Consider the following 57,671-nt stretch of genomic DNA (forward strand, 5'->3'; position numbering starts at 1 on the left):
CATATATGCTCTCGCCATTCTTCTTCATCCACTTGCCTATCTCAGAGAGGATGTTAAGGGACTCCTCCGGTATCTCCCCTTTTGCGTCAGGACCTACATTTAAAAGCAGATTCCCTCCTTTGCTCACACACTCCACCAGCGCCCTTATAATCTGCTTCGGCGTTTTAAAGTCTTTATCTGCAGCGCAATACCCCAGTGATTGTTCATCGTTATGCACGCTTCCCATGGAATCGGATTGCCCGCTTCATCTAAAATCCCTTCAGGAGGTATTATCTGCTCTGGTGACGCAAAATCCCCTGCGTATACCTCTGGGTTGACAGACCTGATGTTGCCACCTAATCGATTGTCGATGATAATATCCGGCTGCAGCGAGCGCACCATTTTGACCAGTTCTGTGGCCTTCCACGCCTCTCCTATCTTGTCATCGTAAGAAAAGTCAAACCACATAATATCGATTTTACCGTAGTTGGTCAATAATTCCTTAACCTGGCCGTGCATATATTCCACATACCTTGAAAAATCGTGCTTTTTATCTCTGTACAGCTGGTTATCCCTCATGGGATGATGCCTGTCGCCATAGGCAGGGTAATCTTCATGGTGCCAATCCAACAGCGAGTAATAAAAGCCTACGCGCAAGCCTTCCTCGCGGAACGCCTCTACGTATTCCCTCACCAGATCTCGTCCTGCTGGCGTGTTGGTCGCCTTGTAATCTGTAAGCTGGCTGTCAAACAGGCAAAAGCCATCGTGGTGCTTGGTAGTCAGCACAGCGTACTTCATGCCAGCCTCTTTCGCCGCCATGGCCCACTTCCTGGGATCGTAGTTTACGGGATTAAACTCCTGGAAAAAGGGCTGGTAATCCTCAATAGATAACCTCTCATGGCTGCGTACCCACTCACCCCTGGCCGGAATGGCATACAATCCCCAGTGGATGAACATGCCAAATCGGTCGTGCATAAACCACATCGTTCGCTTTAACCTATCCTGATCCATTGTTCCTCCCCCTTGCTCTCGCTTTTTTAATTATACCAATAATTATACCATATATACCTGAAAAAGTTTATTTTTTACTTATTGAAATTTCAATTCTACCCCCGCTTCTCGGGCTTTGGATCGGATGTAAGCCGCCGCCATATCGCGCTCTTGCTCGCTGGAGAGGTGTTCTATCATAAGGGGCATGTCTGCATCCAAGGCGTCAAGATGCCCAAGCAGAGTAACATAGTCCAGATTTCCGCAGCCAGGTAGCACCTCATCAAGGTGTGTAGTGAGCTGACCTGATAATATGATATCTTTAGCGTGGCAGCTTTTTATATAAGGCCCCAATTTGTCTATAAAATCGCGTATAAATGCCCCGTTATTAAAATACCGCTGAGGACTGCATATAAGATTTACAGGATCAAAATGCACGGCAAAGCTTTTGCGATCAATGGCCTTTATCAGGTCCAGATAGCTATCCGCCGAATCGGGATACATCCACGGCATAGGCTCCAGCGTATAAAAGGTACGGGTAGGCTTAACAGCATCTATTATCTCTCTTACCGTGTCTACTATCATATCAAAGGTTTCAGGCGTGAAATTATCAGGATGCGGCCCATCCCATTGCTCACCGCGAGAACCTGATATATTAACACAGCAACGTGCTCCTATTCTTTCAGCCAACGCCAGCTGCTCCTGACACTTTTTTATAGCCGCCCGACGCTCGGTTTCATCTGCACTCAAAGGGTTACTCCACGCTCCCACTTCTGCTATAACAATATCCGCACTGTAGGCTGCTTTAACATAATCTTCAATGACAACATCCTCATCATCAACCGTCACAGGACAATAAGCTGCTCCATAGCCCAAATTTTTTAACTCCTTAATCCATTGTTCTGGATCAGAATAACTAGTAAATAGAGGCCCTCCTAAGCGCATACTCTATTCCTCCTCTTTTAACTTTTAATACAAGTTAAAATTTCACGTCTTCCCAACTTCCAGAATTTGCACTCCTCAAAATAGCGTCTACTACCGCCATGATATGAGCTCCCTGTTCAAATGTAGCAAATTCATGTACATCCTTTTCCATTTTTCTTCCCTCAATTATAATTTTATAAAATTGTTCTATATTATTTGCCAACGCATCATGCCATCCATCACCATGACCGCCCGGCAATTTAACAATGCTCCTGGCTTTATCGCTCATAAGTTTAGGATCTCTCATAAGCATTTCGTTTGGAGCATCCCTGTGCCCTATCCATAGAACATTGGGGTTTTCTTGATCCCAACACATAGATGCTTTTGAACCATCTATTTCAAAGCTTAATCTATTTTTTCTTCCAGCGCTAACCTGCGACACATAAAAGACACCCCTTGCACCATTGGCAAAGCGCACCATCACAGCACCATAGTCCTCGGTATCCACTCTATAATTTATCAGCGTACCACCCGTACCATCAGGCTTTTTCCTGTACTCAATTATAGTAGCTAAATCAGCAAACACCCGGGTTATCCGGCTGCCGATAATCGTTTCCACCGTATCACACCAATGGGATCCTATATCCGCAATAGCCCTGGAAGACCCGCCATAATCCTTTTGGATTCTCCAGTCATAATCCGTATCGTAAAGCAACCAATCCTGTAAATAATGGCCATGCACCAGGTAGACGTCTCCTATATCGCCTTTGCTCACCCTTTCTCTCATCTCTTTAACCAAAGGATACTGTCTGTAATTAAAATTAACAGCATTCGCCACGCAGTACTCTTTAGTTAACTCATATAACGCAAACGCCTCCTCAAATTTAGTAGCCAGGGGTTTCTCAGAAAAAATGTGCTTGCCCGCTTGTATAGCAGCACGGTTTATGGCAAAATGCATGTTATTCGGTGTGCAATTATGGATAACCTGTATATCTTCATTTTCTATAAGTTCCATATAATCATCGTAGTATTTATCAATATACAGTTTCTGAGCGCGTTGTCTAGCCACTTCTTTATTTGATTCCGCAAGCGCTATTACTTCTACAAACCCTAACCGCCTTAATGCCTCTATTTGCGCCTGCCCGATAAAGCCAGCACCTATAACACCTACTTTTATTTTGTCCATGGCTTTTCCCTTCCTATTACAAATCCATTGGTTCACCCTTATAATTGATAAATCCGTTGTTGTTATCAGATACCTTACGCAAACCCGTCACTATACTATAAATGCTTTCGGCGGATTCCTCTGGTTCTATTTCCGCAGTAGTGCGCCCCATGTCCGTATTCATCCTGCCAGGGTGTACAGCATAAACTTTATATTTATCGCCCACAGTAGCCCTTAAAACAAACACCGCCTTATTGGCAGCGGCTTTTGATATGGAATAAGCAGGAAAATTCATGCCGTTATGTGAAACACTCCCGGCTTCAGACGTAATAAACAGCAATAACCCCTGGCCGTCTGATCTCATACATGGCAAAAAGTGTTTAATGACATTTACCGTACCTATAGTATTAATTTCAAGGGTTTTCCTAAGTTCTCCTATATCCATTTCACTTATAGTGTTATTTCTATCTCCTGGCAATAATATGCCAGCACAATTTATAAGGCAATCAATAGCGTTATTTTTTGCAAAACCGACTCTCATGGCGGCTTCTTTAACTGACAATTCATCAGAAACATCCAATTCAATCACGTCCACATATTGGCTTAGCTCTTCTTTAACTTCCTCGATACGGGAAAGATCATCTCTTCCGTATACTCCAGCAAACACGTGATGACCTCTCATCGCAAAAATCTTAACAAGGCATAAGCCCAATCCCTTATTGGCACCTATTATTACAACATTCATTTTCATCACCTCAAAGAGTAATTTAATCTACTTTCCCCCAGCTGGTGGTCTTAAGCAAAAACATCGTAAGAACAAGGGTTATGACTAACATTATCCATGCCATTGCAGACGCATACCCCATATGCTGGTACAAAAACGCATTCTGATACAAATATAAAGCGTAAAAATTAGTGGAATTGTTAGGACCTCCCTGGGTAATAATAAAAGCTTCTGCAAAACTTTGAAATGCATTAAGTATAGCTGTTATCACATTAAAAAGTATAACAGGTTTAAGCATCGGTAGCGTCACATACCAAATCTTATGCCACGTAGTACCGCCGTCAATATCTACTGCCTCGTAAAGTGTCTGTGGAATATCCTGCAACCCAGCTAAAAAGATAATTATATAGTTTCCACCGGCCCAGACAGCCATCAATATAAACGCTGGCTTTGACCATGTTAAACTTGCAAACCAACCGGGCCCTGGAATATGAAAGAAATTTAAAACTGTATTAACCAGCCCATTGTCGGGCTGAAGCAACCATATCCACAATATGGACAAAATAACCGTAGGTACCAATGTGGGAATGAAAAAAATTACGCGGAAAAACGAAACCCTTTTTAATCTCTTATCATTGAGAGCTATGGCGATTATAAGTGTAGTTATCATAGTCAACGTTACACCGAATACAATCATATACAGCGTATTATAAAGCGATGTATAGAATAACCCATCTTTAAACAGTTGTATATAATTTTGCAATCCGACAAATTTAGGCGACGATATAACATTGTAATCAGTCAAGGAATAATAAAACGAACTTAAAATCGGATACAAGGTAAATAGCATAAACCCTACTATCCATGGAGAAATAAATAACAAGCCATTTATCATATTTCGCCTAGATTCTTTCACTTTTTACACCCCTATTCCTTTAAAGCTCCAAACGAAATACCCTGGATAAAGTACTTCTGTAAAAGGAAGAATAAAACTAATACAGGCACCGTCATTATCACACCCAAAGCCATAAGAAGTGTCCATCTAGGATCGTTGGCTGACATTATCTGCTGTACACCTATTGAAAGCGTATAAAGCTTGTTGTTATTTAAAAATATCAAAGGCCCTATAAAATCATTCCAGCGAAATAGGAAAGTAAATATAACAACCGTGGTAATAGCGGGTTTAGCCATAGGCATTATTATATGCCAAAATGTTTGAAATTCATTAGCACCATCAATCTTTGCCGATTGAGATATCTCAAAGGGTATTCCTATGAAAAATTGTCTGAGCAAAAATATATAAAAAGCATTTCCAAAAAATGATGGTACCAATAGCGGCAAAAAAGTCCCTATCCACTTAAACTTTTGAAAAAGCAAAAATTGAGGTATCATGACTACTTGAAATGGCAACATCATGGTTATTAACACCATTATAAATACAGCATCTCTGCCTTTCCATTCAATTCGCGAAAACCCATAAGCAACTAGCGAGCTTGAAATCACACTTCCTATTATATTGACAATTATTATATACAACGTATTTTTAAGGTATAAGAAAAAAGGAAAATCACTTAATGCTACTACATAATTGTTCCATTGTAGTTTTTTAGGTATAAACACCGGGGGACTGGCGAACAATTCCTGGGTCGTCTTAAGTGAACCGCTAAAAAGCCATAGAAAAGGCACAATATACGCCACCGCAAGCAGCACCAAAATCAAATAAAGAATTAATTTTCCTACAATATCATCTTTCCTATCCCATTTCATCCCTATCTACTCCATTTCTTATAAATCTCGCTTTAATCATCATTCTCAAGCAACTCTACTATGACTTTAAGGTCCTGCGTACAGTCAATATAGGAATACCTACCACCTGTATACTCACCTTTTTGAATCAGCGGCATCCCCATCTCTGCGAGTCTACGTACTTTCCCTTGCATATCCTTTATCACAAAAGCAATGTGGTGCACACCTTCACCTTTCGTATCGAGAAACTCGCGCCACGTTGAAGGCTCTTCATCTGGCTCTATCAGCTCGATGTCTAAAGTATCACCTACTTTGAAAAATGCCAGCTTGGCTCGGGCAGCAGTTGGTTCACCTTTATACTGTGTACCTGTTTCCTCATACGTACCTGTAACTATAATCTCAGGAACATCTACGCCCAGAAAAGCAGCATATTTTTCTGCCGTCTTCTTTATATCCCTTACAATTATGCCCACCTGGGTAACTATTTTTGTACCTAAAACACTGTTATTCATTACAAATTTTCCTCCCTTATATATATTTCCTTGCCTACATCACAAAATCCCGTCATAAGGTTTAAGGCCAACTTATTGAAAATGTTACCATAAATAGCCTTAAACCTTATGATCAAGCGTAAAAAATAGAAAGCGTATTCTTGTTACTTACTTCTATTCACCATACCCTGTAACTTCTGTTCCTCTTCTTTGAGAAGAGTTGAAGGATCAGCCCCTGTATAAATTACCTTGTCTCTTATAGCTCTTAAGTCATCGCTCATTTGCTTAGAAACACTTGTCAACGCAGTGTGTCCAGAATTAGGATTGGATGCAATATCTAAAATAGTAGGATATAATGGATCTTTTTCTTTCACAAGGGTAAGATCTTTTACCTGATCGGGTAACGCAGGAACACTTCTCCACGTTTTTACATTGTCATCTTCTATTCTAGCCTGTTCTGCAAAGAGGATAAAATCCATAGCGCCTTTAATATTTTTCGCTCCTTTTGGAACCGCAAAAACATTTGTACCAAGATTTGAACCGCCATACCTTCCTCCAGAAGGAGCAGGTATAGGTGCAATACCATAATTTATCTTGGGTGCATAAATCCTCAGGGCATTGGTAAACCAGTTGCCATTAATAGTCATGGCCACTTTGCCTGTCATAAACGGATGGCTTGGCGAAAAAGCGCCCCCAAAACCCGACGTGAAAGATTTAATCTTTTCCGGATCATACTGCTGAGCATACTGCTTCTCCCATGTCAGTACAGCCGCCATCTTGCCGTCAGTAAGGTTAATCTTATTGGCATTTACATCGTAAAAGTTAGCTCCAAACATATAGCCCCACATATAAGCATCGTCACCAGCATCAATCCAAGGTATAAATCCCAGACGCTCTATTTTCCCACCATTAATTTTGGTAAGTTTCTTAGCCATAGCATCCAATTCATCAATTGTCTTAGGCGGCTTGGACGGATCAAGTCCTGCTTCTTTGAAAAGATCTATATTATAATACAACAAGTTTACATTAGTATCCTGAGGGAACAAATAAGTTACATCTTTGTATTTCATAACATCTTTAAAAACAGGATTTACCTTTGATTCATCAAAACCTGCATCTTTTAAGGCATCATCAAGAGGTAAAAACGCGCCTTGCACCGCCAGCGAATACGCCGACGCATAATCAGACGTAACTATTAAATCAGGCACATCGCCTCCGGTTATAGCAGCCATTAATTTCCCGTTGGAAATACCTGCGTCAGGTGGAACGTAAGTAGCCTCCACTTTATATTCAGGATGAGCTTTCTCAAACTCACTTATCCTCCATTTATCCCACTTCTCTGAATCTCCACCCCACGGATACCAATATTTAATCACTTTGGTCTTTGCAGAAGAGGTATCCCCCTTCTGAGCACTTTTGCCTGTATCATTTGATTTACTGCAACCAGATAAGGCAACCGTAAACATAAACAACAGGCACAAAACTAGCAAGCTTAACTTTTTCATAATAGTTCTCCTCCACAAAATTGATTTATAATCAACCAGAAAGGTTGACTTTTTACACAAATTAAGCATTATTCCCACTCGTGTGCTTTTTAACTTTATCGCTATTATCTTCGTTGCCGTGTTTTATGTTTACCCTGACTCCTAATTGATCCTCGCTATCCATAAACCAGTAACTGCTAGTAGGATAATATCCCACCTGGATTACATCAGCACCTACTTTCTTTAAAGCATTGAGAGCGTTATCCAAATTTTGAACTTCTATGCCAATATGGTGTACTCCTTGTCCATGCCGTTCTAAAAATTCCCGCCAAGAGCTAGGCCCTTCTCCTGGCTCTGTTAATTCCAGTACAATCGGTCCCATCTGGAAAATACAAATCTTTGCTTTTGGTGAAATAAGTTTTCCGTGATAATAAACAGGCACTTCTTCTGCCGGCGGTACAGTGAAAATTTCGGGCATTTCCATGCCAAACAACTCAGAATAATTTCTGGCTGCTGCTTCAATATCCTTTACTACAATGGCAATCTGACAGATTACATTGCTATCGATCTTGCTCAAAAGAATACCTCCCTTATTTTTGAACGCGCGTTCATAATACAAAATAAAAATAAATTCCATGAACACGTGTTCATTTACATGTAGATTTTACTTCTTTACACGAGTTCCTGACTATTAACTGCCCCCCAAACTCCAATACCACCCCCTTCACAGAATCAGCCTTAACACACTCTACTACTTTCTGCGTTAATGTGCTAAGAACCTCCTGGAAATCTACTCGAAAAGTAGTAAGCGGAGGATCAATATAAGCGCTAAAGTTTGAGTCATCAACACCGACTATTGAAACATCATCAGGAATAAGAATACCTTTTCTCTTTAATGCATCAATCACACCATATGCAATAGTATCATTTGCGCAAAATATTGCTGACGGAAGTTCATACCCGCTTGCCAAAAATTCATCCATCAACTGCTTGGCCCTAAAACGTTCAAACCCCGGAAAAAGCATCCATTGATCACGTATCTCAAGTCCATATTTCTTCATGCCACGGATAAAAGAATTATACCTTTGCATACCACTAAAACGTTGTAAATCGCCATGAATTCCCATAATCTTTTTATGTCCTAACGACACCAAATAATCCACTGCTTGTTCTCCAAACTTATCATCAAAGTTTGCAACGACACAATTTATTTCTTTTCTTCCCTTTACATTATAGTCCAATACCCCTACAATAAAACCTTCTTTAATTAATTCTTCAATTACAGGTTCGTTATCAGAACATCCTATAAAAATACCTGCATCAATGCGTTTCTGATAGAATATCTCTTTAATCATTTTTATATTATCCGGTTGTTTGACTTCGTGTATAATATTGATCAACGTAAAAAAACCACTATGAGAAGCTGCTTCCGCTATACTCGCTAATATAAAATCAGCATGAGCATCTTCTTTAAAATAATTTATACCAGGACTATTTATTACAAAAAATAACCCTATTGTATTAGTCTTTTTTCCCGTCAATACCCGTGCAGCACTATTCGGAGTATAGCCATATTGCTCAATTATTCTTAATACCTTTTCCCTTTTACTCTCACTTACATTTGGATAATTGTTTACAACCCTACTTACCGTACTCCGAGAAACTCCCGCTAGCCTTGCTATTTCTGCACTGTTAAAAATCCTCTTATTATACTCCTTCATTTCTCCGTGAACCCGCTTTCAAACTGCCGTATGCATTGTCTTAACTGCTTTAATAATAATCTATACGTAAAACATTTTCAATGCTCATTTTTTCGCAAAATCCTTCGATTTTACTAAAATATCTGCAGGTTCCGCGCTTTTCCTTGATATTTCTCACGATTTCTTCGCTTCATGCTTTTTATCAAATGCACGAAAGCCCTCACGTTAGTTCCGTGAGGGCTTTTTGCTGTGCGCCTGAAAGGAATCGAACCTCCGACACGTGGTTTAGGAAACCACTGCTCTATCCACTGAGCTACAGGCGCATCTTCTATCGACAGGAGATATTATATAGCATTAATGCATGTTTGTCAATAACTTTTGAAAAAAGATTTTATCTCATTCTATTACATACTTTTTGCCAGTCACAGCCGTTACAAAAATCCCAGAACCATGAGCGGGAAATGCTATTTACCTTTTGTTTGATCTCGTTCCAGACTACCTCCTGACTTGATTCAATGCATAGATGATTTCTGGCTTTGTCATCCATCTCTTTTATCTCCTCATCGGCTCCTTCCTTATGGGTGCAAATATCTCCCTTTAGATAGGGGCAAGCACTGCAAACATCATCAGGACCTTCTACTACCTTTATTTTTTCACCTTTTTGCACCATATCTAACAACTGCTTGACATTGTCTATAAAATCACCACTGTAGCCTTCTCCCTGGAAAAAATTAAGGCATATGAGGTGATGTCCTCTCAATCGCACCATAACTTTCATCTCCCTATCATTCTTCGCTGTTATACGGACTAGAATGAGCTTTTCTTAAATTAAGTATAAATAATTTGCTAAAAAAGTCCAGCTTTTGATTATTTACAACTTTATTGTGATAAAGTATAATAGGGCTTGAAAACAAAGAGAGGAGAAATGGGAATGAAAAAATTACTCATATTCCGCAAGGCTTTTTTTATCATGACTGCTTTTACTTTAATTGCAGCTATATTATCAGGCTGTGGGGCTAACAATGCATCTAATGCCTCAAAAGCTGCCAGCAAAACAGATAACTCTCTGGAAAGGGTAAAAAAGCTGGTAAACTAACCATCGGCATTGACGATGCCTTTCCTCCCATGGAATTTAGAGACGAGAAAAACCGACTGGTAGGGTACGACATCGACCTAGCCCGGGAAGCCGGCAAACGGCTGGGTGTAAAAGTAGAATGGATCCCCACAGACTGGAACGGCGTAATCCTGGCGCTTAATTCCGGAAAATTCGATATAATATGGTCGGGTATGAGCATAACAGAGGAAAGGGCAAAAGAAGTGGATTTCAGCCCTGCATATATAAACGAGTCACAGGTAGTAGTGGTAAAAGCGGGGAATGAAAAAATCAAAAACCAGGACGATTTAAAAGGCAAAGTGGTAGGAACTCAGCTGGGCAGCACAGGAGAACAAGCAGCTAAAAAGCTTAAAGGCTTAAAAGAGTTAAAAAAGTATTCCAAGTACACCGAAGCTTTTCTGGATTTAGACGCAGGAAGGCTGGATGCCATTGTGGTTGATGAACTGGTAGGAAGGTACTACATGACTAAGAGGTCAAATCAGTTCAAGGTAGTATTTTCCCTGGCAAAAGAACCCTTTGGCATCGCTTATAGAAAACAGGACAAAGAGCTGCAAAAGGCCTTAAATAAAGTCATGGAAGACATGAAAAAAGACGGTACCATGGCCAGAATATCTAAAAAATGGTTTGGCGAAGACATATCTACGTGGGAACAGCCTGATGCCCTTTGATACGTTCAAAGGGCAAAAATTATTGTATTAAGAGGTGGACAGTATGGACTACAAGTATTTTTTAAGCCTGATTCCTGTCCTAGGAACAGGCGCGATCATGACCATTGAGCTCACGGTGCTCTCAATTATAATCGGTACAATTTTAGGATTAGTTCTGGCATTGATGAGAATTTCCAATAATTTTATAATATCCCGTCTATCTGGGCTTTACATTTACATCATGAGGGGCACACCGCTTCTTTTACAGCTGTTCGCTATATACTATGGACTACCCAGCCTGGGAATAAAATTAAATCCCTTTCCTGCAGCGGTCATAGGTATGAGCCTAAACTCCGCGGCATATATAGCTGAAATAATAAGGGGCGGTATACAATCCATAGACAAAGGACAGATGGAAGCCTCTAAAGCTCTGGGTATGACGTACTTTCAGGCCATGAAGAGAGTTATTCTACCCCAGGCGTATAGAAGGCTTATACCACCTATGGGGAACGAATTTATCGCCCTTTTAAAGGATTCATCGCTGGTTTCAACTATAGCCATGGTAGACCTGATGCGCACGGCGCTTCAGATGTATTCCAATTCATTTAAGCCCGTAGAAGTATTTACACTGGCAGGTCTTTATTACCTATTGCTTACATCAGTATTTACGTTGATTTTCGGAAAGATGGAAAGGAGGTACTCTATATATGAGTGACAGCGCGCCTGTGATCTCTGTAGACAATCTGCGTAAAACCTTTGGCAAAAACCAGGTCTTAAAAGGCGTAAATTTAAGTGTAAAAAACGGCGAAGTTCTTGTCATAATAGGGCCCAGCGGCTCCGGGAAAAGCACGCTTTTAAGGTGTATAAAGGGCCTGGAAAAACCTGACGAAGGCCACATATATGTAGAAGGTCAGATTCTGAATGATAAAAGCAAAAACTACCGGATGTTGCAGCAACAAATTGGCATGGTCTTTCAGCATTTCAATCTCTTCCCCCATATGACGGCATTGCAAAACATAATAGAAGGACCTATAACGGTCAAAAAAACTCCAAAGAAAAAAGCCGTAGAACAAGGGCTATACCTTTTAGAAAAAGTGGGATTGTTGGATAAAAAAGACGAATACCCGTCAAGGCTTTCAGGAGGTCAAAAGCAGAGAGTAGCCATAGCCAGGGCTTTGGCCATGCAACCAAAAATAATGCTGTTCGATGAACCTACATCAGCACTGGACCCCGAACTCGTGCAGGAAGTTCTAAGGGTGATAAAAGAACTGGCCAGGGACGGCATGACCATGATTGTGGTGACCCATGAAATGGAATTTGCAAAAGAAGTGGCAAATAGGATAATTTTCATGGATGATGGATTGGTGCTGGAAGAGGGATCGCCGGACAAGATTTTCGCCAATCCGGAACACCGGCGAACCAGGAGCTTTCTTGGAAAATTTATTTTAGCACAATGATCACCATTGACCAAAAAAATCGTTAGCTTATACTGGTAAGTGCGGAGGTGATTTTTTGAAACATTTTGTTATTATAGGCAACGGTATAGCTTCGATTTCGGCAATTGAAGCAATTCGGCAAATTGACCAGCGAACACCTATCACTATAATAAGCGAAGAACCCTATCACACCTATTACAGGACGCGGCTCTCTCATCTTTTAGGCGAAAATCCAGACGCAGATAAGCTGCTGATCCACAAACCAGCGTGGTTTGAGGAGAACGGCGTAACTGTTTTTCTAAGCCGTAAGGCCACATCCATTGACTTCCAAAATAAATCCGTGAAATTAGACGATGGCAGTAAGCTGGAATACAGCAGCCTACTATTGGCTACAGGAAGCTATCCCTTCATACCGCCGGTTCCCGGGGCAAATTTAAAAGGAGTTTTCAGCATCAGGACACTAAACGACGTAAAAAGCCTATATCAATACATAGTAAACAAAAATACAGGAGCAGTAATAGGAGGTGGAGTTTTAGGACTGGAAGCCGCATGGGCACTGGCCAGCAAGGGAAAGAAAATATACGTCATCGAAAACGCACCGTACATACTGGTAAAGCAGCTCAATAAAAAAGGCTCTGAAATCATCCAGGCTATGGGCGAAAAAAACGGTATATCTTTTGTCGTCCCAGCTCAGCTTAAAAAAATCACAGGAAATGAGTTCGTCTCTGGCATAGAGCTGGCAGAGTTCACGAGTATACCTGTGGATTTCGTAATCTTCTCTACAGGCGTAAGGCCTAACACGCTTCTATTAAAAGACAGCCCTGTAAAGGTAAACAGGGGCATTGTGGTAGATCAATTTATGAGGACAAACATAGAAGGCGTTTACGCAGCTGGGGATGTAGCAGAATATGAGGGACGTTGTTACGCAATATGGCCTGTAGCCGCAGAGCAGGGCAAAGTAGCCGGTGCAAATATGGCCGGAAAACCCATCATTTACAATGAAATGATACCCTCCAATTATCTTAAAGTATTTGGCATTAACATGTTTTCCATCGGCGACATTTTCGGTGACGATTCTGCCAGTTTTGCTGTTGAAGAAATTGACGAAGAGAAGAATGTATACAAAAAAATATTCTTCAAAGACAATGTGCCAGTAGGTGCTATACTAATAGGTGATATAAAAGCATCCAGCGCCATATCAGCGGCTATTAAAAGTAAAAAAGCCATGTCTAGCGAATTTATAAAAAAACCTTCATTTACATCTTTTCTCGAAAACATAAACTGAGCATAAAAACAGGATGAAGGGCCTCACTTCACCCTTCATCCCTCTTAAGCCTTTATTTTCTGTTTCAAAAAGCCAATAATAGCAGGCAACAAAGATATTATGATTATAGCTATTATTACAAAGCCGAAATTCTCCTTTACAACTTTCAGGTTTCCAAAAAAATACCCTCCGAATGTAAAAAGAGCTGTCCAGCTTATACCGCCCACAACGTTATAACTTAAAAACCTTATGTAGTTCATCTCACCGATTCCCGCTACAAATGGAGCAAACGTCCTGATTATGGGTATAAACCTGGCAAGCACTATAGTAATAGCACCGTATTTCTCGTAAAACATTCGAGCTTGCATCAGATACTCTTTCTTGATAAACCTGACATTTTCCTTCTCATATATCCTGTACCCTATTTCTTTTCCTATATGGTAATTTAGCGTATCTCCCAATACAGCAGCTGCCAAAAACACGATATAAAGAACGTAAATGTCAAGGGATCCTATAGCGGCAAACGCCCCTGCAGCAAATATGAGAGAATCACCGGGCAAAAACGGTGTAACCACCAACCCTGTTTCCAAAAACACCACAGCAAAAAGCAAAAAATACGTTGTCGTTCCATACACCTGTATCACATTGCCCAAATGCTTATCCAGGTGTAAAACCACGTCAATAAGGGTCTTTACTATCATTCATTCCACTCCTCAATGTATCATGGTACAAATACCATTATACACTTTTGAGAGAAATTTTAAATTAAAATAAAATTAAAAATTAATGAATATACGAAAACTCTTAACCCCCAGAACAACTAAGCGACTTTCAGAAACCGGCAATAACCAATGCCCCTACGAGGATAAGTCCAAAAACAAAATGAAGCTTTGCCGTCGCTGGCACAAATTTAACTCTATCTACATTGTGAAGCTTATAAACGTTTAATGCCATAGGTACCGTAACCAAAGTCGCGAGGGTAAACAGAGGAAATACCTTAAACAACACCAGAATAACCGTCATCATATACGATCCGACCACAAGCCCTTTATACACTTTAAGACCTGTGGAAAAGCCAAATCTGACCGAAAACGTAGCGATGCCATTTAGTCTGTCTCTCTCAATATCCCTCAACTCATTGCTTATGTGAAGGGCCGGTATAAGGAGCCCCACAGATAGCGACGCTAAAATCACGTGGGCAGGAACTTTAAGAGCAAAAAGGTAATAGGCTCCACATATCATCAAAGGCCCCATCAATACAAATGAAAATAAAGGGCCAAGCCCTTTATCTTTGTAATTAAAGGGGTATCCCGTATAAAAATAACCACCTATCACCCCTATTATGCCAATGGCCAGCACCACAGCGTTTGAAAAATACACCAGTAAAAGCCCTATTAGGCTGCCTGCGAAAAAGCACAGGATTCCACACAAAAATATACATATCTCTGTCTTGGTCCTTTCCATACCCAAAAACCTATACTTTTTTTCAGCCGCGTTGGCGCTATCGTATTTCCCCTCAAAATAGTCGTTAACGAGGTTAACACCTGCTTGAACAAAAAGCCCTACTAGCGTGGAAAGGACTATCATTAAAATCACTACATAAAATGGCCTTCCTTTAAAAAGTTCTCCATCATAAAACGCCATCGAAATGCCCAAAGACGTCGATATAAATGCGATGGTCAAAGAAAAAAACCTTAAAGCTTTCCATATGCTTTTAGCCACCCTATTCACCTCAAATCACTGCCATAAAAAATAGCTGTTATCTCTTTATAAACTTCGGCAAATATGGCACCTCGTCTTCAGGGCTTCCTACATAACCACATACGCCTACCCTCGGAGAATTTGCGAATTCGATCTCCCTCACGCCCTCTTCTTCACACTCGTGTTCTTGGATACAGTCTTCGCAGAAATAGCTCTCACAGTAATAGCAATAATATTTCGCTTCTTTCTCGCAAAAAGAACACTGAAAAACAGGTTCATTATTTCTGGCCATTATTTCAACCCTCTTTTTGACCTCAAAGCCCTTAAACTCGCCAACAACGCTTAAATCTACATAAGTAGTGGAACCGTAATCGTACTTATACGTAAACCTCATACCTACACGCAGGACGTCTGACAGCTTGTAATCCATGCTCTTGGAAGGTTCTCCGAAAAGCCACTCATCGTCCTGAGACACTTCATATCTTTCTCCTTCAATATCAAAACAGCTCAAATGTCCACAGCACTCCACCCATACATCTCTTATAAACTTGTCCAATTTTCTCAATGTCGTTTCCTTGTCAATAGCGATGTACATCCAGAACAGAGAAGGCTCGTATTTTTCCCATATACCTAATACAAAATACTCTTTACCGCTTTTATTCTTTGAATTTTCCATCTTAGATTTTAAATACCTGGCCCTTTCGTAGCATGAACTTAAATGCCTCAGCATACCTCGCCTTTCAAATTCTCTCCCGCAATAATAACATTTTCCTTTCATTTTTTACTCCCCTCTTTCCCTATTTTTATTATAAATCAATTTAAGAAGCCTGTAAATTCCAAGATAACTATCTGGTAACAATGCTAAAGCGGCAACACATATTATACCTGATAATGTAAATGCACTTTGCAATGATATATCCGCAGCTTTATCTATGATTAAGTTAACTACTGCTGCTACAGCAAGGGCATAAGGTATAATCGTCATTAATACAGCATAACTCATTGACTTCTCAAAGTGTTGTCGATGAGTATAGGTACGCCGAATCACATCCCGATATACCCGAAACGCCTAATGCAACAATAACTCTTTATCCGCAAAATACCCCCACGGTATCTCGAATGCAGTTAATAATATGAAATAAATTGATTCAATCATGAAAATCTGATACATTGTAATGCCGCGGTTAAGCCTGTAAAGCGTTGCAACCGGGCCATAAAAAACAAGCCCCTGCAAAAACACAATGGTAATACATGAGGACAAGATTTCTTTTATTCATCGATACACCCCCAAAATATGCATAACAAAAAGACCTTTTTTAAGGCCTGAAAAAATAAGCTCAATTCGGGTGTATCAATTAGGCATAGCAGTCCTCCTTAAAATATTGTATAAAAAATTATCAATCCTATTACTACTACCCATATGAGTACGATGACTATTCCAGATACCCAGCTCTTCGGTTTTCCATTTATGAACGCGTCTTCCGCTTGTAGTCTACATTCTTGCATTACATTTGAAGGTATCATTTTTATTGCCAATGTGATACCTAATGGAATCAACACCAAATCATCCAAATAGCCTAAAATGGGTACAAAGTCTGGAATCAAATCTACAGGGCTTAAGGCATAGCTCACTACAAAAATAGCAAAAAGTTTTGCATACCATGGCACATCAGGTCTTTTATAAGCTAAATACAAAGCTTTTATATCTTTTCTCAAACTTCTGGCTTTTGCCTTAAACTGATTAAAGGAATCTCTCAACCACATACCCGCCATACCCCGCGGCCATTAATTTCACCTTGCTATTATTATATCATATCATATCACAAACATCTTACTCAAAATTTTTACGCTACTTATAATACGGCTCAGCGTATCACTCAATACCTCAAACTCAATTACGAGTATACATTCTCAATTTAATTACACTTTTCCTATAAGAATTTCATAAGATTCTTACTAGAAGTTCATAATTAAACAAATACCTGCACCGTTTCCCTGCCGAACTGCATATGGAATTATAGCAATCATTATAAAAAATATAAATAGTATTGAGAGATAGGATAATGGCACTTATAATTTTATATAATGAGAATATCTTAAAATCATTCAGGGAGGGGGTGACATATTATGGATAATAAGGAGCAACCCGAAATAACACTGCTTTTATCCGATATAGCAAAGCTATTAGAAAAAATAAAATCACAAATAACGAAACCTAATAAAATTGAGAAAATATGGCTTGAACATTTGGTTTTGGGTAAAAAGATACTGGAATGGTCGCTGAAAAAGTACCGCATATTTTTTAAGGGAACTCCAGATGTAGTCAAGAAAGGGTACATATTCTTTTGTGAGCTTGGTTTTAATATTGGAAGCGAACAAAACCACAAACGCCCAGTAATAGTTTTACAAAACGATAAAGGTAACAGCAGTTCGCCAACCACTATTGTGGCTCCAATCACTACACACCGAGGGATGACAGTTTTAATATTTGGATGATCAAGGCAATGAATGCTATAAGAAATTGGACTATTATGAGATACCAGTTGAAATCATGCCTGGCTACAAAAAAGAAATCACTGGATACATAAATCTTGCTCAAATAAGGACCATAAGTAAGAAAAGACACGAAAAGTCACATGTTGCAATTATAAATGAAAGAACATTTAACAAAATAAAGCCTGCTCTGTTGCAATTGCTTGATATGTAAACGATCAATAAGTTTCTTCAGCTGGCTTGACATATTGGCAAAAAGGTTTTAAAATATAATTGTTACAACAGATATCGTTCTAAATGCTATTTAGAACGTTTTCAACTTTTACAGCCAGTATGCTATACTGGCTAAAATCATCTGTATGGTGTAAATCTATAAACTTTCGCATAATATATAGTACAACTATTATCGCATTGGACGCTGTCCAGTGCATTCTCAATCTTTTGTGGGATACCATTAGGGTATCCCATAGTCATGTAGGCTTCGTCGGTATCCACCGCCAGACAAACCGTTGGTTATTCAAACCAATCTCTTCAAAAAAGAATGCTAACTGTTCGTTTTGCGTCATTTTATAAGCGTCTGATATTTTACGAATCATCCTATCTCCGTATTTTTGCCCTTGTAATTTGGGGACAATGATTCTCATACCATCTTCGATTAGTTCATCAAACTACTTATGTTTCTGTGCAGTTAATGTTAAAATAGTGCTCAAGTTTTTGTACAAATTGCTGCCTTTCCTCTGATTTTGCTCCACCACTTCTCTCTCCAATGTAAGCTAAAGTTAAATGTCGACTGTGCATTCTGTTTTTCCCACCGTAGGACCAAAACCATTTCGTACTAGCTTGCTAATGTAGTAACTGTCTAGTACAATCTCGTGTCTATTCTTGTTTCCCTCACTTATGATACGGCTCAGCGTGTATTATCTTGAAACACCTATACAGCTGTTCTAAAAGTATAAGCCTGAAAAGCTGATGGGGAAAGGTAAATTTTGAAAAGGACAGCCTCATATCGGCACTCTCTATAAGTTGATCCCACAAACCCAATGAACCACCTATAATAATGGACAAATCGCTTTTACCAGAAATTATGATGTCATTTAATTTCCGCGCCAACTGCTCTGACGAAAGTTCTTCACCGTTTATGTCTGTAGCGATCACATAGCTTCCTTTTTTTATCCTGGCTCTTATCCTCTCGCCTTCTACCTGTCTGATCCTCTCCCTTTGGGCGTCAGAAGAATCGTCGGGTACCTTCTCATCCGACACTTCAATTATGTTTAACTTACAATAACTAGACAGGCGTTTTTTATACTCCTTAATACCCTCCTGAATATACTTTTCTTTAATCCTACCTACCGCAATAACATCTATATTCATATAAAAATGCCCGGATCACCGGGCTCCCTCCTTTACTTTAAACTCATTGTAACTTGACCTCGACTGTTTTTTTATCCGTTTTAACAGTTACCACATCTCCTGGATTTTTGGCAAAAAGTATCTCCTTGAGCTTAAGCATGGTATTCACAGGTTTTCCATCAATGCTCAGTATCACATCGCCTGGCCTCAACCCCGCTTTATATGAAGGGCCGCTTTTATCAATATCGGCGATGTATACGCCTTTTGTAAGCTTTACGTTTTCGTCAAAATAGCCCGCAATCTCCCTGTCATAGGCCACTATACCCATGTACGCCGGCTTAAAACTCCCCGTTTTGAGTATCTTTTGCGCCACCGGTTTAACGATGTTTATGGGTATGGCAAAGCCCAACCCTTCCGCCGAACTGACCTTGGCGGAATTTATGCCCACTACTCTGCCCTGGGCATCAAGAAGCGGACCACCGCTGTTTCCGGGGTTTATAGAGGCATCAGTTTGAAGCAAATTTTCCAGTATAGAATTTCTGCTGTCTTCCTTCACCATTATGCTCCTGTTAACAGCGCTTATAATCCCCGATGTGACCGACCTCTCAAACCTGAGCCCTAAAGGATTGCCGATAGCTATAGCCTGCTGCCCTACTACTACTTTGTCAGAATCCCCCAGTTCCACTGTAGGCAAATCAGTGGCGTTTATCTTTATTATGGAGAGATCCAAAGATGGATCAGCCCACAATACCCTGGCAGGTAGGGTCCTACCGTCAGCTAAATAGACAGTCACCTTTCGAGAGGTTTTACTGGCCACGTGGTTATTTGTAACAATGTAACCATTAGGATCTATTATAAAGCCGGAACCGGTGCCTTCAACCTGTCTCGTTCTAAAAAAGAAGTCGGTGGTTACATCTACGGTGACTATTCCAACTACAGCAGGCATGACCTTCTCTGCAACGGCTGTAGTAACAGTAGCCTTTACGGTTTCAGGGATAATCACCTTGGTATAAGACTTTGCCGGCGCCTGCATGTCTGGAGGATATGGGAGAACCTTGCCATACAGGTATTGAGGGGCTATGTACGATGTAACTACACCGCCTATAAAAGCACCTATTATAGCAGCTATAAATACCAACCACCATACGCCGCTTTTATTCTTATAATAGTAACCGTTCAACAAATCACCCCTTTACAGGTTTACCACCTCGCCTCTTATATGTCTAGAAGCGATTCTTATATCTAATTTTACGCCGTTTTCCGTAAGTTTATTCATAACGGTGGCCAACGCCAGTTCAGGGGTGTTGTTATTTTCACTGAGATGCCCTAAAAACACCATTCCACATGCTTTTAATCGAGATATCTTTACGAGAAATTCCCCTGCGGCGTCATTGGAGAGATGTCCATGATCGCTTAAAATCCTTCTCTTTAGGAAGTAAGGATAACTCCCTTCTTTTAGCATCTTCACATCGTGGTTGGATTCCAGCACCATCAAGTCAGAATCGAGAACGCAACGGGCCAATCCCCTGCTCACATACCCCAGATCGGTCACCACAGAGACTTTACAGCCCTTATGGGCTACGCTGTACATGACAGGATCTGCCGCATCGTGAGCCTTTCTGCACGCGGTGATATTTAAATCGCCAACGGCAAATGAGCTATTAGACTCAAAGACGCGTATATTGTCCTCCCGAACTTTCCCTATATATGGTGCCATAGCATTCCACGTGAGGCGATTAGCATAAATAGGTATATTAAATCTCCTGGAAAGTACCCCGGCACCTGATATGTGGTCACTGTGTTCATGGGTTATGAGAATTGCATCAATGTCCCCAGCCCAGACCCCTATTTCCTCAAGAGCCCTTTCAATAGTCCTGCCGTTTATGCCGGCATCTATAAGTATCTGGGTGCTGTCTGAGCTCACATAGTAGCAATTGCCATTGCTGCCGCTTCTAATAGAACAAAACCGCAAGGCCCCTCATTCCTTAACTCTTACTATATCGCCGCCAAGCTGGATAAACTTTTTCTCAATACTCTCATAACCCCTATCTATATGCTTTAAATTGTGCACTTCGCTGACCCCTTTTGCCGTCAAAGCAGCGACTACCATCGCTGCTCCAGCTCTTAAATCCGTAGCCGAAACCTCTGCCCCTGAAAGGCTCTCAACTCCTTCTATTATGGCGCTTCTACCTTCTACTTTGGCATTGAGCCCCATGCGCTTCAATTCGTCAATGTACTTAAATCTGCTTTCCCATACATTTTCAGTTATTATACTGGTGCCCCGGGACACTCCCAGTAGCACCGCCATGGGCTGTTGTAAGTCCGTAGGAAAGCCGGGATAAGGCAGCGTCTTTATATCAGTAGCTTTCGTCCGCTCTTTGCATACAACCCTTATGCTGTTTTCTCCTTCTTCTACGGTTACGCCCATCTCCCTGAGCTTTGCAGTCAGCGGCTCCATATGGGTAGGAATAACGTCGTCTACCAAAACATCACCACGGGTAGATGCTGCTGCAATCATAAATGTCCCTGCCTCTATCTGATCAGGTATTATAGAGTATTCACAGGGCTTTAATTCACTGACCCCTTTAATCTTTATCACATCAGTGCCAGCACCCCTTATAGAAGCGCCCATAGCGTTTAAAAAATTAGCTACATCCACCACATGGGGCTCCTTTGCCGCATTCTCTATAACCGTCATCCCTTCAGCCATGCATGCAGCCAGCATTATATTTATAGTAGCACCTACGCTCACCACATCAAGGTATATATTGGTGCCAACAAGCTTATCTGCTTTTGCATTGATAATGCCGTGTTCAATATACACCTCAGCTCCTAAACTTCTAAACCCCTTTATGTGCTGGTCTATAGGCCTCACGCCTATATTGCACCCTCCGGGCAATGGAACGTGAGCCTCTTTGTACCTCCCCAATAAGGCACCTACAAAATAGTAGGAAGCCCTCAATCTATTGGCCAAATTAGCAGGAATATAAGTGCTCTTTATACCGCTCGAATCTATATAAACCGTGTTACCCTTAAAATCCACACCGATTCCTATATTCTCTAACATGTCCATGATGTAAATAGTGTCGTTTATCCTGGGTATATTGGATACAACACACCGAGAGCCCGACAGAATAGCTGCCGGTATTATCGCAACAGCTGAATTTTTCGCGCCGCTGATTTTCACGCGGCCATGAAGAGGTGTACCGCCATGCACTATAAATTTCTCCATTTTATCTTCCCTTCAGCATTCTAGAATAACTCTAAAATAGGTACATGTTAACTTTAATACAAAATCCATCAGTTTTCAAGAACTATTTTGTCTCTACATTACCTGTATAGGCATTTACATAGTAAGTTCTGCCATCTACAACCAATTTCCAAGCGGGTATAGCCTCTCCTGATGTGGCATTATCCCACGTGAAATAATAACCGATTTCCAAATGGGTAACCTTAGTACCTTTTAATTTCCCCGTTTCCCCCAAAACCGAATACACAGCCTGAACCCCGTTGATAACCGACTTTTCTTTTCCTGCAGTACCGTTAATGGTCAAATAAGACCATCTTACAGTGATGTGATCAGGGTAAATATAGACATAAATATAACTGGTATCCACGTAATAGCCCCTGTAAACCTCTCCAAACCGCACGACAAACGAATCAGAAGACGATTGATAAACAGATTTAAGTACGGTATTCCTGTCACCTATGCCGTTTTTATCCAAAAGCTTTTGGGCAAGCTTTTTTGCGCTGTCAACGTCATATACCTTTGTACTCAACCTGTAGGTCTTTTCCCCTCTTCGGTTATGCACTTTTAGCATTTTCATAGGCCTTATATCCTTCGGAACTCTGGCGGCTACAGTGATTCCTTGGCCCTGAAGGTCTTTCACCGATTCAGAAGAAATGCCGTTTTCGTATCCTGAGTTATAATAGGCGTAAATAAAAAAAAGATATATATTCACCAGCGCAAAGGATATTATTAAAATCCACTTGGCCCTCTGCCAATCCACTTTTACTCCCCCATCCACCGGGCATCTTTGGCATCTACAAAATAGGTCCTATTGCCGCTTACGATCTTCCACACCAATCTGCACCTGCTATCGCTGAAGTTCCCGGTATCGTAATACGCCAACTCAATATCAGATATATAACCCGCATCGGGTATATGTTGATATAATACGTCAATAGCTTTAATAGCGTTTATAATTCCCGTTTCCTGTCTGACAGCTTCAGCCACTTTAAGCCAGCGGCTGTATTCCTGGATATTATCATACGATATGCTTACGTTGATGTAATCGCCCTCAGGCATCAGTATAGGAATTCCTTTATAGTCATAGCCAAAAGCTACTTGATAATCCACTCTCTGATCTTTTTTAGACTCTATTATAGATTTAAAATATATGCCTTGGTCAATCCCTCCGTGCTCCTTTATAAACTGTATGGCCATTTTAACGGCTGTCACCATATCCACATTGCGATACCCCATCGAAGAATCATTGTATTCCAATTTGCCATAAGGGTATATCCTTAACCCTTTTTTGCCATCAGTATACGCCACCGTGCCAGATCTCTCCTGTACTTTTCTCACCACCGATAAATCAGTAAAAAAACGCCTCTGTATATCCCTCTCATACCCTCCAAGCAGCTTAATGGACCAATATAAAAAGCCATCGGTATCCACCGGAATAAGCACATCACTGCGTATCTTGCTGTTAAATCCCAATTCGTACGAGGTGGAATAATTGGCGGCACTGAATTTCTCCGCAGAATTTATTAATTGATTTACGTTGGTGGTTATATAACCCAAATCCACCTGATAATACGAATCAGAGGCGGAGTCTTTTATGTACATCATTGGATTTTCTCCACTGGTTATCACTATATCCTTTATGTACTTAGGTGGCGTATCCAACTTAAAGCCAAACAGTTTGCTGAAAAGCTCGTAACGTATGTCTGACGCAAATATGTACATTATAGACCTCTGGCTTATCGCCTTAATCCATTCTGTTTTGTTTATTGACTTTATAGGGTTTTTATTTTTAAGGTCGCGGTATTCTCTCAATATATTGATGAACTCAGACCAGAATCTATCATATCTGTCTCCTACCATAAGGCTGTGAAAAGGCCCACCGTAATTGGCATAGATCATTTCCGGCCTTACAATAGCCCTCACATCGCTATCGTTTATTTCAATGTTTTTTAAAGCACCCCCTGCCGTATAAGGTTCTTCAAACCAGATTTTATAGCTTAAAATAATGCTCGTAATCACGAGGACAACGAGCATCAGCGACTTATAATCCAGTTTTAATACCATTATAATTACCTCATTTTAGCAGAGCATTTATTATATCATCAAAACTGCTAAAATCATCTCCATACCCCAGGTCCTTTAAAAAATCCTTAAGCAACACTATCTTGCCTTTCACTATCTGAAAAGCTTCTCCTTTGCGGGCAACTATGACCAGGTAGTTATTCCCTTCCCTTAAAAGTATCTCTTTGGCGAACAAACCCGATGGGCCTACATACAGGCTTACAGGCCTTCCTTTGTTTATACTTATAGCTATAAACGTACCTGGAATTCCCGTACCTGATATTATATACTTATCGTCGAAGGTCTTGACGTTATCGATGTCTGATTTCACATCAATGAGATTAGCTGCATATCCTACTGTAGTATTGAGTACCATTAATAACACAAGGAGGAAAAAAACTACAGTTTTTTTCATTAAAACACCTCCGCATCCAACAATGCTTCAACTTAATTATAAATTGACTATATTACATCTTTGTTACAACAGTATTAAATTACCTTTACGATGACGGGAGGCATATGCGCACGCTTGTCCCTCTATTTAGTTCGCTCTCAATCTCTATGGTCCCCTTGTGAGCGCTCACTATCTCCTTACATATAGAAAGCCCCAGCCCTGCCCCCCCTAACTCCCTTGACCTAGCTTTGTCCACCCTGTAGAACCTCTCAAACACCTTTTCAATATCTTCCCTGGGTATACCTATGCCATTATCAGTTATGGTAACTATGGCTTTATCCCCTACCAGTGCAGCGCTTATCTCTATCTTGCCATTATTGGGCGTATACTTTATGGAATTATTTATCACGTTTATAAAAACCTGCTCTAGCTTATCAGCGTCTCCCTCAACAGTTATATCCTCCTCACAAAATTTAGTGTACAACTGCTGGGATTTATTGTAAGCCAAAAGCCTCATGTTTGAAACTACGTCTGTAAGCATCTTTTTAAGATCGATGGTCTCCTTTTTCATAGCGTACTTATTGCTGTCAAGATTGGATAAAAGGAGGAGATCTTTTACCAGGCGTACCATTCTATCCACTTCTTTATTCACAACCTGCAAAAACCGATTTCTGGCATTATCATCGATGTCATCACTCATCAACGTTTCCACGTAGCTCTTTATGGTAGTCAACGGCGTCCTCAGCTCATGGGACACATCTGCCACAAATTGCTTTCTCATACTGTCCAGCTTTTGCTGTTCTGTTATATCGTGGATGACCACTACGAACCCTTCTGTTTCATCCCTATCCCCTTTAAATTGGGCAAAATGGGCATTAAAAACCCCATTTGAGGTCTTGAAAACCATCTTATTATTTACTGACAGGTCTTCAAACGCCATAGTTTGTCCTGTGAGCTCCTTTATCATGTCAAAAGCGTTGTCGCCTTCAGACACCGGATAGCCCGACAGCATCGATCTTGCCGCGCCATTAATCACCTGTATGGTGCCGTCTTTAGAGGCGGCAATGACGCCATCGCTCATGTTCATCAGTATTCCTTCTGCCTTGCTCTTTTCTCTAGCTATCTCATCAAGGGTACGCCTTAACCTCCCCGTGAGGTAGTTAAACATGTTAGCTAGCCGCCCAATCTCATCGTCAGCCCTGACCTTTATCACCTGGTCAAAATCTCCGTTAGCAAGGGCTTCGGCCTTATTGGTAATCTCCTTTATAGGCTCTGTAATTGTCCTAGCCAAAATAAAACCCAGGACAATAGTAATCAGCACAGCTATTACAGTAGCGCTAAACAAGATGACTTTGACATCATTTATCGTCTTTAAAGTTCTATCCATGGAAGCGCCCATATATACCACAGCCTCCACATCACCCTGGCCAGACCTGACGGGATAGGCATAATCCATGGTGTTTTTTTCATCATCTTTTATGGGCTTTAAAGTCTTGCTAAAGGAAAGGGCTTGAAAAACCAGAGGAGATATGATCCTGCCATTTCTGTAATCAGTACCTTGAATAATTCGCCCTTCTTTGTCCAGCACGTATATGTACTTAAGCTGGGAATCAGGTGACATATAAAGGTACAAAATGGTTTTTATGTTTTTCCCATCTTTGATGTTATCTTTTAAAATAAAGCTCAAGCTTTTGGCCTGGTACTCCAAGTAATCAGCCAGATTTTTGAACTGGTAGTCCTGAAAGGATTTAATAAGGTATACTCCTACGATTTCCATAGCAAGCAATATCAGCATCAAATAAATGATGACAAGTTTCCATTGCAAGCTTCTATACGATCTAAACTTCTTTTTCACTAAAATAGTATCCCACTCCCCTTTTGGTGTAAATGTATTTCGGATTGCTGGGGTCATCTTCTATCTTCTCTCTTAACCGCCTTATAGTCACATCTACCGTCCTTATATCGCCATAATACTCATATCCCCATACTTTCTCCAGCAATGTCTCCCGTGAAAAGATCTGGTTTTTATTCACCACAAGAAACTTCAGCAGTTCAAACTCCCTAGAGGTAAGATCCAACACCTTGCCGTTTTTCATGACTTCGTACTTGAGAAAATTGATTTTTAAATCTCCCGCTGTTATAACCTGCCCTTCTGACATATCCCCATTCATAATAGTTCGGCGCAAATTGGCTTTTATCCTCGCTAAAAGCTCTCTCATGCTGAAAGGCTTGGTAACGTAATCATCAGCTCCCAGCTCCAGCCCTAGCACCTTATCTACTTCGTCGTCCTTTGCCGTCAGCATGATTATAGGCGTTTTCATCTTGCTCCTTATGCTCTTGCAAACCCCAAAGCCATCTACGCCCGGCAACATAACATCCAATAATATAAGGTCAGGCTTTTCATCAAAAGCCTTTTTAATAGCCTCATGGCCATCATAAGCCGCAGAGACGGCATATCCCTCTTTTTGCAGGTTAAAACACAATATATCCACAATCGGCTTTTCATCGTCTACTACAAGTATTTTTGCACCCAAAAATGCTTCCCCCTATCTACTGTTAATATCGATGACATCAATGGATGTATTTAACACATCCTCAAAGGCGCCATCCATCGATCTGCCGGCGCCCAGCTGCTTTAATATGTCTACGATCTTTTTATTTCCGTACTTCACGCTTATATAATTGACGACCTCAAAAGACCTCTTATAGGCCAAAATCTCATCCAGCTTGTTGAAATTAGCAGTAAGCTCTTTTACAGTATAAGGTCCGTTTTTATAGGAAAACCCCTCACCCCACTTATAATTATTTAACCTGAATTCCTCGTTTAAGGCAATACCCTCTGTAAACCATATGGGGTAATTCCCTTTGGCTATATCGTCAACCACAAAGTGGGTGTACTCGTGTAACACAGGCCCTTCCTTTCTAAAAACCTCATCTACATTCTTTTTCCCATCAATCCACAGATCTGGTGATAAAACGCCTATGACGCCGTTTAAATACACGCCCATAGCATCATCTCCTTTGGGCAAGGAAAGGCTTTTATCCATAACAGCCCTGGAGTGGAATATAATTATATCTACCTTTTTTGTGGGATAGTAGCCCAGATCCTCTCCTACTCTTTTATAACTGTCCTCTGCTACGCTTTCTACCAGCTTTACGTATTTTGCATCGGCATCAGTGTATTTAATGACAAAGTGCTTTGTCTGCACTTCGCTGTATCCGTCCATTTTGCTTACAATCCTATTTTGCTGAAACACTTTGTATACAGGATAAGCCGTAGCCACTACCTTCCCTGAGTATAACCCCGTGTAGATAGCTACAGATACCAAGAGGCATATCAAAATTATATCAATTATTTTCCTCACAGCAAAAGCCCCCTTTACAAATTATATTATAAAATAATTCGTTTTATATTTCTAGGAAAGCACATTTAAAATTTAAAAAGAGCAGGAAAATGAAATCACATCTTCCTGCTCTTTTATATTATTTTAAATAATTCATGGGATTTTGAGGTATGCCGTCTTTTCTCACCTCAAAATGCAGGTGTGGGCCTGTGACGTGCCCTGTGGCACCTACCTTTCCAATAACATCCCCTTTTGACACCCTCTGTCCCACTTTTACGAGTATAGAGCTGAGGTGGCCGTAATACGTCACATATCCGTTTTCATGGTCTATCTTTATGAGTTTACCATAACCCGACTCCCATCCAGCAAATACCACTTTGCCCGCATCGGAAGCTTCTACAGGCGATCCGTAGCTAGCCGCAATATCCACCCCTGTATGCATCCTACCCCATCTCATGCCAAAGCGCGAGGAAATACCACCTCTTGAAGGGTACAAAAATGTGCCACTGGCTATCATGCGATTGGTACCTTTTACAACCACCTCAGTTACGGGATTTTTTACTATAGATTGGCTTATAGCCTTTTCAGCAACCTTGATGCCATTTTCCATTACCTCGATAACATGGAACACCTTGCGCCCGTTTTCACCCTTTTGCTTTACAGCTATTGAACCATACGGCGCTTTGGGATCATAAGTCACTTTTACATCGTACGGTATCTGCTGTTCTCTTTCAAAATCCCGCGTCGTCACTATCGTAATGTACTTCTTTTCAGCATTAAGCTTTATGACATCACCAGGATTAAGATCTTCAGTAATTCCGGGATTGTATTTTTTCAACGTATCCACGTATGTATCAAACTTCCTGGCTATGGACCACAGGGAATCGCCCTGTTTTACGGTATATGTCTTTACCACATCTTTGGTGCCGTTCTTTAACATGTCTACCATTTGGTCTTCGCTGATCACCTCAGAGGGGTTTACATCTCTTTCTTTAAAGGAAACTCTTTCCTTTATATAATAGCCGCTGATCTGCCCGGAGGACTTCTGCAACGCATAGGGCCTCAAAAGCTTTACAAATACATCTTTTGCCACTTGATCGCTTTTAACCACGCCAACGCTTTTCCCGTCTACAAATATTTCAACACCTCTAACTTTATACCCTAAGGTCCTCAATATGTTTTTTTTCAACACGCTATAATCCGTTAAATCCCTCGACCACATCCTCTTGTAATCCAGATTTCCCTTAAATTTAACGTCAATGCCGTAATCTTCCTTCATCTGCTTCTTTACATCCTGAACAGCCTTATCCACCGTATCCACATCTCTTACCACAGCTATCAATTTGTTCCCTGCATAAACACCGTAGGCAAGCGATTTACTTATATAGTACGCGCTACCTATCAAGATAACAGCCAGCACAGATACCAAAATATACAATCGCTTTCTACTACCCATTTCATCAACTCCTCACATTTGCAAGCTCCCGCCTTTTATTATAACATAATTCCCTCCTATCTCAAAATATATGCCTTTTTATCTTTTTATGCTATAATATGTACGAGGTGTTACATATGCTGACGTTTAAATTTCAGAATCCCGAAGAGTTTGGCATAACCCCTGTGGACAACTTCTTCATAGAATACCATATGGTCGATGCTCCCGGCGACTTTGTAAAAGTATACCTTCTTGCACTCAAATACTGCTATACCGGTCAAAACAAAATCTCCAACGCGACGCTCGCTAACAAATTGGACTTACTGGAAAGTGACGTAGTCAAAGCCTGGGAGTATTGGTCCGAAAAGGGGCTTGTCAATGTAATAAAATTACCATCAGACAAGGAAGATAACATCATAGTAGAATTTATCGATCCAAAGTACAGCGCAAAACTAAATACGGGATCTGATAAGGTTATCAGCGTCATGGACAAGCCTGAGATCAAACAGGTATTTGAGACCATTGAGAAAATAGTCAGCAGACCTCTTTCTCCAAAAGAAATGGAAATGTACCTGGAGTGGATAGATGAATACTCCATGTCTCCTGAAGTGATAATAATGCTGGTTCAGTACTGTATATCTAAAAACATTCACTCGCTTAAATACATGGAAACAGTAGCGCGAAGCTGGCACGACGCAGGTATAAGAACCCTCGACGATGTGGAGGCTTACCTTAAAAAAGAAGAGCAGAATTACATAAATTACAGGAAGATATTAAGATTTCTGGGGCTTGATGACAGCGAAATCATGGAATTGCACAAGGAATACATGTCAAAATGGCTCAACGACATGGGCTTTGAATTGGACGTAGTGCTGGAAGCCTGCAAAGCATGCACCCTAAACATAAACAAACCCAATTTCAGCTATATAGACAAGGTGCTCACGTCATGGGCAAGGGAAGGAATTAAAACAATGGAGGACTATAGAAAACGGGCTGCTCAGCTGAAGTCAGACAGAGTTGCCAAAAGCACTGAATTTCAGGTACCCAAAAACTACTTTAACAGCTACAAGGATCAGCGAAAATACAATATAGCAGAATTAGAAAAAAAACTATTGGCCAGGAGCAGGAGTGAAGAGCCATGAACAAAGAAATTGCCTTTCAGATAATGCGGGAATACGAAAAAAAACAGGATGATGTAATCCGCGAGATAAAGAGAAAAACTCAAGAAGTGTACTCAAAAATCCCGCTAATTGAAAAAATCGACGCAGAACTTTCTAAAATCTCCCTGTATTTTATAAAAAACTCTTTTTACCACCCTGACAAGTCCCAAGAGTACATCGTCCAGCTTAAAAAGAAAATAAACACCTTAAAAGAAAAAAAAATCCATATGCTCACAGCCAATGGCTATCCTCCTGATTACCTAGAACCCAAATACCAATGCCAGGATTGCAAAGACACCGGCTTTGTTGATGGCAAAAAATGCCATTGTTATAAAAGGCGCCTGATCGAGATATGCTATGAAAAATCAAATTTAAAAGAAGTCCTCAAAACCCATAATTTTAATAACTTCAGACTGGATTTTTACTCCGAAGATGTAGACCCTGAACAGGGGATGTCCCCTCGTCAAAACATGCAGCAGATATTAGAAAGAAGCCGCAAATTTATCCAAAGCTTTGGCGAAAATGACGGCTACAGCTTTCTTTTTTACGGCAGATCAGGACTGGGCAAGACGTTTCTGTCATACTGTATCGCAAAAGAACTGCTGGACAGAGGGTATGTGGTCTTATACCTCACTTCTACCGATCTATTTGACATCCTCAGGGAATTTAAACTCAGCGATGACGATTACACCGATGAGCATATACAGATGATCTTTGACAGCGATCTCCTTATTCTGGACGACCTAGGCACTGAACCTCTTACAGGATTTACCTTGCAAGAGCTCTTTAACGTAATAAATAAGCGTTTAATTCACGGCAAAAGAATGATCGTGTCCACAAACCTGACATTGGACGAGATCACTTCTTATTACCCTGAGAGAATTTATTCAAGGCTTTTGGGAAACTTCAAGCTGTTTTATTTTTTCGGCGAAGACATAAGGCTAAAAAAAAGGGACATCTAGGTATATTTCAATAAAGCCACTCTTGAAAAAATCCTCCCAGATCTTTACCGTATACCTGTGTAGCCACATCTATGAGGTTTTGAGTAGTGGCATTTTTATACTTGTAATCGTTATAATACTTTCTCAATATCTGATTAAACACCTTATCGCCTACCAGTTTCCTAAGATGGCTATACATGACAGCCCCTTTATTGTAGGTCAGGTTAGTATAGTCCTCCCATCCTTTAAATTGAGACAGCGGTTTAAGGGTATTAGTATCCTTGGAAGACGCCATAAACTCCTCAAAAGGCTTCTCTATAGCCTTTGAGAACACGTTATCGGCAACGGACTTGCCGTAATACCCTTCCAGATACATGATAGTGGAGTACTCGGTCAGTCCTTCGTCCAGCCATGCCTCATTAACCTCGTCGTTGCCCACAACGCCATACCACCATTGATGGGCAGTCTCATGGGCAATGACGTACTCCATATTGAATACGTTAGACTTTGTATACAATCCTTTGTCGATCATAACCAGGTTGGGATACTCCATTCCTCCCACGTAAAAATCCGCCTGTACTACGGAAAATTGATGGTACGGATAGGGTCCTATATAATCGCTGAAAAACTTTAAAGCGTCTCTTCCATACCTCAACGCCCTCTTGCCAAACTCATCTTCTGAAAAATAATAGCTGTATACAGTAATACCGTTCACTTTATCTGAGGCTATTTTAAACTTATCGCTTACCACCATGGCAAAATCCCTTACGTTTTTGGCCACGATAGACCATGTTTTATAGCCGCCCCGGACTGCTTCCTTTTTAATATCCCCTGTGGAAGCCACTATAAAACTCGCAGGGGTTTTTATTGAAACCCTGTAATCCCCTACATCGCTGTAAAAGGGGTCTCCTAATATCCAATAAGCATCCTTATGCCAGCCTTTTTCATCGTAAACACAAGCTATAGGGTACCAGTTGGTTATATTGTAAGTATACTTCCCGTGCCCAAACCGACCTTCAGAAGGAGGAATTTTAATGGTATATGACATAAAAACGGCTATAGATCTGCCGCTTTTTAACGGTTTTAGAAGATCAACCTTTAAAATCGTCTTATCCCTGCCTTCTATAGTAAAAGGAATGCTCCTGCCACCGACTTTCACCCACTGTATGTCTATCCCCCCTGGGGAAAAACCCGAAGGATATGCCTTGGAAAATTCACTGGGGAAAAAGGGAGCTGTCTTCTCATCCCTAAACGCATTGGGGTAGATGTGAAAGATAACCTCTTTAAGTGACCTCCCCGACGTATTGACGTAAACAGTCTTTTGGACGGCCGTTATGGTTTTTTGAGCTGGGTCAAAGGACGCTGTTATCTCGTAAAGATTTTTATGGGGCACACTGAGATTTTGGTAAGCCAGCAGCGAAAAGACCAAAATTGCCAATACCACAACAGCAAATACATATTTGCGCTTTTTTAACATGGGACACACCCCTCCTGTATGATCCTCCTATATGATCACTATTATAATTTATTACAGTATGTACAAAGTAGAACAAAATTTTTAAAAAGTCCTTGACATACAAAGCCCACTTAAGTATAATATAAAAATGTGAGCTGACCCATTAGCTCAGGAGGTAGAGCACTTGCCTTTTAAGCAAGGTGTCCCGCGTTCGAATCGCGGATGGGTCACCATTTTTATGGCCCGGTAGTTCAGCTGGTTAGAACGCTAGCCTGTCACGCTAGAGGTCGAGGGTTCAAGTCCCTTCCGGGTCGCTAAAAGTGCGAAAAAGGTATTACAGAACTAAAGAGTGGACCGCGGTGTGCTCGCCGCGGTTTAGTTTTTTGGGGTGCAAAAAAAGGCCTCCATTTGTGAGGCCATTTTTATTTATGCTTTTTAAGCCCTTTCAAAATACGCTGCTACGTCTTTCAGGAGATCGATTATGGGAAGATGTTGCGGACACACACTTTCGCAGTTCCCGCATCCCACGCAGTTACTAGCCTTTGCCTCTTTCAACCCATTGTAGTCTCTCTTACTACCTTCAAAGATATTATACATATGAGCTTCGTTATATATAGTGAAATTGCGCGGAATATTTACGCCATTGGGACAAGGCATGCAGTAGTTGCACCCTGTACACGCTACAGGCGAAAGTTCTTTATACCTATTACGCACCTTTTCAATAAGTTGCAGCTCCTCTTCTGTAAGGGAATTGACTCCAGAACGGCTGGCGCTCTCTATATTCTCTTTCACTTGCTCCAGCGTACTCATGCCGCTTAACACCACAGTTACCTCAGGCTGATTCCACAGCCACTGAAGCGCCCATTCAGCAGGGCTTCTCTTTACTTTGGCAGTATTCCACAGCTCTTTTATAGGCTCAGGTGGATTGTTTGCAAGCCTACCGCCCCTTATAGGCTCCATTATAACCACGGGTAAGCCTTTTGATGCCGCATATTTGAGCCCTTTTTCGCCAGCCTGCACGTCTACATCCATGTAGTTGTACTGTATCTGACAAAAATCCCACCCGTCGTAATCATCAATGATCTGTTTGAAGACGTCGAATTCATCGTGGAAAGAAAAACCTATATTCTTTACTTTGCCTTCGGATTTAACCTTATCAATCCACTCAAAAACGTTCAAATCCTTGTATTTATTCCAGTGATCTTTATTGAGAGAATGTAACAGATAAAAATCAATATGGTCCGTCTGCAATTTTTTTAGCTGTTCATTTAAATATTTATCCATATCCTGTTGGCTTTTGATAAGCCAGGACGGCAGCTTTGTAGCTAATTTAACCTTTTCCCTGTAACCGTCCTTTAATGCCTTACCTACGACCAGTTCGCTATTGCCACCGTGGTATGGCCAAGCTGTGTCTATGTAATTTACACCGTTATCTATAGCATACCTTATCATTTCAATAGCTTTAGGTTCGTCGATTTTATTATTATCGCCATCGATGACAGGAAGTCTCATAGCGCCAAAACCTAATGCCGAAACTTTCCACCCTGTCTTGCCAAAATCCCTGTATTGCATAAACAACCTCCTATAAAAGAATTTAAATATAAATATACGTGAATAATTATAGCATAATATTTACATAAAATAAATAAATGTTAAAAAAACAACAGTGTCCTCCTTAAGACTGGGACTTTTTGAGATAAGCCCTTAAACGTTACTATTGTATTCTGGTGATAAACAGCACATCGACGTTAACGCTTTCACTCATAAAATATCCCCCTTTAATCATGCACACTTCCGATGTATTTTTTAATCTCAGATACAAATTCTTTTATATCACCTAATTCTGTGGTTATTATATCGTACAGCTCCTCCTCACTTATCATATGGTACATATGTACCATCCTGTTTCTATATCCTGCCATTTGTATAAGCTTATCGCGCAAATCACCTTTTATAATGCCTTTTTCACCAAGGCCCCTCGCAATAGCCTTATATTCCATAGACATATCAATACCACCTGTTTTAGCCAATATATGCCGCCCTATATCAAAAATGGCTTCCAATGTTCGACGCAAAAAACTTTCAGTGGCCGCCACATTTTTTTTGTCATGCAAAAAAGAAGCTTTATCCATGGAAGACAGCTCTTCTAAACCCTCTATATAGCTATTTATTAATGCAAGTCTGTCTAGTATAAGCTGGCGATTTATCATGATTATCACCTTTACTTTTAGTATTTTTCCAAAACTTCCTCAGTATATTTATCCAGGACATATTTAAAATCTGCGGCTCTGCGCAATATCATCATCTCATATTCATCTTTAAACTCTTCTGATATGCTGTATACACAGACACCCTTTAATGCCTCACATTGGAATATTGAATTATTCTCCTGCAAAAAGATCAGATCTAGTGGATATGGCTTAAAGATATCTTCCATTTCGTTGTATATTTTCGCATACAATTTATACCTGTTTTTAATTTCATCTATGTTTCTAAAAAAAACCACGCCCACATCTATATCCGCTAAAGGATCGTCAATGTTCACCACATCACCTTTTAAAATTCTCAAGGCATTTTCCTTTTGAGACCCAAACAGGTAAGCCAATGCTATATCATTTTCTTTGCATATCTTTATAAACTCATCCTGCGTTTTCGTTTTTTTTCTATCCATATCACTCACCACTGATATTATAACATAAAATCCGTTTTTTATCGCAAACCATAATTACCTCTATTTGAAAAGCTTTTTAAGTAATTTAAAAATATCAAATGTGGTTCTGTTATAAACCTTGTTGTAAACATACTTTTTCGGATCCCTCAACCATCCATACCCTCTGGGCATCTTAAGGCCTGCTCTATGCACTATTTGCCTCCTTAAGCTTGTCCTGGCCGATATCCTCTTTTTCAGGCTTGGCTTTCTTATGCCAAATTTCATCAATAATACACCCCCTCGTTATAATAAAATAACAAGCTCATTGCCCATCCTATTTAACTTTAGCACATCGGACTTATGAAAATCACATATACCAAATTCAATATCAAAGGGGAACGCTTCATAAAGCCTGTTGACTTCATAGTAGTTTACGTAGGGTCTATTATGTGCCTTTAAATAACATTCTAAAAAGAAGTGTTTAAAATGCGTATCTTCGATTTTAATCGAAGCTGTTCTTTTATACAAGCCAGGTTTATTCTGCCTTTCAAGCACACCCCACTGAGCCATGGAACCCAATATTTTCCCTACGGCATATTTAACCGTGCTGCGCTCGCCCCATATCTCATAAATCCTGTTTTTCACCATTTTCAGTGTAAAACTGTCCTGAAGGTTTAAAAGCCTGCCAACAACCTTTATAATATCCACAAAAATTGGATACGCCAACATAAGCATACACCAATGGAGCATTATTCTTTCATTTCCACCAGCACTTTTATACAAGCTCAACGCCCTATCCCTCAACTCCACACAGTCATCGGGCACATTTACCCATGTACGCATCAAGACCTTTAAGACATTATTGGCGTGTTTCTCGCTTTTTAATTCTCCTCTCAGGTATTCTTTTAGTTCCTGTCTCGACTTGCTTTCATCTCTTTCTACTGAATATATCTCTACTGCTTTGTCAAGCCATTCCAATCTGATAAATCTATTAAAGCCAACCATTCTAAGCACTGCTAATCTTCCCTTCTTATATGTATAAACGGCACTATGACTTCCTGTATCGAGGTTCCTCCATGGCTTATCGCCCTTTCCCCTTGAGCAGAATATGTATACCTGTCATCGCATATTAAATAACTATAATCCTCCGGAAGACCAAAACCTGGCCACTTAAAAGACCTATACCCATCTACTGCTTTCCCATAATCATATCCGCTGTCATATACCACCACGCGCTCAGCAGCCTTCTCTACAAAGATCCCTCCCTGAGCTTTCCCCTGCCCTACAGAACTTATATTCCCGTGGTCTGAGGCAATAAATATCTCGTACCCCTTTGACTGCAATTCTTTGAGGAACCTCTCAAAATAGCCTTTTTTAAGCCATAACCTTATATCCTGGTGCATCCCCTCTACAGATAGCTGCTGGCCGTGCATAATTCGGTCTATTATGTTCACCACAAGGCCAACGGCCTTTGCCCTGCGATTATCTATTATATCACTCAACCCTTCTTCGCTAAAGTCAAAAATGTTCCTCATGTAAAACACGCTGTCGGAATTAAGGCCCTGATTGAGCCAGAACCGCTTCCAGTGCACGGCGTCGCTATTTGTGGAAAACAGCGTATCTTTAAAGTATACGGGCACCTCCCCGGAAAAAAGGGCCTGCCGCGATACTGACGTTATTGTGGGTATCCATGCAAAGGACAGCGCTGATTCCATCGTCCAGTCATCCACCTGTTTCAAATAGTCCCTTATCACATACCAGTCGTCCAGAGACATGCCATCCATCACTATAAGCGCAAACTTGTTATAACTCATCTTCCTCATTTTGTAATTGATATGCCATGGTATATGATGCACCATGACAGGAGACCTGACATAGGATAACGAGGTGAGATAGCGATAATTGTCCAAAAGCCATCGGTTAAAACTATTATCCAGCACCTGACCTGTATAAGCAAATTTCTCTTTATCAAGCTTTAAATCCACATCTACCCTATGGTATATCAACAATGCCTCAGCCCACATGGAAGCTATATTAAACCAATCCTTGAAGGATTTTACGGATTTTACTGAATCATTGATCTTATCCAGCAAACCATCATAATCTTTCCTAAGCCTGTCGATTTCATCGTAAACTATCCCAGCACGAACCCAAACAGGCAATCCATCAATGCCGTCCACTTTTACAGGCTCCAGGTACTTTTCCGTAAAGAGATTGTCCATGTACGCCTTTATATCCTGATCGCTAAAATCGATTATGGAATTTCTGGTGTTATTTAGAAGATCCTGAACGTATAATTCCCATTGCTTTTGAAGGAACTTAAAAAAACTCTCTTTGCTTAAAATCACTTCGTTTATCGGATAACCTTCCAAACTATTTTTGTCGCTTAACACGTCGCACAAATAACGCCCAAGTATTTCAGGAAGTTCCATTTGCTTATAATAAAGGCTTATAAACAGCTTTACGAGGGCAGTGAAATTATTTATCAATTCAGGGACAATACCGTAGACGTATCTCAGTACAAAATTCATCGTGTCCCTATCGCCTAATCGTCTACCGTTATAGGTTTTATACGCCTCAAAAATATTTTTATAGATATCACTGCCCAGCTCTTTTAATACATCATAACTTAATTTAGGAAATATATCACTTAAAGATATTGATGCGTTATAGCAGGCCTTCTGTATATCATAGGGCAGAATATGCCTTTTATCGTATCTTATAATCAACTTTTTATCGGGCATACTGCCGCTATCAATGACACTGCGCACATTTCGTTCGTAATAATACCTGAACATGTCCGGGTCCTGGTATTCTATTATCTCGTAACCGCTCTTATTTATTTCACCTGCCACGCTTTCTTCTAGCAGGATTCCGTCTCTATCACAAAGCAGTATTACATCATACACGTTTAACCCTATTTTCTCAATAACATAATCGATCATAGCATCACTCCAGATAAACCATATATACGGGATTTAAAGCAGGCATAAGGATAGATGATTTTTGCATCTTATTTCGCCATGAAGTCTCTTCTTTTTCAATCTCCTTCAGCCGAAATCGCCTGACGGCTTCAAGGCCAATCCTGCCTGCCGCTTCCTTTCTCAATTTGAAGGCGTACTCGTACTTTTTCTTCTCTCTATCCAACTCCTCAAGGTAGCGGGTTTTCATCTTGTCAAATACGTTATAGGCCACATCTTTTGCTCTTTCCCATATCATATGGTACATTTCATCGTCCATTTCCCTGTAGCCGGTAAAATTCAAATTATCTTTTTCATTCACAAACACATCCCACAACAATCTGGAGGAAGGAATCCTGACCACACCATTATCATTTATAAATAGAGGAAAAAATTGCTTATAATCGGGGCGATTCTCGTTAATGCTCACCTCCCACAGCGTCCAGTAGCCCTTCTCATTGGAGCTATTATCTATACGCAATGCGGGAACCTTATCTTTCTTTATATACAGCGGCAAATCCCCCAGCATTCTCTTGATAACTTCATTACTCAAAGAGAAAAAGTCATCATCCTCCAGCAAAAACAGGTTAACCTCGCCGCCATCCGCCAGGGTTTTGTTTATGTACATCTGCTTAATCCAGTTCTGAAGCTGAGTACCTGCCAATTTCTTTACGACGCTCTCATCCAAAACCTTATCATCCTTTATAAGCTCTTTAATGCTGCTAATTTTTTCGGTTTTCTCTTTTATCTTTCTTTCCATCACATCTACCCTGTAGCCTATATCCCTTGGATCTACGATGCTGTTCATATAAAGCTCGGTAAAATCCATCTCCGCCTGAACAGTGTCCAGTATATCTCCCCATTTATCCACGCCAAACTGCTCGGCTATGGTCTTTAACTTTTCCTCTAGGACTTCCCTTACCCTGAATTCCACCGTATCTGAAAGCATGAAATTGTAAACCTGGACATCGCTTTTCTGGCCTATCCTGTCCACCCTGCCTATCCGCTGTTCTATTTTCATGGGGTTCCATGGCAGGTCATAATTTATAACCACATGGCAAAACTGCAAATTCAAACCCTCTCCACCGGCGTCTGTGGAAACCAGTATATCTGCTTTTTCTTTAAATTCTCTCAGCGCCTTATCCCTCTCGTCCATGCTCATTGAACCGTTCAATATGACTACACTGAAGCCCTTTTCCTGCAGATATTCTCTCAGAAATTCCTGCGTGGCCACAAACTCGGTAAATACTATCGCTTTAAAATCCTCTGCCATTTCCGCCTGAAGCCTGTTTATAAGATCTATAAGCACTTCAGCTTTGGCGTCAACATATTGATTCTCAGCCTGCCTGGCTATTATCAGAAGATCCTGGATTTCCTTCACCTCATTTTTCACATCTCGAATGTCTGCACCAATGAGGTCATCCAGGGCCTCCTGGGCATCTTCCTCCCAGAAATCCTCATCGTCCATTTCGGGAGCCCCTGTATCACCGCTCTTCAGTATCTCCAACCTCTTTTCCAGATTGACGCGAATCGCCCTGGTACTGCTGGTCACCAGCCGCTGCATCAACACCATGAGAAAACCTATGTAATACCTTTTTTCTCTTCTCGCCCTGTTGTAACCGTGTGCTACATATTCCGTAACCCTTTCATACAGCTCTCTCTGCAGGCTGTGCCTTACATCCCAGGATATATCCATCGTCCTGGTTATCCTCTTTTTAAACAGCGGATTGCCGTTTTTATCCACTGCTTCCCTTTTTTCCGTCCGTATGATATAAGGTGCTACCTGCTCTTTGACGACCGCATTCTCATCGGGAAAGGCATCTTTATCCAGCAGCCTTATCAGCCTCAAGAAAGAGCCGGTTTTGCCCTGGTGGGGAGTGGCCGTAAGCAAAAGAAGATAGGGAGAAGCCTCTGACAGCAGCTTCCCCAGCCTGTAGCGGGCTACATCGCTGGTAGAGCCGCCCAGCCTGTGGGCTTCGTCTATAATCACCATATCCCACCCCGCTGCCACAAGGTCGGCAATCCTCTCCTTATTGTATTCATCTACCTGCTCCTTACTCCATCCCTGCCTTCTCTTCAAAGGCTTAACCGAGTCCACGGGGCAGATGACCTGGTCAAACCTGCGCCACACATTGCCGTCACCGTACAGCCTTCTAATGGCATCAAAGTCCTGAGGCAAAACCACATTAAAGTCTTCATCGAACTTGTGTTTCATCTCCTGGTGCCACTGGGTTATAAGACCCTTGGGGCAGACTATGAGAATTCGCCTGATAAGCCCTCTCAACTTCAGCTCTTTTATTATCAGACCAGCCTCTATAGTCTTGCCCAGACCCACCTCATCTGCCAGCAGGTACCTTATCCTGTCACCGGACAAAGCCCTGTTAAGGGCATAGATCTGGTGGGGAAGGGGCATGATGTTGTTGCCAACAGGCGAAAGTATGTTTGCTGCCATCTCATTTTTTATTCTGGCAGCGGTAACAATGTATTTAAAGGCGTACAGGTTAAAATCATCGTTATCTCCATATCCTATGTAATCGTCAGCGGTAGAATAAATTTCTTTGTCCACAGGGTCGTAAACATCGTAAGTCCTGTACCCCCAAAGTTCTCTTATCTCGATAATCTTGACGTACCTGCCTCTTTCCCTATCGTATACCACATCACCTGTTTTAAACAAATCAACCACCCGTCTTCGTCACAGCATTGTCGTAGTACATGAGAAGGCTCTGATCCTCCTGCAATACGCTCTCAGGAAGCCTCTCGCCTACTTTAACAATAGTCTCATAGTCCTTATTTCTCCAGCAGTTCTTAAATCCAGCCCTTATGGCCTCCGTCCTGAAAACTTTCAACCTGCCGCTGCTATTTACGTACTCCTCAAATTCTTTAAGCAGCCTTTTCTCCCGCAGCTTCTCCAGATCAGACTGCTTGCTGACATCAGGCACATACCATCGCCCATTTTCATCCTGCAAAAAGTTCTCTTCCAAAAGCTCATACAGCTCCAATGTCTTCTCATGCTTTGACCAGCGCAACACCTGCAGGAATTCAGGCTGTATCTCCGCATATGTCTTTGGGCTGTCCTGCAGTTTGCTCATGAGCCACATTATGGCCGATTTTTCGTCAGAAATCATGTAAGATATTTGACCGCTTAGTTCCATCCTCATCCTTCTGGTATCGTATACACTGACCTGCTCCGGCAGAAAATACATGCCATCCCTTTCAGGAAACCTCTGGCGCAATCCGGCGTAAAAATCCGCTGCTCCCATGGGTATGGTAGCACCTTTTTGAATGTGAAATGCTATCATGCTGTCATACAGAGCATAATTCAACCTCTCAGGTACTACCTCCAGCCTACCACCTGTCTCCACAACCACCGGCAGGTTCTTGAGGTGCTGCCTGACAAAATCCCATACCCCTTCTTCCGTCCCTGCCTCCTTCAAAAACTTTCTTACAAAGGACTCCCTGGGCTTGTACGCCGATATGATGAGGTCCTGTTTAACAGCCGTATGTGTCGTCACCTGCTTAAAGGTCCCTTGCTTTTTATCGAGGCTCTTTACGCTGGCAATTACAAATCCCGCTTTCAGAATGGCCTCCTGGATGGCGTTCCACACGGCGTTTTTAGAATTGTGGAACTCCACCGTCATCCACCTGCCTGGCTTAAGTATGCGGTACATCTCAGCAAAACACCTGGTCATCAATTCCTGATACTCGTGAAGGCCCTTATGCTGTGTCTTATTTATAATCGCCTCTGTCTTATTGTTTGTAAAAACTCTAAGCCATGCCTCCCATATAAAATTGAGCTCGCTGTACATAAGGTTGTCCCCAAAAGGCGGATCTGTAAATATATAGTCGATGGAGTTGGAATGTATATTTTTAAGATCTGACGCTGATTGTGTAAAAAAGTTAGTGCAAGTTATAGTAGCATTAACCACCCATTTCTTAAGAAATAACAATATAAGATTTAATCTATTTTCTACATGATGAAAAACTGAATTTTCTTTTATAAGAGACGGAATATACAATGTTCCTGTTACTTTACCTCCACCACCTCTATTAAATAAATATCTATTCATAATAGAGGTTCTTTCATGTAACGAATTCAATAGCCATATGAATTTAAATCTAATATAATTAAAATATATCCTGCTTCCTTTTTCATACAATGCGCTCAAAACCCACAAATTCCTCTTTGTATAAAAATGGTGCACATGGGTTATGCCATCTTTATCATTTCTTCTGGATTCATCGCCTTCCGGCATCCTATCCGTAGGATACCAGTAGGGTATATCCATTTCCTCAATTTTATTTATAAGGTCCAGATCGAATTTATCGGGCTTTTTCTCGTACCTCTTTTTACCTACAGAGTAATTTATCAACACAGGCACCTGTTTTACCTGTTTTATGGTCTGGTTTATAGCCTTATCATACACAGTCCTCCAGGCTTTTTCCAGGTTTCTCTTGCTCACTTTAGCGCCACAGTGAGGGCAGTTGAACTCATCCATGACGCTCCCTGTATCTTTATCCACCGCAGCGTCCCAGAAGACAATCTCCTCGGTGCAGTAAGGGCACACAAACACATCGGACCAGACGGTATAATTAATCCTCCCTTTTATCACATTGCCTGTAATATCGTATTGAGGCTGGCCGTCTACGGTGTGAATGGTCTCGTACATCCACCCGCACTCCTCTTCTACCTCTTTAAGTATCCTACTGGCCTCTTTTTCAAATGCCTCCACATCCACAGGGGTATTGTAGTTGTAGGCTATAAACGTGGCAGCAGGTGAGAGATCACCCAGTATGGCCCTTCGGGCTCCCCACTCTATCTTCTTGCCCTCTTTTCTGGCCTCGTTCTCTACCTTTAGCTTGAACTCGGGATCGGGATTTCCGCACATCTGGGCAGCCACACCTGTCATACCTGTACCGCAGAAACCGTCAAATACTATATCACCAGGCTTGGTGTAGTGGAGTATATACCTCATGATTGCCTTATGGGGCACCTTGGTGTGATAGGAATGGGCGTTGTATATGGGATCATTCTTGCCTTCCGAGACATCGGCAGCATATGGCTCGCAGTTATAGTCATCATTTTCTTCATCATAAGGCGTGCCGTATTTTTCAATAAAGTCCTTGATGTATGGGTTAGGGCAGGCTGTGTAGTAAGGGGGATCTGACAGCTCGATTATAGCCTCATCATCCCCCACAGGAAATCCATCTATATTTCTTACAGTGTCGAGAATTTCTTTTGTTAGTTTCATTGTAACCTCCTTTTCATAAATGTTTTTTAAATTCTTCCAATGATATCCCTGCTTGCTCGAGAATGCTTTTTAACGTTCCTTTTAATCCCATTATATCGCTACCTCCAAAGTGGTTATAAATAAGGGCTTTTCTTCTATCTCAGGTTTTTCATTTTCATAATACAGCTCTAAAGCCTCACGCAAATTATCCAGGGCTTCTTCTATGGTTTTGCCCTGAGATGCTACGCTGTTTTCGATACACTTTGCCACATACCAGTTTTCTTCTTTTTGGATTGCCACCGTAAATTTGACTTTCAACATCATCACCCTTTCAATTCATTAACAAATTATAATTATACTACAGAGCACAAAACATTCTCATCATCAAAAAGCATCGCGCGGAAGCCCCTGGCTTTAGCCATGGGGAGGAGCGTATGCTTTAATAAGCTACTTTCTCTTTTTCATACTGCCATCCATCCACGTACTGCAATAACCTTACGTACCTATATGAAATTCCCTGACATATACGATTCCCTTTGCTGTCTTTGATATCAAAATACCCGCTGGCGCGTACTGCCACTCTACCTCTCCATGTGCCTTTATATTTCCCTGAAAGAACTTCAGCTTCCACTATATCGCCCGTTTGAAATCCGAAGTGTCTCTTTTTCCTCTGCCTGTGACTTATCGGAAATCCGTACTTATCTGTATTGCACATTTTACGGTTGCCTCTGCCCACTGCCGTCCATATCTCTGTATACTTCGTCTTTATCTTGATTGTTTTTGGCGTGCTGGCACCCACGCAGCAAGCATCAAAATAGTGGGCCTTGGGAAATCCGTGCTCTATCCTCTGCTTCTTCGTCCTTGCACCCGTACCGCATTCTACCGGCAATCCTGTACGCTTCAGTCTCTCGTACAGTGTCCATCTCGTTGCATTCATCATTGCTGCATCCTTCAGCGGTTTCTTCAGGTTCGCAAGCACCTTCAGCAGGTTCTCCGCTCGCACCCGATCAATTTTTCGTTTCGATTTTTGCAGTTCCTCAAGCCATTCTTCGGGTTGCTTATTCCCTTTGTCTTTGTTGCACCTTTCGCACGAAATCGTGAGATTGGAAACTCTGTTCGTGCCTTTCGGTCCGTGTTTTGGGTTTCTGGGTACCACATGCTCTATCTGCAAGGGCACGTTCTCGGTACCGCAGTATGCACATTTCCTGCCGTATTTCTCTAACAGGTACTCTCTTATTTCGTATCCGTACAGTTCGCCCTGCTGGTACTCAATTCCGCTGATTTCAGGGTTCTGCATGAGCTGGGTATCGAATTTGACATGCTCCGTGCTTATCGATGTGATGGGCAGCCATTTCATCAGTTTCTCTGCTGCCCTTACCGTCTCTTCCACTCTCGCTTCCAATGACGGCGGCAGCCAGCCTTCTTCCCTCCTGCGGTTATCGAATCTCGGCTTTCTGTAACGCGTCTTGTGGTTCCTCCTTCCACGTCTTAATACCCTTCTGCTGTCAAGTCTGTCTTTTATCCCCTGCTTGTGATGAATTTCTCCCATTATTATTGCTGCTGATTTTTCAGCACTCTCTTCTCTCAACAAGGAAAAACCTGTTGTTTTGCTTCCCGGATCGAATTTCAACCTTAACGGTTGGAAGTTACTCTCTTCTGCCGTTCTATCTTTCAGGCGGATAACAAAGGGCATTAATCTATGCACCACCGCTCTGCCACTTTGCAGCAGTTTTCTTGCGCGTTTCTCCGTGCACGGCATGAGCGGTTTTTTCTTTTTATCCAGGACGAAAACCATTCTTCCTCCTCTCCTTTCGGAGCCCCTTACGGGGCTGGTGACGCCGCAGATTGCCGATCTGCAGTCTTCCCTCGCCAATGTTGGAAGGGGTTTAGCTCACAGCGCACCGCTCGCTGCACCCCTGCTCGCTTTTAACGCTGTGCCACAGGGCAGAAGACTGGGAATGCATCTTAAGGTGTGCGCCCTTCCAACGTAGTGCCTTCATCGTTCCGGCTGAACTCCAGCACTCAGGCTGGTCATAGGTCTGGCTGAGCTGCAGGGGCTTGTCTCACAAGCCCCTGGCTTTAGCCATGGGGTCTATGACCTTATTATTATCCTCACCTTACTCACATCTTTGCCAAATACCAGGCTGTCGATATACCTTTCAAATTTCTTCTTGATCTCATCCACAGTACACGGCCCATCGCCGGCGATATACGTCTTTATATCAGAAACAGATACTTCCACCTTTTCTAGACCCTTCATGAGGTCATTTACGGCCGAAATAAACACATTGTCTATCCTATCAGGCAATTTGCGGGTAGACAAAAACTGTTGAATGGACTTTCGCTGATCTATACTCAAATATTTTATATTCTCTGCCAGCTGCAGCATGGGGTCCTCGATGTTATTCAGAAGCGTTTTAGTCCAACTCTCGTAAACCTCTTCGATCTTATCTTCTACATAGTCAAGTACACCATATACAGGCTGTTCGCTATCTGAAAAATTATAACCGCAGTGAGGACACATAGAATTGTCCTCCATATCTGATCGTTTCAAGCTGTAACACGTCTTCAATGCAGCCAGCCTATCTTGTACTTCTTTAAGTTCAAAAACGGGCAGTATGTTGTTTTCGTCCTCTATAGTCGCAAGTTTATTTAGGTTATTCAGTATGTCACTGCGCATTATCTTTTTCTTGCGCCCATCTTCGTTTATGTCCAACCTGTATTTTCTGTGCATATCCATATACATTTTTACATATTCCTCTTTGAGATTTCTTAACTCTGCTACAACCTGTTTTAACGCGCTATCATCCCCTTTTGTATTATTCAGCAGCTCTTCTACCTTTGCTTTAGATTCATTCATTTTATTAACCATCTCAGTTGCCCAATCTTTGTCTTTTAACAACAATTCAGCAGAAGAAAGATAACTGGTATAAGGCCCTACTTTCTCTTTGATACTTTTTAACCTTTCTACTTCTTTCATAACTTTTATTCCAGCATTTTGCCTTGATATATCCTCTTCCCTGTATCTAAAATTCTTTAATTTACCAGCTGTATTGTAAACCCTTAAGGAATCCAGAAAGTTACCTAAATTATTTAGCACCTCTTTGTACTCTTTCTTTTTGTCTGCATCAATCACAGGTTTCCCCCATATAACTGCATCGCTAACAGCAAATTGCTTTACTACGTTTAAATCTTCTATTATCTCATCTATCCTAATAAGCATATTTCTAATAGCTTCGTCCCTGGAGTTGGGATTGGTTATCTGGCCTGGCGGCAACCCGAGAAATTCAAAAAGCTTTTTGAGTTCCTTTACAGGCATATCTTTGGGCCTCTCGATGTGCTTAAACTTCACCAGATCGGCAGGATTCATGTTCGCCAACTGTACCAACATAGTAGCGTCGTATTTTGTATTGCTGCCTTCCAATGTCAGTGTAATATCACCGGTATAGACCAGCGAACAGAGGACCAACACTACCCATTCAGGCTCCAGCTTGAATTTTTTGTCTAAGGAATCCCCATACACATCCTCCATTATATCGTCATAAGTCAATACCTTCCCTGGTGGCAATTTATCCAACAAATCCAGATAATACTGAGCATACATAGAATCAGATGGTGATATAATGTCCCCATCCAGTAATTCCAGAGATGCCAGTATTTTGGCGCCGTGTTCAGTTTTTTTCCCTGCCAGATAATTAATTGCCGCTTTAAACATATCCTCTAAATTGGTTTCTGTAATAGATACGGCAAAGGAAGGATAATCAGGATATTTATCACTAAAATACGACGATAAACACACTGATGCGGTCATATCCACATAATCCTTAAGGGTCTTATCTCCTGTCATTCTGCTTTTTATCCATTGAAATATGCTTCTGCTTTCCCCTCTATATCTGACCATGAAGCAATCATTCATATTGTCCCTTATCCATTTCAACGCATTTTTCATATACTCATTGGCTTTAGTCAAGTATATTTGTTTTTCTTCGCTTGACGCTCCTGTATGCAATGACATAGCTGCAGCGTATTTCTTTATATTATCATCGATTATTTCATCCCTGTTGACAAATTCAAAGAAAACCTCGTCACGCTGTGCTTCATATTCATCTATATTAAAATATTTATCCCCATAGGGTTTAAGGAAATATATATAGAAATCCCTGGGAGGCTGGGCAGTAGTCCTCTCATTAGGTGAACCCATAAAAAGATAGCCATATCTTGCAACCTTTTTCTCTTCCCACATAAGTTCATACTGCCATATCCTATGGTCTCTAACGTATTGAGGAGAATTCCAGTCCAGTGCCTTTATAAGGATATCGTAATAGCCATTGTTAAAGGCATCATCATCCAGCATCTCGGCTTTGCTCTGTATTTTGACATTATAATCTATGCCCACTTTTTCCATATCCAGATAATACTGCTGATTTTGTGAGTTATACGTTATGAATTGACCGTTGGATGTCTTGATTATTTCCTTCATTATAGTTTGTATAGTGGACACAAGAAAATCCTCTTCCAGCTCAGGGGATGGTATGTAAATACAAAGATCATCTTTCATATTTTCTACGGTTATACCTATGGGCTCATGAATATCTCCTGTAGTAAGCCTGTGAACGCTTAACGCGTATATGATCCTCAAGGCAGCGGGTTTATAAATGGGTTTTGTAAAGGAATGCTGGATTATATCTTCCAATACTCCGCTCTTATCTGCCACTGTTTTTATATTGGGCTCTGTCCTCATCGCCCTGTCTTCTTTGATAAATTTCCAGTAAGCATCATAGGATATTAGGCCAGGTTGATCTTCAGGCACATCTTTATCCAGCATCTCTCTCATCAACTGAGTTACTACCTTCAAAACCTCCCGTTTTTCCACCATATATATTTTCTCAAAGACCTCAATAAAAGCCGGATGTATAGGATAAAGGTCTACGTATTCCTCTAATCTTGAAATCATATTTTTATAAAGGGAGCTGAATTTTTCTAAATGATGCCTTATCCACGCCTTTTGCCTGTCATCCTTTTTCAATAGACGCTGGGACACTACATAAGATATATCCTCCCGCCTTATTATAATCTGCTCATACCTGTCCTTTACTTTGAGTATGGTTTGGGCTACATGCTGGAAGTTGGGGTTATCAAAAAGCGATTCCTGAACACCAGACATAAACCTTATGCGGGAAGATTTGCACACCTCTCCCATTTCCCTCAAAAACGTGAGGTCCTGATAAAGCTCCAGCTCCTTCCTCGACTTCAGATAGTCTAAAAGCTCATCGACTACAATAAGGTAGCCTTTATCAGGGTATTTCTCCTGAAAGACCTCCATCATCTCCATCAATGATTCTTTGTTGTTGGTTATCTGATCCATTGGTGGAAAGTGATATTCTATTCCAATTCTAGATAAATTCTTCTCAATCTCCTTCAGCAGCATATCCCTTAGAGGCATGGTGGTAGAACCTATGTCAAACCTTAAAATCTTAAATCTGCCAGCGATTTTCTCTGCAGTTTTCCTGAACGCTAAGTTATCTACGTATTCCAGCAGATCTTTGTTCTCGGCAATAGCTGATATAACCGACATGAGATGGGACTTACCTGTTCCGTAGTTGCCCACTATAAAGATACCTTTATTGTCGATGGTCTCATCAAACTGCAGTTGTGGGATACACACGTTTATCAAGCTGTCAGCCATACTGTCTGACATCACATAGGTTTTTACAAGCCTTACAGCCTCTTCTTCCTTATCGGCATCTTTTAATTTTACCACCGTTTCAATAGGATCGTATTGAACTAAATCACCGTATTTCATCCCGTCTTCCCTCCTAATTTTATAACCATGCATTCAATCTCATTCTGACTATATTTCCTGAACTCAAGATGACCCGGTCGGGCATAAGTAAGATATCCATCATCCAGATCGCCGCCCCACGCCACAATCATCCCTCTGTACTTGCTCATGTTCTTAAATAACCGCAAAGGCTCCAGCTTCAGATGAGGTCCAAACAATATCACTATATTATCAATTGCGAGAATTTCTGTCCTCTTCCCCGCTAAAATTTCATCAATAAAATCTTCTACATAATAGCAGCGCTCGTCAACAGGTATATTTATCAATTTCTCTGATAGCTCTAAATTAAGGTTTATATAGTCAAAAGCGTATTTTAAAGATATGCTCTTAATAAAATCGGTCTTGCCTGAGCCCATAGGGCCCACTACCAGTATCAATTTATAATATCGATATTTTAACTTTTTTAATGCCTCATCTATATCTTCTTTTCTGATTAACTCCATAATGTTTCCCTTTCTCACACAACGTAACATTATAATTCTACATAAACCTGCAAAAATCCTCCATTAAAATTAAAGCCGTCAATCAACGGCTTTTAATATTCTTTCAGTCCTTGTTTTTCTAATTCGCATATGGTCTCCATTTAACATAAAAACCATTAATATTGCCAAACATTAGTATCCATTCTTCTATATCCCACATATTTGTATCTGGATTATATTTAATCTTATAGTAACTCTCAGGATTAGAAGGATAAAAACTATAGCTGAAATAAGCATACAACCCTCCTACTATTTCTTTCCCGGGATACCTCTTTTGAGCGTCATTGTATATCTTCTGGATATAATTTTCAACATACTTTTCATTGGCCCTATATTCCTCTAAACTTATATTCGGCTTAGATAATAAACTTTCCAGATATTTGAGGTAATTATCATCGCCTATTATAGAAATCAAAATATAAATCGTCCCACTGTCTTCAGTCACATAATAGTCATTAAAAGGCACAAATTGGCCATTTAGGATATATCCTGGATAGTTTTTCTCCAGATATGCTGCGTACTCCTCATACGTCATCTGCGTCAAATTGTTTACTTCTGCCAGTGTTTTAATTGAGTTGCCACCAAGCATAGGCTTTATCTCATTAATAGGGATAGCAAAAGCTAGGTTTCCTGTATCATAACCACTGTATATAACGCCGATTACCAATCCCTGCATATCAAACAGAGGGCTGCCTGAGCTCCCATGAGCCACAGGGGCGGTAGTCTGAAAATCTTTGAAACCCTTCCTCGTCGTCTCTCTTATGGCGCTTATATTTCCCTTTGATACAGTATTATCCAGACCTTCCGGTCTTCCAATGACCACGACGTCATCGCCCACTTCCACCTTATCCGAATCGCCCAGTGCAAGTACAGGTAAATCTCTGGCATTTTTCAGCTTTAACACCGCTATATCCTGATTTTCACTATAACTGATTATACCTTCTACCTCATATTGCCTCCCATCACCTAATACTGCCTTTGCAGAGCAAGCATCTTTAATAACGTGGTAATTAGTTACTATTTTTCCGTCCTGGGACACAATAAATCCACTACCCTGTGCCAGCGGTTTTTCATCGACACTAAATGTCATTATTGTTACAACTCCATTACTCTTTTTGGCAATATCCTTAACACTTAATTGACTACTGCTAGCTTTTACCGTCAATGTCAAAATGACCTTCCTGTCATAGCCTGCAACATCACCATAATACAAACTGCTACCAGGTTTACTTGTATCAACTTTAGAGGGATTCCAGGACACACTCACCGATTGTACAGTGCCATCACTCATAGTAGCTTCCAGAGTCAACGGTAAACTATAACTTTCCCCCTGGTTTACCGTTATACTTATATCCGGAATATACTTAATTGTCTTCTGGACATTATCAGCGGCTTTTAAAATGCCCTTTTTAATTAACAGTCTATACATCAAAACAATAGCCTGCTCCCTTGTGGTATAAGCTTTTGGACTTATTTTATCATAAGACGTGCCTTTCATTATTCCTTCTTTATAAACATACGCAACGGCTGCCCTGGCCCAATCAGATATCTCATTTTTATCGGAAAAATTCAAGCTTTCCGATGCGCTGTAATCGTCCTGAGGGTAAACCAGCTTTAAAAACCTGACCAGCATTACAGCCATCTGCTCTCTTGTAATTGGATCATAAGAGCCAAATACATCCTCTTTATAACCCTTGATGACGCCTATTTGATAAGCCTTTTGAATGTAATCTCTATATAATGCATCGCATCCATCTTTAAACTTATAAGTATAATTTACCGGTAGCTGTATCGGTCCTTCCATCCTCTCATAGGCTTTTACCAGAAGCATAGCAAATTCCTGTCTAGTCACATTTCTCTGATAGTCACTTAAAAATGCTGGCTCTGCCAGATTATCTTTTTGAAAAGCATCCACAGCCTCGACGGCCCAGTCATTTGGGTTACTTCCGGCAAAAGAACGTAGCGGGAACATCGTCACAGATAAAGTAATAATTAAAAACATTGATATTATTTTGCAATATCTACCCATAATAACACACCCCCATATACAATAATAGCATAGGAGGTAGCCATAATATGTCCTTGTACTAGAAAAAGAATTACACCGATAACAAAAAGTTTCAGCCCTTTATGTGAAAATATGTAATATGTTATATTATAATAATGACAAAACAAATATTTATTGGGGGGTATATTGTTGAAAGAAGGCAAAAGTAGCACATATAGGGCAATAAAGAACTGGGAAGAATTCCGCAAGCGCATAATAGTCGAAGGGATTTTTACGGGTGCTTTAGTTGGACTTATTGTCTCTTTGTTCAGATTCCTTATTGGTAAGCTGAATATTTTACTCATCAACACATATGCAATGCTTCATGTACACACATATTTAATTTTCATGTGGGTCGTTATTTTGTTAGTCATTGGTTTTATAATCGGATTCATATTAAAAAAAGAACCCATGATTGGCGGAAGTGGCATACCCCAGGTGAAAGGTATGATAATTGGACATTTAAAAGCAAATTGGATGAGCGTTATTGTGTCAAAGTTTATCGGTACAATACTTGCAATCGGTGCAGGTCTTTCGCTGGGGAGAGAAGGCCCTTGTGTACAGCTTGGCGCATCTGTAGGCCAGGGTATAAGTAGGCTCTTAGGACGCTTGAGAGTGGAAGAGAAATATTTGCTCACATCCGGCGCCAGCGCAGGTCTTGCAGCGGCTTTTAATGCTCCATTGGCAGGTACCATATTTGCATTAGAAGAACTGCATAAAAATTTTTCCCCACTGGTCCTTGTTTCTGCGATGGTCGCATCATTAACATCTACTTTTGTGGCCGACTCTTTTTTAGGCCTAAAAACTGTTTTTAATCTAAAGAATCTCTATGTTGTGCCTTTAAAAAATTACTTATACCTCATCATACTCGGTGTAATTGTTGGTTTATGTGGAATTTTATTTAATAAAACCCTATTAAAGACACAGGATTTATACAGGAGGATAAACATAAAGGATCATCTAAAACCCATTATACCTCTTTTAATGTCAATCCCTATCGGTCTCTATATACCCCATGCGCTGGGCGGCGGTGAAGAAATTGTTGATAAGTTAACAAGCAGCAACTGGGGCTTTAAATTTGTTCTCTTATTGCTTATTGTAAAATTCCTGTTTACAATGGCAAGCTATGGTTCCGGAGCACCCGGGGGCATCTTTATGCCACTTCTCATTATCGGAGCATTAATCGGTGATATATACGGCTCTGTGATTATCAGGATTACACATATGAACCCCGTATATCTCAATAATTTTGTTATACTGGCGATGTCAGGTTATTTTGCTGCCATTGTAAGAGCACCTATCACAGGAAGTCTTCTTGTTACTGAGATGACAGGGTCTTTCAGCCATTTATTGTCATTAAGTACGGTTTCAATAACAGCATATCTTTCATCAAGCTTATTTGGAAACGCGCCAATATATGAGTCACTTCTTGACAGGATTTTAAGGAAGAACGCCAAGGAATCGTGTAATGATAAGTTTGATAAAGAAAGCAAAACCATATTCGAGGTACCTGTTTGCGTAGGATCAATTCTAGATGGGAAGAAGATTAAAGATTTAGAACTGCCTGATAACTTTTTAATTGTAGGTATAAAAAGAGGGACAACAGAAGTGATCCCAAAAGGTGATACTAAGATATTACCAGGTGATTATATAGTTGTCCTTGCAGATAAAAGTGATGCATTGAAAATCAAGGAAAAATTAAGTATTCCATGGAAAAAAGACATATATTGATTATGATATAAAACAGATCGCTTAGAAATTAAAGCCGTCAGTCGACGGCTTTAATTTGTTTGGGTTTTATTTATCTCGAAACCTAAGGCTCCTCGTCATTAAATCTTTTCCAAGGCGGGTATTAGGGAACACAGATGTGGCATTTTTTATATACCTCTCCGGTTGCAACATGGAAGGACTGTAATGTGTAAGCCAGAGTTCACCCACACCGGCCTCTTTTGCCACATTGGCTGTTTCAAAAAACGTAGAATGACATTTCTCTCTGGCCTTTTCCGCATCTGCGTTGTCGCCATACATCCCCTCGCCTATAAAAATGTCACTGCCTTTGACCAGCTCAACCAGATCCTTTGTCGGCCTGGTATCCGTGCTGTAGCTTATTTTCAAACCCTTTCTCTTTTCTCCCAACACCATATCAGGAGTGTATACACAGCCTTGATAGGTGACCACCTGACCGTGCTGAAGCAGGTTCCAGAATCGCACAGGTATGTTTAGCTTTTTTGCCTTTTCCACATCAAAAAGCGGTAGCCTTCTGGCCTCAAAGCTATAAGCATAACATGGAGCCGTGTGTAAAACCGACGCGGCTTTCACCACTATATCGCCTATTTTTATCTCCTCACCGCTTTTTAATTCCAAAAACTCTATTTCAAAAGGCGTCTTCTTAAACAAAACATCTACTATGCTCTTTAAAACCAAGATGCCTACAGGGCCCATAAGGGTCAACTTTTCTGTCCTCTCCGCATTTAGCATCTGATAAAGTATACCAGGTAATCCTGTTATGTGGTCTCCGTGATAATGGGTGAATAAAATCGCACTTATACCTTTGAACCCCCAGCCCAGCTGTTGAATGGGCACCTGCGTACCCTCACCGCAGTCCACAAGCAATGTGGTGCCATTGTATCTCAATATCAGTGAAGAGAGGTACCTATGAGGAATAGGCACCATGCCTCCTGTGCCCAGCAAACATATGTCAAACATATCTTTCACCAATGCCTACCTGATAATCGTCTGCTCTCTCGCCGGACCTACAGACAATATACTTACCCTGGCACCGCACAGTTCCTCTATCCTCTCGATATACCTTATGGCATTGACAGGTAACTCATCATATGTCCTCGCTTTTTCTATGCTCTTATCCCATCCGGGTAACTCCTCATAAACCGGCTCGCATTCAGACAAAAATTCAAGACTTGCGGGGAAGTTCTCTATGATCTCACTTCCTCTGCGGTACGCCGTGCATATCTTTACTGTCTCAAGGCCAGCCAATGTATCCAACTTTGTGATGGCCAGATCCGTTATGCCATTTACCCTTACAGAAAAGCTGACGATCACCGCGTCAAACCAACCGCATCTCCTTGGTCTGCCAGTGGTGGTTCCGTATTCGCGGCCTTTCTCTCTTATGCTCTGCCCTATTTCATCAAATAGCTCTGTAGGAAACGGACCTTTTCCTACTCTGGTGGTATAAGACTTTGCCACACCTACTACTTTGTGGATCATGGTAGGACCTATCCCCGCCCCGACGCATACACCACCTGCTATAGGATGAGAAGAGGTGACATAGGGATATGTCCCAATGTCAATGTCCAACAAAGTACCTTGCGCACCTTCAAACAACACGTTTTTGTCCGCTTTTAATGCCTGGTAAACAATAACAGTGGTATCCGCTACATAACAAGAGAGCTGCCTGCCGTACCCCAGGTATCTATCAATCATCTCATCGGCATCAAAGGGCTCTTTGCCATATATTTTAGTCAATATCTCATTTTTTTTCTGTAAATTGGCCTTAAGCTTATCTCTAAAAACATCCTCGTTCATAAGGTCGCATACCCTTATACCTATTCTCTCGGATTTGTCCATATAAGCAGGTCCTATTCCCTTTCTCGTGGTACCTATGTCGTTAGCACCTTTCTTGTCTTCCTCAAGCCCATCAAGGAGCTTGTGATACGGGAAAACCAGGTGTGCTCTGTCGCTTATCCTCAAGTTGCTCACATCAACGCCTTGCGACACCAGCATTTCTATTTCCTGCAAAAGCTCTTCAGGGTCCAGCACCACGCCATGGCCTATAAGGCACTGCTTATCAGGATACAATATGCCAGACGGTACCAGGTGAAGCTTATACTGCTTACCGTCAACCTCCACGGTATGCCCTGCATTAGAACCTCCTTGATACCTCATTACGATGTCCGATCTCTCTGCGAGGTAATCGGTTATTTTGCCTTTGCCCTCATCTCCCCACTGTGTACCTACTATTACCACTGACGACATATCAATCTCTCCCCATCAATCTATTTAAAATCTCTCTTGCCACAACAACACCTGAGACAGAGGCCTGAGCCAATCCCCTGGTTATGCCAGCCCCATCTCCTGCAGCAAAGAGATTTTTTATTTTTGTCTCAAATTTGTCCGTAAGCTCCACCCTGGATGAATAAAACTTTACTTCCACTCCGTACAACAGCGTATGCTTTGAATAAACACCCGGAGCGATCTTATCCATCGCCTGAAGCATCTCTATGATAGAAGTCAAATGCCTGTATGGTAAAACCAGGCTTAAATCCCCCGGCGTGGCATCAGCCAGCGTAGGTTCTACAAGGCCTCGTTTTATCCTCTCGTATGTGGACCTTCGCCCATCCAGCAGATCACCTAGCCTCTGAACGATAACTCCTTCGCCAAGCATATTCGCCAATGTAGCTATATACTTGCCGTAAGCAATGGGTTCTTTAAAAGGCTCTGTAAACTCTTTGCTCACCAACAGGGCAAAATTGGTATTCTGGGTTTTTATGTCCTTGTAGCTATGTCCATTAACAGTCTTGATGCCATTATTGTTTTCTTCCACTACCTGACCGTAAGGATTCATGCAGAAGGTCCTAACTCTGTCGTCAAAAGACTTAGAAAAATATATGAGCTTGGATTCGTAGACGGCATCAGTTATATCCTCCATAACCACAGCGGGCACCTCAACCCTTACTCCAATATCTACGGCGTTGTTTTTTGTCTTAAGTTTTAACTTTGCCGTCTGCTCGTTAAACCATTCGGCACCTTCCCGGCCAGGTACTACAACCACATAATCGGCATAATATTCTTCTCCATTCTCTGTTCTGACACCATATACTGTATTTTCATCCACCAATATATCTTTAACAGGTGTTTCTGTCTTTATAGTAACCTTCTCACTTAACTGATATTGCATCTTTCTGAGTATATCATAACATTTATCCGTACCCAGGTGCTTTACCCTGGCTGGAATCAATTTGAGATCAGCTGCAGCAGCCTTTCTCTCTATCTCCCGGACTTTTTCTTCATCGGTTCCGTGGACCTCTGTAGTCGCACCAAATTCTACGTAAACCTGATCCACGTATTTTATAAGCTCCTCCAGCTTTTGCTTGGAAATATATTCGTCTAGAACACCGCCAAATGCCGACGTCAGTGTAAGCTTTCCATCGCTGAAAGCTCCTGCTCCACCCCAACCGCAGGTTATAGAACAGGGTTTG

General features: G+C 41.1%; 53 protein-coding genes, 3 tRNA genes and 1 pseudogene (1 of these 57 only partly in view). 12 read left to right on the plus strand and 45 right to left on the minus strand.

The genetic code is table 11. The annotated features are described in order from the left end of the window. From CALPO_RS13325 to CALPO_RS0105475, 12 genes and pseudogenes are all read right to left on the minus strand, one after another. A pseudogene (locus tag CALPO_RS13325) lies at positions 1-990 on the minus strand (alpha-L-fucosidase); the annotation flags it as partial. Positions 991-1,068: 78 nt separating this feature from the next. Beyond that, entirely contained in the window at positions 1,069-1,911 is an 843-nt protein-coding gene (locus tag CALPO_RS0105425; RefSeq protein WP_026486423.1) for a sugar phosphate isomerase/epimerase family protein, read from the minus strand. A 34-nt stretch (positions 1,912-1,945) separates the two neighbouring features. After that, positions 1,946-3,076, minus strand: a complete 1,131-nt coding sequence (locus CALPO_RS0105430; protein ID WP_026486424.1) for a Gfo/Idh/MocA family protein — start codon at positions 3,074-3,076, stop codon at positions 1,946-1,948. Between the two features lie 16 nt (positions 3,077-3,092). Continuing rightward, complete coding sequence (locus CALPO_RS0105435; protein WP_026486425.1) at positions 3,093-3,800, minus strand: SDR family NAD(P)-dependent oxidoreductase; 708 nt, start codon at positions 3,798-3,800, stop codon at positions 3,093-3,095. A 22-nt stretch (positions 3,801-3,822) separates the two neighbouring features. Beyond that, the gene (locus CALPO_RS0105440; protein ID WP_026486426.1) at positions 3,823-4,695 is read right to left on the minus strand and encodes a carbohydrate ABC transporter permease; all 873 of its coding nucleotides are present in this window, start codon (positions 4,693-4,695) and stop codon (positions 3,823-3,825) included. A gap of 11 nt (positions 4,696-4,706) precedes the next feature. Continuing rightward, positions 4,707-5,546 (minus strand): carbohydrate ABC transporter permease, encoded by an 840-nt coding sequence (locus CALPO_RS0105445; protein WP_026486427.1) that lies wholly within the window; start codon positions 5,544-5,546, stop codon positions 4,707-4,709. A gap of 32 nt (positions 5,547-5,578) precedes the next feature. Beyond that, complete coding sequence (locus CALPO_RS0105450) at positions 5,579-6,037, minus strand: VOC family protein (RefSeq protein ID WP_026486428.1); 459 nt, start codon at positions 6,035-6,037, stop codon at positions 5,579-5,581. A gap of 143 nt (positions 6,038-6,180) precedes the next feature. Beyond that, complete coding sequence (locus CALPO_RS0105455) at positions 6,181-7,521, minus strand: ABC transporter substrate-binding protein (RefSeq protein ID WP_026486429.1); 1,341 nt, start codon at positions 7,519-7,521, stop codon at positions 6,181-6,183. A gap of 61 nt (positions 7,522-7,582) precedes the next feature. Next, positions 7,583-8,077 carry a VOC family protein gene (locus tag CALPO_RS13330; protein WP_051585844.1) on the minus strand — a complete coding sequence of 165 codons (495 nt, stop codon included), beginning with the start codon at positions 8,075-8,077 and terminating at the stop codon, positions 7,583-7,585. 70 nt (positions 8,078-8,147) lie between these two features. Continuing rightward, positions 8,148-9,221 (minus strand): LacI family DNA-binding transcriptional regulator, encoded by a 1,074-nt coding sequence (locus CALPO_RS0105465; protein ID WP_026486430.1) that lies wholly within the window; start codon positions 9,219-9,221, stop codon positions 8,148-8,150. Positions 9,222-9,450: 229 nt separating this feature from the next. Further along, a tRNA-Arg gene (locus CALPO_RS0105470) sits at positions 9,451-9,523 on the minus strand. A gap of 68 nt (positions 9,524-9,591) precedes the next feature. Next, positions 9,592-9,969: a DUF1284 domain-containing protein gene (locus tag CALPO_RS0105475; RefSeq protein ID WP_026486431.1), complete on the minus strand. Its 378-nt coding sequence runs from the start codon at positions 9,967-9,969 to the stop codon at positions 9,592-9,594. Positions 9,970-10,131: 162 nt separating this feature from the next. On the opposite strand from CALPO_RS0105475, the gene CALPO_RS14825 reads away from it, so the two are divergent. Genes CALPO_RS14825 through CALPO_RS0105495 form a run of 5 tightly spaced genes read left to right on the plus strand, consistent with a single transcriptional unit; the run spans position 10,132 to position 13,682 of the window. After that, on the plus strand, positions 10,132-10,296 hold the full coding sequence (locus tag CALPO_RS14825; RefSeq protein ID WP_218915147.1) for a hypothetical protein: 165 nt from the start codon (positions 10,132-10,134) through the stop codon (positions 10,294-10,296). Between the two features lie 29 nt (positions 10,297-10,325). Next, positions 10,326-10,982: an amino acid ABC transporter substrate-binding protein gene (locus CALPO_RS13335; protein ID WP_218915148.1), complete on the plus strand. Its 657-nt coding sequence runs from the start codon at positions 10,326-10,328 to the stop codon at positions 10,980-10,982. A 43-nt stretch (positions 10,983-11,025) separates the two neighbouring features. Further along, positions 11,026-11,676, plus strand: coding sequence for an amino acid ABC transporter permease (locus CALPO_RS0105485; RefSeq protein ID WP_026486432.1), 651 nt, complete (start codon positions 11,026-11,028; stop codon positions 11,674-11,676). A 10-nt stretch (positions 11,677-11,686) separates the two neighbouring features. Then, positions 11,687-12,418, plus strand: a complete 732-nt coding sequence (locus tag CALPO_RS0105490) for an amino acid ABC transporter ATP-binding protein (protein WP_026486433.1) — start codon at positions 11,687-11,689, stop codon at positions 12,416-12,418. 55 nt (positions 12,419-12,473) lie between these two features. Beyond that, positions 12,474-13,682 (plus strand): NAD(P)/FAD-dependent oxidoreductase, encoded by a 1,209-nt coding sequence (locus tag CALPO_RS0105495; protein ID WP_026486434.1) that lies wholly within the window; start codon positions 12,474-12,476, stop codon positions 13,680-13,682. A gap of 44 nt (positions 13,683-13,726) precedes the next feature. Here CALPO_RS0105495 and CALPO_RS0105500 read toward each other — a convergent pair whose 3' ends face one another. The 5 genes from CALPO_RS0105500 to CALPO_RS0105520 all read right to left on the minus strand — a co-directional run bounded on the left by CALPO_RS0105500 (position 13,727) and on the right by CALPO_RS0105520 (position 17,126). Then, positions 13,727-14,362 (minus strand): VTT domain-containing protein, encoded by a 636-nt coding sequence (locus tag CALPO_RS0105500; RefSeq protein WP_026486435.1) that lies wholly within the window; start codon positions 14,360-14,362, stop codon positions 13,727-13,729. A gap of 130 nt (positions 14,363-14,492) precedes the next feature. Further along, the gene (locus tag CALPO_RS0105505; protein ID WP_051585845.1) at positions 14,493-15,383 is read right to left on the minus strand and encodes a prenyltransferase; all 891 of its coding nucleotides are present in this window, start codon (positions 15,381-15,383) and stop codon (positions 14,493-14,495) included. Between the two features lie 37 nt (positions 15,384-15,420). Further along, entirely contained in the window at positions 15,421-16,140 is a 720-nt protein-coding gene (locus CALPO_RS13340) for an IS1096 element passenger TnpR family protein (protein WP_051585846.1), read from the minus strand. Positions 16,141-16,143: 3 nt separating this feature from the next. After that, entirely contained in the window at positions 16,144-16,365 is a 222-nt protein-coding gene (locus CALPO_RS0105515) for a hypothetical protein (protein WP_026486437.1), read from the minus strand. A 371-nt stretch (positions 16,366-16,736) separates the two neighbouring features. Further along, complete coding sequence (locus tag CALPO_RS0105520; protein WP_035172360.1) at positions 16,737-17,126, minus strand: YkvA family protein; 390 nt, start codon at positions 17,124-17,126, stop codon at positions 16,737-16,739. A gap of 363 nt (positions 17,127-17,489) precedes the next feature. Here CALPO_RS0105520 and CALPO_RS15040 point away from each other — a divergent pair, with 363 nt between their 5' ends. Both CALPO_RS15040 and CALPO_RS15045 read left to right on the plus strand, forming a co-directional pair. Beyond that, positions 17,490-17,858, plus strand: a complete 369-nt coding sequence (locus CALPO_RS15040; protein ID WP_051585847.1) for a type II toxin-antitoxin system PemK/MazF family toxin — start codon at positions 17,490-17,492, stop codon at positions 17,856-17,858. Then, positions 17,851-18,069, plus strand: a complete 219-nt coding sequence (locus CALPO_RS15045) for a type II toxin-antitoxin system PemK/MazF family toxin (RefSeq protein ID WP_026486439.1) — start codon at positions 17,851-17,853, stop codon at positions 18,067-18,069. The genes CALPO_RS15040 and CALPO_RS15045 overlap by 8 nt, the downstream gene beginning before the upstream one ends. A 677-nt stretch (positions 18,070-18,746) precedes the next feature. On the opposite strand, the gene rlmH is transcribed toward CALPO_RS15045, so the two are convergent. The 11 genes from rlmH to CALPO_RS15050 all read right to left on the minus strand — a co-directional run bounded on the left by rlmH (position 18,747) and on the right by CALPO_RS15050 (position 29,710). Beyond that, the gene (gene rlmH, locus CALPO_RS0105535; protein WP_026486440.1) at positions 18,747-19,226 is read right to left on the minus strand and encodes a 23S rRNA (pseudouridine(1915)-N(3))-methyltransferase RlmH; all 480 of its coding nucleotides are present in this window, start codon (positions 19,224-19,226) and stop codon (positions 18,747-18,749) included. A gap of 43 nt (positions 19,227-19,269) precedes the next feature. Continuing rightward, positions 19,270-20,385, minus strand: a complete 1,116-nt coding sequence (locus CALPO_RS0105540) for a S1C family serine protease (protein ID WP_245589892.1) — start codon at positions 20,383-20,385, stop codon at positions 19,270-19,272. A 12-nt stretch (positions 20,386-20,397) separates the two neighbouring features. Beyond that, on the minus strand, positions 20,398-21,177 hold the full coding sequence (locus CALPO_RS0105545; protein ID WP_026486442.1) for an MBL fold metallo-hydrolase: 780 nt from the start codon (positions 21,175-21,177) through the stop codon (positions 20,398-20,400). Between the two features lie 6 nt (positions 21,178-21,183). Next, positions 21,184-22,437 (minus strand): UDP-N-acetylglucosamine 1-carboxyvinyltransferase, encoded by a 1,254-nt coding sequence (locus CALPO_RS0105550; protein WP_026486443.1) that lies wholly within the window; start codon positions 22,435-22,437, stop codon positions 21,184-21,186. An 82-nt stretch (positions 22,438-22,519) separates the two neighbouring features. Beyond that, positions 22,520-23,215: a two-component system regulatory protein YycI gene (yycI, locus tag CALPO_RS0105555; protein WP_026486444.1), complete on the minus strand. Its 696-nt coding sequence runs from the start codon at positions 23,213-23,215 to the stop codon at positions 22,520-22,522. 2 nt (positions 23,216-23,217) lie between these two features. After that, positions 23,218-24,519, minus strand: a complete 1,302-nt coding sequence (yycH, locus tag CALPO_RS0105560) for a two-component system activity regulator YycH (RefSeq protein WP_026486445.1) — start codon at positions 24,517-24,519, stop codon at positions 23,218-23,220. 10 nt (positions 24,520-24,529) lie between these two features. Next, complete coding sequence (locus CALPO_RS0105565; protein WP_026486446.1) at positions 24,530-24,931, minus strand: hypothetical protein; 402 nt, start codon at positions 24,929-24,931, stop codon at positions 24,530-24,532. An 85-nt stretch (positions 24,932-25,016) separates the two neighbouring features. Next, a complete protein-coding gene (locus tag CALPO_RS0105570; protein WP_026486447.1) occupies positions 25,017-26,765 on the minus strand; it encodes an ATP-binding protein in 1,749 nt (582 codons plus the stop codon). Continuing rightward, on the minus strand, positions 26,749-27,444 hold the full coding sequence (gene yycF, locus CALPO_RS0105575) for a response regulator YycF (RefSeq protein WP_026486448.1): 696 nt from the start codon (positions 27,442-27,444) through the stop codon (positions 26,749-26,751). Before yycF ends, CALPO_RS0105570 begins: the two co-directional genes overlap by 17 nt. 12 nt (positions 27,445-27,456) lie before the next feature. Next, positions 27,457-28,275: a peptidase MA family metallohydrolase gene (locus CALPO_RS0105580; RefSeq protein ID WP_026486449.1), complete on the minus strand. Its 819-nt coding sequence runs from the start codon at positions 28,273-28,275 to the stop codon at positions 27,457-27,459. A gap of 118 nt (positions 28,276-28,393) precedes the next feature. Continuing rightward, positions 28,394-29,710 carry a peptidoglycan DD-metalloendopeptidase family protein gene (locus CALPO_RS15050; RefSeq protein WP_051585848.1) on the minus strand — a complete coding sequence of 439 codons (1,317 nt, stop codon included), beginning with the start codon at positions 29,708-29,710 and terminating at the stop codon, positions 28,394-28,396. 116 nt (positions 29,711-29,826) lie between these two features. Here CALPO_RS15050 and CALPO_RS0105590 point away from each other — a divergent pair, with 116 nt between their 5' ends. Together CALPO_RS0105590 and CALPO_RS0105595 are read left to right on the plus strand one after the other, a co-directional pair. After that, on the plus strand, positions 29,827-30,831 hold the full coding sequence (locus CALPO_RS0105590) for a DnaD domain protein (RefSeq protein ID WP_026486450.1): 1,005 nt from the start codon (positions 29,827-29,829) through the stop codon (positions 30,829-30,831). Further along, on the plus strand, positions 30,828-31,811 hold the full coding sequence (locus CALPO_RS0105595) for an ATP-binding protein (RefSeq protein ID WP_026486451.1): 984 nt from the start codon (positions 30,828-30,830) through the stop codon (positions 31,809-31,811). The genes CALPO_RS0105590 and CALPO_RS0105595 overlap by 4 nt, the downstream gene beginning before the upstream one ends. 7 nt (positions 31,812-31,818) lie before the next feature. Here CALPO_RS0105595 and CALPO_RS0105600 read toward each other — a convergent pair whose 3' ends face one another. After that, the gene (locus CALPO_RS0105600) at positions 31,819-33,267 is read right to left on the minus strand and encodes a M1 family metallopeptidase (RefSeq protein ID WP_026486452.1); all 1,449 of its coding nucleotides are present in this window, start codon (positions 33,265-33,267) and stop codon (positions 31,819-31,821) included. 136 nt (positions 33,268-33,403) lie between these two features. On the opposite strand from CALPO_RS0105600, the gene CALPO_RS0105605 reads away from it, so the two are divergent. Together CALPO_RS0105605 and CALPO_RS0105610 are read left to right on the plus strand one after the other, a co-directional pair. Next, positions 33,404-33,479, plus strand: a tRNA-Lys gene (locus CALPO_RS0105605). Positions 33,480-33,486: 7 nt separating this feature from the next. Continuing rightward, positions 33,487-33,560: transfer RNA gene (locus CALPO_RS0105610), tRNA-Asp, on the plus strand. A gap of 121 nt (positions 33,561-33,681) precedes the next feature. On the opposite strand, the gene CALPO_RS0105615 is transcribed toward CALPO_RS0105610, so the two are convergent. The 13 genes from CALPO_RS0105615 to CALPO_RS14160 form a co-directional block, all read right to left on the minus strand. Then, positions 33,682-34,818, minus strand: a complete 1,137-nt coding sequence (locus CALPO_RS0105615) for an aldo/keto reductase (protein WP_026486453.1) — start codon at positions 34,816-34,818, stop codon at positions 33,682-33,684. A gap of 206 nt (positions 34,819-35,024) precedes the next feature. Further along, on the minus strand, positions 35,025-35,456 hold the full coding sequence (hepT, locus tag CALPO_RS0105620; protein WP_026486454.1) for a type VII toxin-antitoxin system HepT family RNase toxin: 432 nt from the start codon (positions 35,454-35,456) through the stop codon (positions 35,025-35,027). A 17-nt stretch (positions 35,457-35,473) separates the two neighbouring features. Further along, positions 35,474-35,917 (minus strand): nucleotidyltransferase domain-containing protein, encoded by a 444-nt coding sequence (locus tag CALPO_RS0105625; protein WP_051585849.1) that lies wholly within the window; start codon positions 35,915-35,917, stop codon positions 35,474-35,476. A 60-nt stretch (positions 35,918-35,977) separates the two neighbouring features. After that, positions 35,978-36,181, minus strand: a complete 204-nt coding sequence (locus CALPO_RS0105630) for a hypothetical protein (protein WP_026486456.1) — start codon at positions 36,179-36,181, stop codon at positions 35,978-35,980. Positions 36,182-36,199: 18 nt separating this feature from the next. Continuing rightward, the gene (locus CALPO_RS0105635; RefSeq protein WP_026486457.1) at positions 36,200-36,910 is read right to left on the minus strand and encodes a hypothetical protein; all 711 of its coding nucleotides are present in this window, start codon (positions 36,908-36,910) and stop codon (positions 36,200-36,202) included. 2 nt (positions 36,911-36,912) lie between these two features. Next, positions 36,913-38,841, minus strand: a complete 1,929-nt coding sequence (pglZ, locus tag CALPO_RS0105640; RefSeq protein ID WP_026486458.1) for a BREX-3 system phosphatase PglZ — start codon at positions 38,839-38,841, stop codon at positions 36,913-36,915. Positions 38,842-38,845: 4 nt separating this feature from the next. Beyond that, positions 38,846-41,530 carry a DEAD/DEAH box helicase gene (locus tag CALPO_RS0105645; RefSeq protein WP_026486459.1) on the minus strand — a complete coding sequence of 895 codons (2,685 nt, stop codon included), beginning with the start codon at positions 41,528-41,530 and terminating at the stop codon, positions 38,846-38,848. Between the two features lies 1 nt (position 41,531). Further along, entirely contained in the window at positions 41,532-44,105 is a 2,574-nt protein-coding gene (locus CALPO_RS0105650) for a DNA methyltransferase (protein ID WP_026486460.1), read from the minus strand. Positions 44,106-44,195: 90 nt separating this feature from the next. Further along, complete coding sequence (locus tag CALPO_RS0105655; protein WP_281172730.1) at positions 44,196-44,405, minus strand: type II toxin-antitoxin system HicB family antitoxin; 210 nt, start codon at positions 44,403-44,405, stop codon at positions 44,196-44,198. 118 nt (positions 44,406-44,523) lie between these two features. Then, complete coding sequence (gene iscB, locus CALPO_RS0105660; protein ID WP_026486462.1) at positions 44,524-45,879, minus strand: RNA-guided endonuclease IscB; 1,356 nt, start codon at positions 45,877-45,879, stop codon at positions 44,524-44,526. Positions 45,880-46,176: 297 nt separating this feature from the next. After that, positions 46,177-49,887 carry a DUF6079 family protein gene (locus tag CALPO_RS0105665; RefSeq protein ID WP_026486463.1) on the minus strand — a complete coding sequence of 1,237 codons (3,711 nt, stop codon included), beginning with the start codon at positions 49,885-49,887 and terminating at the stop codon, positions 46,177-46,179. Next, positions 49,884-50,369, minus strand: coding sequence for a BREX-3 system P-loop-containing protein BrxF (gene brxF / locus CALPO_RS0105670; RefSeq protein WP_026486464.1), 486 nt, complete (start codon positions 50,367-50,369; stop codon positions 49,884-49,886). The genes CALPO_RS0105665 and brxF overlap by 4 nt, the downstream gene beginning before the upstream one ends. A gap of 118 nt (positions 50,370-50,487) precedes the next feature. Next, positions 50,488-52,437 (minus strand): trypsin-like peptidase domain-containing protein, encoded by a 1,950-nt coding sequence (locus CALPO_RS14160; RefSeq protein ID WP_026486465.1) that lies wholly within the window; start codon positions 52,435-52,437, stop codon positions 50,488-50,490. A gap of 168 nt (positions 52,438-52,605) precedes the next feature. Between CALPO_RS14160 and CALPO_RS0105680 the strand changes: the two genes are divergently transcribed. Next, positions 52,606-54,186: a ClC family H(+)/Cl(-) exchange transporter gene (locus tag CALPO_RS0105680; protein WP_026486466.1), complete on the plus strand. Its 1,581-nt coding sequence runs from the start codon at positions 52,606-52,608 to the stop codon at positions 54,184-54,186. A gap of 66 nt (positions 54,187-54,252) precedes the next feature. On the opposite strand, the gene CALPO_RS0105685 is transcribed toward CALPO_RS0105680, so the two are convergent. The 3 genes in view from CALPO_RS0105685 to CALPO_RS0105695 are tightly spaced (at most 15 nt apart) and all read right to left on the minus strand, a layout consistent with a single transcriptional unit that may run on beyond the window. Beyond that, positions 54,253-55,161, minus strand: a complete 909-nt coding sequence (locus CALPO_RS0105685; RefSeq protein WP_026486467.1) for a ribonuclease Z — start codon at positions 55,159-55,161, stop codon at positions 54,253-54,255. A gap of 15 nt (positions 55,162-55,176) precedes the next feature. Next, the gene (locus CALPO_RS0105690) at positions 55,177-56,448 is read right to left on the minus strand and encodes an adenylosuccinate synthase (protein ID WP_026486468.1); all 1,272 of its coding nucleotides are present in this window, start codon (positions 56,446-56,448) and stop codon (positions 55,177-55,179) included. Position 56,449: 1 nt separating this feature from the next. Further along, positions 56,450-57,671, minus strand: the 3' portion of a protein-coding gene (locus CALPO_RS0105695) for an NAD(P)/FAD-dependent oxidoreductase (protein WP_035172369.1). It continues 167 nt past the right edge of the window; only the last 1,222 of its 1,389 coding nucleotides appear in the window; its start codon lies off the right edge, out of view; the stop codon is at positions 56,450-56,452.

It is taken from the genome of Caldanaerobius polysaccharolyticus DSM 13641, assembly GCF_000427425.1.
GTDB lineage: Bacteria > Bacillota > Thermoanaerobacteria > Thermoanaerobacterales > Caldanaerobiaceae > Caldanaerobius > Caldanaerobius polysaccharolyticus.

What these genes read in the sequence shown, in the direction of transcription:
- CALPO_RS14160 (WP_026486465.1), bottom strand. Translation starts at nt 52,437, where the DNA reads ATGGGTAGATATTGCAAAATAATATCAATGTTTTTAATTATTACTTTA.
- CALPO_RS0105615 (WP_026486453.1), bottom strand. Translation starts at nt 34,818, where the DNA reads ATGCAATACAGGGATTTTGGCAAGACAGGGTGGAAAGTTTCGGCATTA.
- CALPO_RS0105650 (WP_026486460.1), bottom strand. Translation starts at nt 44,105, where the DNA reads ATGAAACTAACAAAAGAAATTCTCGACACTGTAAGAAATATAGATGGA.
- CALPO_RS0105655 (WP_281172730.1), bottom strand. Translation starts at nt 44,405, where the DNA reads ATGTTGAAAGTCAAATTTACGGTGGCAATCCAAAAAGAAGAAAACTGG.
- CALPO_RS0105500 (WP_026486435.1), bottom strand. Translation starts at nt 14,362, where the DNA reads ATGATAGTAAAGACCCTTATTGACGTGGTTTTACACCTGGATAAGCAT.
- CALPO_RS0105600 (WP_026486452.1), bottom strand. Translation starts at nt 33,267, where the DNA reads ATGTTAAAAAAGCGCAAATATGTATTTGCTGTTGTGGTATTGGCAATT.
- CALPO_RS14825 (WP_218915147.1), top strand. Translation starts at nt 10,132, where the DNA reads ATGAAAAAATTACTCATATTCCGCAAGGCTTTTTTTATCATGACTGCT.
- CALPO_RS0105485 (WP_026486432.1), top strand. Translation starts at nt 11,026, where the DNA reads ATGGACTACAAGTATTTTTTAAGCCTGATTCCTGTCCTAGGAACAGGC.
- CALPO_RS0105455 (WP_026486429.1), bottom strand. Translation starts at nt 7,521, where the DNA reads ATGAAAAAGTTAAGCTTGCTAGTTTTGTGCCTGTTGTTTATGTTTACG.
- CALPO_RS0105665 (WP_026486463.1), bottom strand. Translation starts at nt 49,887, where the DNA reads ATGAAATACGGTGATTTAGTTCAATACGATCCTATTGAAACGGTGGTA.
- CALPO_RS0105595 (WP_026486451.1), top strand. Translation starts at nt 30,828, where the DNA reads ATGAACAAAGAAATTGCCTTTCAGATAATGCGGGAATACGAAAAAAAA.
- CALPO_RS13335 (WP_218915148.1), top strand. Translation starts at nt 10,326, where the DNA reads ATGGAATTTAGAGACGAGAAAAACCGACTGGTAGGGTACGACATCGAC.
- CALPO_RS0105425 (WP_026486423.1), bottom strand. Translation starts at nt 1,911, where the DNA reads ATGCGCTTAGGAGGGCCTCTATTTACTAGTTATTCTGATCCAGAACAA.
- CALPO_RS0105625 (WP_051585849.1), bottom strand. Translation starts at nt 35,917, where the DNA reads ATGGATAGAAAAAAAACGAAAACGCAGGATGAGTTTATAAAGATATGC.
- brxF (WP_026486464.1), bottom strand. Translation starts at nt 50,369, where the DNA reads ATGGAGTTAATCAGAAAAGAAGATATAGATGAGGCATTAAAAAAGTTA.
- CALPO_RS0105690 (WP_026486468.1), bottom strand. Translation starts at nt 56,448, where the DNA reads ATGTCGTCAGTGGTAATAGTAGGTACACAGTGGGGAGATGAGGGCAAA.
- pglZ (WP_026486458.1), bottom strand. Translation starts at nt 38,841, where the DNA reads ATGATCGATTATGTTATTGAGAAAATAGGGTTAAACGTGTATGATGTA.
- CALPO_RS0105520 (WP_035172360.1), bottom strand. Translation starts at nt 17,126, where the DNA reads ATGTGGTTGAGAGATTCCTTTAATCAGTTTAAGGCAAAAGCCAGAAGT.
- CALPO_RS0105435 (WP_026486425.1), bottom strand. Translation starts at nt 3,800, where the DNA reads ATGAATGTTGTAATAATAGGTGCCAATAAGGGATTGGGCTTATGCCTT.
- rlmH (WP_026486440.1), bottom strand. Translation starts at nt 19,226, where the DNA reads ATGAATATAGATGTTATTGCGGTAGGTAGGATTAAAGAAAAGTATATT.
- CALPO_RS0105565 (WP_026486446.1), bottom strand. Translation starts at nt 24,931, where the DNA reads ATGAAAAAAACTGTAGTTTTTTTCCTCCTTGTGTTATTAATGGTACTC.
- CALPO_RS15050 (WP_051585848.1), bottom strand. Translation starts at nt 29,710, where the DNA reads ATGGGTAGTAGAAAGCGATTGTATATTTTGGTATCTGTGCTGGCTGTT.
- CALPO_RS0105475 (WP_026486431.1), bottom strand. Translation starts at nt 9,969, where the DNA reads ATGGTGCGATTGAGAGGACATCACCTCATATGCCTTAATTTTTTCCAG.
- CALPO_RS0105630 (WP_026486456.1), bottom strand. Translation starts at nt 36,181, where the DNA reads ATGAAATTTGGCATAAGAAAGCCAAGCCTGAAAAAGAGGATATCGGCC.
- CALPO_RS0105550 (WP_026486443.1), bottom strand. Translation starts at nt 22,437, where the DNA reads ATGGAGAAATTTATAGTGCATGGCGGTACACCTCTTCATGGCCGCGTG.
- hepT (WP_026486454.1), bottom strand. Translation starts at nt 35,456, where the DNA reads ATGATAAATCGCCAGCTTATACTAGACAGACTTGCATTAATAAATAGC.
- CALPO_RS13340 (WP_051585846.1), bottom strand. Translation starts at nt 16,140, where the DNA reads ATGAAAGGAAAATGTTATTATTGCGGGAGAGAATTTGAAAGGCGAGGT.
- CALPO_RS0105465 (WP_026486430.1), bottom strand. Translation starts at nt 9,221, where the DNA reads ATGAAGGAGTATAATAAGAGGATTTTTAACAGTGCAGAAATAGCAAGG.
- CALPO_RS0105685 (WP_026486467.1), bottom strand. Translation starts at nt 55,161, where the DNA reads ATGTTTGACATATGTTTGCTGGGCACAGGAGGCATGGTGCCTATTCCT.
- yycH (WP_026486445.1), bottom strand. Translation starts at nt 24,519, where the DNA reads ATGGTATTAAAACTGGATTATAAGTCGCTGATGCTCGTTGTCCTCGTG.
- iscB (WP_026486462.1), bottom strand. Translation starts at nt 45,879, where the DNA reads ATGGTTTTCGTCCTGGATAAAAAGAAAAAACCGCTCATGCCGTGCACG.
- CALPO_RS0105450 (WP_026486428.1), bottom strand. Translation starts at nt 6,037, where the DNA reads ATGAATAACAGTGTTTTAGGTACAAAAATAGTTACCCAGGTGGGCATA.
- CALPO_RS0105430 (WP_026486424.1), bottom strand. Translation starts at nt 3,076, where the DNA reads ATGGACAAAATAAAAGTAGGTGTTATAGGTGCTGGCTTTATCGGGCAG.
- CALPO_RS0105445 (WP_026486427.1), bottom strand. Translation starts at nt 5,546, where the DNA reads ATGAAATGGGATAGGAAAGATGATATTGTAGGAAAATTAATTCTTTAT.
- CALPO_RS15040 (WP_051585847.1), top strand. Translation starts at nt 17,490, where the DNA reads ATGGATAATAAGGAGCAACCCGAAATAACACTGCTTTTATCCGATATA.
- CALPO_RS0105590 (WP_026486450.1), top strand. Translation starts at nt 29,827, where the DNA reads ATGCTGACGTTTAAATTTCAGAATCCCGAAGAGTTTGGCATAACCCCT.
- CALPO_RS0105515 (WP_026486437.1), bottom strand. Translation starts at nt 16,365, where the DNA reads ATGAGTTATGCTGTATTAATGACGATTATACCTTATGCCCTTGCTGTA.